The 57,671-nt window shown below is 41.0% G+C and carries 50 protein-coding genes and 1 tRNA gene (1 of these 51 running past the window's edge); 27 read left to right on the top strand and 24 right to left on the bottom strand.

Features of this window, described 5'->3' with window-relative positions; translation table 11 throughout:
- Positions 1-159 carry the 3' portion of a pyridoxal phosphate-dependent aminotransferase gene (locus HDF25_RS07860; RefSeq protein ID WP_184624197.1) on the top strand. 1,095 nt of this gene lie to the left of the window's left edge, so 159 of the gene's 1,254 nt are visible here — the last part of the coding sequence; its start codon lies beyond the left edge, outside the window; its stop codon occupies positions 157-159.
- 67 nt (positions 160-226) lie between these two features.
- Here HDF25_RS07860 and HDF25_RS07855 read toward each other — a convergent pair whose 3' ends face one another.
- The 5 genes from HDF25_RS07855 to HDF25_RS07835 all read right to left on the bottom strand — a co-directional run bounded on the left by HDF25_RS07855 (position 227) and on the right by HDF25_RS07835 (position 5,831).
- Entirely contained in the window at positions 227-1,009 is a 783-nt protein-coding gene (locus HDF25_RS07855) for an ABC transporter permease (RefSeq protein WP_184624196.1), read from the bottom strand.
- A 1-nt stretch (position 1,010) separates the two neighbouring features.
- Entirely contained in the window at positions 1,011-1,919 is a 909-nt protein-coding gene (locus HDF25_RS07850) for an ABC transporter ATP-binding protein (protein ID WP_184624195.1), read from the bottom strand.
- The gene (locus HDF25_RS07845) at positions 1,919-2,098 is read right to left on the bottom strand and encodes a hypothetical protein (protein WP_184624194.1); all 180 of its coding nucleotides are present in this window, start codon (positions 2,096-2,098) and stop codon (positions 1,919-1,921) included. Before HDF25_RS07845 ends, HDF25_RS07850 begins: the two co-directional genes overlap by 1 nt.
- 560 nt (positions 2,099-2,658) lie before the next feature.
- Positions 2,659-4,239: a peptide chain release factor 3 gene (locus HDF25_RS07840; protein ID WP_184624193.1), complete on the bottom strand. Its 1,581-nt coding sequence runs from the start codon at positions 4,237-4,239 to the stop codon at positions 2,659-2,661.
- Positions 4,240-4,334: 95 nt separating this feature from the next.
- On the bottom strand, positions 4,335-5,831 hold the full coding sequence (locus HDF25_RS07835) for a DUF6600 domain-containing protein (protein WP_184624192.1): 1,497 nt from the start codon (positions 5,829-5,831) through the stop codon (positions 4,335-4,337).
- Between the two features lie 436 nt (positions 5,832-6,267).
- Here HDF25_RS07835 and HDF25_RS07830 point away from each other — a divergent pair, with 436 nt between their 5' ends.
- Positions 6,268-6,975, top strand: coding sequence for an SAM-dependent methyltransferase (locus tag HDF25_RS07830; RefSeq protein ID WP_184624191.1), 708 nt, complete (start codon positions 6,268-6,270; stop codon positions 6,973-6,975).
- A 1-nt stretch (position 6,976) separates the two neighbouring features.
- Here HDF25_RS07830 and nadD read toward each other — a convergent pair whose 3' ends face one another.
- The 3 genes from nadD to HDF25_RS07815 all read right to left on the bottom strand — a co-directional run bounded on the left by nadD (position 6,977) and on the right by HDF25_RS07815 (position 9,085).
- Positions 6,977-7,552: a nicotinate (nicotinamide) nucleotide adenylyltransferase gene (gene nadD / locus HDF25_RS07825; protein ID WP_184624190.1), complete on the bottom strand. Its 576-nt coding sequence runs from the start codon at positions 7,550-7,552 to the stop codon at positions 6,977-6,979.
- A 16-nt stretch (positions 7,553-7,568) separates the two neighbouring features.
- Positions 7,569-8,138: a guanylate kinase gene (gmk, locus tag HDF25_RS07820; RefSeq protein WP_184624189.1), complete on the bottom strand. Its 570-nt coding sequence runs from the start codon at positions 8,136-8,138 to the stop codon at positions 7,569-7,571.
- 83 nt (positions 8,139-8,221) lie between these two features.
- Positions 8,222-9,085: a YicC/YloC family endoribonuclease gene (locus tag HDF25_RS07815; RefSeq protein WP_184624539.1), complete on the bottom strand. Its 864-nt coding sequence runs from the start codon at positions 9,083-9,085 to the stop codon at positions 8,222-8,224.
- 136 nt (positions 9,086-9,221) lie between these two features.
- Between HDF25_RS07815 and HDF25_RS07810 the strand changes: the two genes are divergently transcribed.
- Positions 9,222-9,941, top strand: a complete 720-nt coding sequence (locus HDF25_RS07810; RefSeq protein ID WP_184624188.1) for a hypothetical protein — start codon at positions 9,222-9,224, stop codon at positions 9,939-9,941.
- Position 9,942: 1 nt separating this feature from the next.
- Here the strand turns inward: HDF25_RS07810 and rnc are convergent, their stop codons facing one another.
- The 3 genes from rnc to HDF25_RS07795 are packed head-to-tail and all read right to left on the bottom strand — an operon-like array spanning position 9,943 to position 12,223.
- Positions 9,943-10,671 (bottom strand): ribonuclease III, encoded by a 729-nt coding sequence (gene rnc / locus HDF25_RS07805; RefSeq protein WP_184624187.1) that lies wholly within the window; start codon positions 10,669-10,671, stop codon positions 9,943-9,945.
- 32 nt (positions 10,672-10,703) lie between these two features.
- Entirely contained in the window at positions 10,704-11,957 is a 1,254-nt protein-coding gene (gene fabF, locus HDF25_RS07800; protein ID WP_184624186.1) for a beta-ketoacyl-ACP synthase II, read from the bottom strand.
- A 29-nt stretch (positions 11,958-11,986) separates the two neighbouring features.
- Positions 11,987-12,223, bottom strand: a complete 237-nt coding sequence (locus HDF25_RS07795; RefSeq protein ID WP_008508386.1) for an acyl carrier protein — start codon at positions 12,221-12,223, stop codon at positions 11,987-11,989.
- A 165-nt stretch (positions 12,224-12,388) separates the two neighbouring features.
- On the opposite strand from HDF25_RS07795, the gene HDF25_RS07790 reads away from it, so the two are divergent.
- From HDF25_RS07790 to HDF25_RS07780, 3 genes are all read left to right on the top strand, one after another.
- Entirely contained in the window at positions 12,389-12,808 is a 420-nt protein-coding gene (locus tag HDF25_RS07790; RefSeq protein ID WP_184624185.1) for an IPExxxVDY family protein, read from the top strand.
- 138 nt (positions 12,809-12,946) lie between these two features.
- A complete protein-coding gene (pyk, locus tag HDF25_RS07785) occupies positions 12,947-14,377 on the top strand; it encodes a pyruvate kinase (RefSeq protein ID WP_184624184.1) in 1,431 nt (476 codons plus the stop codon).
- Positions 14,378-14,444: 67 nt separating this feature from the next.
- A tRNA-Ser gene (locus HDF25_RS07780) sits at positions 14,445-14,532 on the top strand.
- A gap of 112 nt (positions 14,533-14,644) precedes the next feature.
- Here the strand turns inward: HDF25_RS07780 and bluB are convergent.
- On the bottom strand, positions 14,645-15,292 hold the full coding sequence (gene bluB / locus HDF25_RS07775) for a 5,6-dimethylbenzimidazole synthase (protein ID WP_184624183.1): 648 nt from the start codon (positions 15,290-15,292) through the stop codon (positions 14,645-14,647).
- Positions 15,293-15,433: 141 nt separating this feature from the next.
- Between bluB and HDF25_RS07770 the strand changes: the two genes are divergently transcribed.
- On the top strand, positions 15,434-16,078 hold the full coding sequence (locus HDF25_RS07770) for a carboxypeptidase-like regulatory domain-containing protein (RefSeq protein ID WP_184624182.1): 645 nt from the start codon (positions 15,434-15,436) through the stop codon (positions 16,076-16,078).
- Positions 16,079-16,130: 52 nt separating this feature from the next.
- Here HDF25_RS07770 and HDF25_RS07765 read toward each other — a convergent pair whose 3' ends face one another.
- The 4 genes from HDF25_RS07765 to HDF25_RS07750 all read right to left on the bottom strand — a co-directional run bounded on the left by HDF25_RS07765 (position 16,131) and on the right by HDF25_RS07750 (position 20,878).
- On the bottom strand, positions 16,131-17,270 hold the full coding sequence (locus tag HDF25_RS07765) for a hypothetical protein (RefSeq protein WP_184624181.1): 1,140 nt from the start codon (positions 17,268-17,270) through the stop codon (positions 16,131-16,133).
- 10 nt (positions 17,271-17,280) lie between these two features.
- The gene (locus HDF25_RS07760) at positions 17,281-19,854 is read right to left on the bottom strand and encodes a TonB-dependent receptor (protein ID WP_184624180.1); all 2,574 of its coding nucleotides are present in this window, start codon (positions 19,852-19,854) and stop codon (positions 17,281-17,283) included.
- Between the two features lie 236 nt (positions 19,855-20,090).
- The gene (locus tag HDF25_RS07755; protein WP_221450877.1) at positions 20,091-20,501 is read right to left on the bottom strand and encodes a hypothetical protein; all 411 of its coding nucleotides are present in this window, start codon (positions 20,499-20,501) and stop codon (positions 20,091-20,093) included.
- Positions 20,502-20,533: 32 nt separating this feature from the next.
- Positions 20,534-20,878: a winged helix-turn-helix transcriptional regulator gene (locus HDF25_RS07750; protein ID WP_184624179.1), complete on the bottom strand. Its 345-nt coding sequence runs from the start codon at positions 20,876-20,878 to the stop codon at positions 20,534-20,536.
- A gap of 91 nt (positions 20,879-20,969) precedes the next feature.
- Here HDF25_RS07750 and HDF25_RS07745 point away from each other — a divergent pair, with 91 nt between their 5' ends.
- The 12 genes from HDF25_RS07745 to HDF25_RS07690 all read left to right on the top strand — a co-directional run bounded on the left by HDF25_RS07745 (position 20,970) and on the right by HDF25_RS07690 (position 34,771).
- Positions 20,970-21,731 (top strand): MBL fold metallo-hydrolase, encoded by a 762-nt coding sequence (locus tag HDF25_RS07745; RefSeq protein ID WP_221450876.1) that lies wholly within the window; start codon positions 20,970-20,972, stop codon positions 21,729-21,731.
- Between the two features lie 60 nt (positions 21,732-21,791).
- On the top strand, positions 21,792-22,751 hold the full coding sequence (locus HDF25_RS07740) for a quinone oxidoreductase family protein (RefSeq protein WP_184624178.1): 960 nt from the start codon (positions 21,792-21,794) through the stop codon (positions 22,749-22,751).
- Between the two features lie 13 nt (positions 22,752-22,764).
- Positions 22,765-23,346: a TMEM175 family protein gene (locus tag HDF25_RS07735; protein ID WP_184624177.1), complete on the top strand. Its 582-nt coding sequence runs from the start codon at positions 22,765-22,767 to the stop codon at positions 23,344-23,346.
- Between the two features lie 59 nt (positions 23,347-23,405).
- Positions 23,406-24,722, top strand: a complete 1,317-nt coding sequence (locus tag HDF25_RS07730) for an alpha-L-fucosidase (RefSeq protein ID WP_184624176.1) — start codon at positions 23,406-23,408, stop codon at positions 24,720-24,722.
- Between the two features lie 96 nt (positions 24,723-24,818).
- The gene (gene rhaT / locus HDF25_RS07725; protein WP_184624175.1) at positions 24,819-25,907 is read left to right on the top strand and encodes an L-rhamnose/proton symporter RhaT; all 1,089 of its coding nucleotides are present in this window, start codon (positions 24,819-24,821) and stop codon (positions 25,905-25,907) included.
- Positions 25,908-25,923: 16 nt separating this feature from the next.
- On the top strand, positions 25,924-28,044 hold the full coding sequence (locus HDF25_RS07720; protein WP_184624536.1) for a bifunctional aldolase/short-chain dehydrogenase: 2,121 nt from the start codon (positions 25,924-25,926) through the stop codon (positions 28,042-28,044).
- A 16-nt stretch (positions 28,045-28,060) separates the two neighbouring features.
- Entirely contained in the window at positions 28,061-29,329 is a 1,269-nt protein-coding gene (locus HDF25_RS07715; RefSeq protein WP_184624174.1) for a TIM barrel protein, read from the top strand.
- Entirely contained in the window at positions 29,329-30,702 is a 1,374-nt protein-coding gene (locus tag HDF25_RS07710) for an FGGY-family carbohydrate kinase (protein WP_184624173.1), read from the top strand. Before HDF25_RS07715 ends, HDF25_RS07710 begins: the two co-directional genes overlap by 1 nt.
- On the top strand, positions 30,699-31,436 hold the full coding sequence (locus HDF25_RS07705) for a (Fe-S)-binding protein (RefSeq protein ID WP_184624172.1): 738 nt from the start codon (positions 30,699-30,701) through the stop codon (positions 31,434-31,436). The genes HDF25_RS07710 and HDF25_RS07705 overlap by 4 nt, the downstream gene beginning before the upstream one ends.
- A complete protein-coding gene (locus HDF25_RS07700; protein WP_260409339.1) occupies positions 31,426-32,817 on the top strand; it encodes a lactate utilization protein B in 1,392 nt (463 codons plus the stop codon). Before HDF25_RS07705 ends, HDF25_RS07700 begins: the two co-directional genes overlap by 11 nt.
- Positions 32,818-32,819: 2 nt before the next feature.
- Entirely contained in the window at positions 32,820-33,407 is a 588-nt protein-coding gene (locus HDF25_RS07695) for a lactate utilization protein C (protein WP_184624171.1), read from the top strand.
- Positions 33,408-33,460: 53 nt separating this feature from the next.
- Complete coding sequence (locus HDF25_RS07690) at positions 33,461-34,771, top strand: carbohydrate porin (RefSeq protein WP_184624170.1); 1,311 nt, start codon at positions 33,461-33,463, stop codon at positions 34,769-34,771.
- A 62-nt stretch (positions 34,772-34,833) separates the two neighbouring features.
- Here HDF25_RS07690 and HDF25_RS07685 read toward each other — a convergent pair whose 3' ends face one another.
- Positions 34,834-35,445 (bottom strand): porin family protein, encoded by a 612-nt coding sequence (locus HDF25_RS07685; RefSeq protein ID WP_184624169.1) that lies wholly within the window; start codon positions 35,443-35,445, stop codon positions 34,834-34,836.
- A 299-nt stretch (positions 35,446-35,744) separates the two neighbouring features.
- On the opposite strand from HDF25_RS07685, the gene HDF25_RS07680 reads away from it, so the two are divergent.
- Positions 35,745-37,451 (top strand): glycoside hydrolase family 3 protein, encoded by a 1,707-nt coding sequence (locus HDF25_RS07680; RefSeq protein ID WP_184624168.1) that lies wholly within the window; start codon positions 35,745-35,747, stop codon positions 37,449-37,451.
- Positions 37,452-37,521: 70 nt separating this feature from the next.
- On the opposite strand, the gene HDF25_RS07675 is transcribed toward HDF25_RS07680, so the two are convergent.
- Positions 37,522-38,559 (bottom strand): hypothetical protein, encoded by a 1,038-nt coding sequence (locus tag HDF25_RS07675; protein WP_184624167.1) that lies wholly within the window; start codon positions 38,557-38,559, stop codon positions 37,522-37,524.
- A gap of 212 nt (positions 38,560-38,771) precedes the next feature.
- Between HDF25_RS07675 and HDF25_RS07670 the strand changes: the two genes are divergently transcribed.
- The gene (locus HDF25_RS07670) at positions 38,772-39,563 is read left to right on the top strand and encodes a hypothetical protein (RefSeq protein WP_184624166.1); all 792 of its coding nucleotides are present in this window, start codon (positions 38,772-38,774) and stop codon (positions 39,561-39,563) included.
- Between the two features lie 63 nt (positions 39,564-39,626).
- On the opposite strand, the gene hmpA is transcribed toward HDF25_RS07670, so the two are convergent.
- A complete protein-coding gene (hmpA, locus tag HDF25_RS07665; RefSeq protein WP_184624165.1) occupies positions 39,627-40,838 on the bottom strand; it encodes an NO-inducible flavohemoprotein in 1,212 nt (403 codons plus the stop codon).
- 214 nt (positions 40,839-41,052) lie between these two features.
- Between hmpA and HDF25_RS07660 the strand changes: the two genes are divergently transcribed.
- Positions 41,053-41,493 carry an RrF2 family transcriptional regulator gene (locus tag HDF25_RS07660; RefSeq protein WP_184624164.1) on the top strand — a complete coding sequence of 147 codons (441 nt, stop codon included), beginning with the start codon at positions 41,053-41,055 and terminating at the stop codon, positions 41,491-41,493.
- A gap of 1 nt (position 41,494) precedes the next feature.
- Here the strand turns inward: HDF25_RS07660 and HDF25_RS07655 are convergent, their stop codons facing one another.
- Positions 41,495-42,046 carry a thioredoxin family protein gene (locus HDF25_RS07655; protein WP_184624163.1) on the bottom strand — a complete coding sequence of 184 codons (552 nt, stop codon included), beginning with the start codon at positions 42,044-42,046 and terminating at the stop codon, positions 41,495-41,497.
- Between the two features lie 157 nt (positions 42,047-42,203).
- Between HDF25_RS07655 and HDF25_RS07650 the strand changes: the two genes are divergently transcribed.
- From HDF25_RS07650 to HDF25_RS07635, 4 genes are all read left to right on the top strand, one after another.
- The gene (locus HDF25_RS07650) at positions 42,204-45,440 is read left to right on the top strand and encodes a UvrD-helicase domain-containing protein (RefSeq protein WP_184624162.1); all 3,237 of its coding nucleotides are present in this window, start codon (positions 42,204-42,206) and stop codon (positions 45,438-45,440) included.
- Positions 45,441-45,444: 4 nt separating this feature from the next.
- A complete protein-coding gene (locus HDF25_RS07645; protein WP_184624161.1) occupies positions 45,445-48,351 on the top strand; it encodes a PD-(D/E)XK nuclease family protein in 2,907 nt (968 codons plus the stop codon).
- A gap of 103 nt (positions 48,352-48,454) precedes the next feature.
- Entirely contained in the window at positions 48,455-49,441 is a 987-nt protein-coding gene (locus HDF25_RS07640; RefSeq protein ID WP_184624160.1) for a pyruvate dehydrogenase complex E1 component subunit beta, read from the top strand.
- Between the two features lie 99 nt (positions 49,442-49,540).
- On the top strand, positions 49,541-51,850 hold the full coding sequence (locus HDF25_RS07635; RefSeq protein ID WP_184624159.1) for a Tex family protein: 2,310 nt from the start codon (positions 49,541-49,543) through the stop codon (positions 51,848-51,850).
- Here HDF25_RS07635 and HDF25_RS07630 read toward each other — a convergent pair.
- Both HDF25_RS07630 and HDF25_RS07625 read right to left on the bottom strand, forming a co-directional pair.
- Positions 51,843-52,235: a hypothetical protein gene (locus HDF25_RS07630; protein WP_184624158.1), complete on the bottom strand. Its 393-nt coding sequence runs from the start codon at positions 52,233-52,235 to the stop codon at positions 51,843-51,845. The genes HDF25_RS07635 and HDF25_RS07630 overlap by 8 nt on opposite strands.
- A gap of 2 nt (positions 52,236-52,237) precedes the next feature.
- Complete coding sequence (locus HDF25_RS07625) at positions 52,238-53,662, bottom strand: MFS transporter (RefSeq protein WP_184624157.1); 1,425 nt, start codon at positions 53,660-53,662, stop codon at positions 52,238-52,240.
- Between the two features lie 86 nt (positions 53,663-53,748).
- Between HDF25_RS07625 and HDF25_RS07620 the strand changes: the two genes are divergently transcribed.
- Positions 53,749-54,612 carry an AraC family transcriptional regulator gene (locus tag HDF25_RS07620; protein WP_184624156.1) on the top strand — a complete coding sequence of 288 codons (864 nt, stop codon included), beginning with the start codon at positions 53,749-53,751 and terminating at the stop codon, positions 54,610-54,612.
- A 40-nt stretch (positions 54,613-54,652) separates the two neighbouring features.
- On the opposite strand, the gene prfH is transcribed toward HDF25_RS07620, so the two are convergent.
- Both prfH and HDF25_RS07610 read right to left on the bottom strand, forming a co-directional pair.
- Complete coding sequence (prfH, locus tag HDF25_RS07615) at positions 54,653-55,267, bottom strand: peptide chain release factor H (RefSeq protein WP_184624155.1); 615 nt, start codon at positions 55,265-55,267, stop codon at positions 54,653-54,655.
- Positions 55,267-56,667 (bottom strand): RtcB family protein, encoded by a 1,401-nt coding sequence (locus HDF25_RS07610; protein WP_184624154.1) that lies wholly within the window; start codon positions 56,665-56,667, stop codon positions 55,267-55,269. The genes prfH and HDF25_RS07610 overlap by 1 nt, the downstream gene beginning before the upstream one ends.
- Between the last annotated feature and the right edge of the window lie 1,004 nt (positions 56,668-57,671).

Here is a 57,671-nt window from a genome sequence, read left to right as displayed (position 1 = left end):
TACCTGATCAAAGAGGCGCAGGTAGCATTAGTACCATTCTCTTGTTTTGGTACGGATGAAACCAAATCATGGTTCCGTGCTTCTGTTGGTGCGTGTTCTTTGACTGATATCAATGAAATGATCCCGCGTGTTAAAGCTGCGCTGGCTAAATTGAAATAGATTTACAGATTTTTATCTGTTGAGGGTATCCCGATGCTGTGTTTGAGCAGATCGGAATACCCTCTTTTTATTTAACGCTCTTTCTGGCTACGATAAAATAGCCTGCAATAAATAGTACAATGGCATAAATCAGGCTTGACCAGAGTTCCCGGGTCATAAAGGGAACATCTTTAGCAGCTCTGGAGATAGAAAGGGTGAGTGTAGGATGACTGTAGGGGATCAGGTATGCATATTCCCAGCCTTTAGTAGCCGTTATCATGCCGATAATGAGTCCAATGAACCCAATGCCCATTGGCTTCAGGAAATCGCTCCAGATCAGACTGATGACAAACTGCAGAGATAAAATACCCATTGATGAGATAAATAGCCTGAGGTAAGTTTCTGAAATGATTTTAAAAGGATCGAATTCGTTAAATCTCAGCTTTGAGTTCAGGGTATGCAAGAAATAACCAAATGAGTAGGTAAGGGCCGCAAAGAGAAAAAGACAGATAAAAACCAGAATAACCGCATAAAGGTATTTCGCGGCATAAATTGAAAATCTGTTGAGCGGTTGGGAAAACAAGCTTTTCCAGGTATCATTCTTATGTTCAATATTATTTACCGAAAAGGACATGAAGATCACATAAAAGGGCAGAATAATAATACCCATAAGACCGACTGTCGAGCTTATATAACTCATCCAGAGCATTTGCGGGGCTGGATTCATTTTTAAGATCTTGTCTGTATTGGTTATGATGCCCAAAGTAACGAGGCCACAGATAACCAGGGGTAATAGAATTGCCGCCCAAAAGGCTAGTGTTTTTCTGGATTTGTAGAATTCTGAACGAAAAGAAAGGTATAATGATTGCATATCAGTTAGTCTTGGTGATGTCTAAAAAGAGATTCTCCAGGTCTTTTCTTACCTGGAACAGGCGGGTTACTGTAAAGCCGTTTTGTACTAAAAGGGTATTGATTTTTCCGGTTTCTTCGGGGGAGGTATAATGCAAACCAATCCGTTTAGTGTTGCCATGCTGAACTTTATAGCCGTGCTGATTTAAGAATTCAGCGCCTTCTTCTGCCCGGTCCAGGTCAATTTCTATCATTGGCTTACTTAATTTATGCAGCTCATCAATTGTTCCCTGAAATAACAACTTCCCTTTATTGATGATTCCTACATGTGTCGCCATTTTTTCAATTTCACTTAGCAAATGGCTTGAAATCAATATCGTTTTCTGATGTTTTGAAGCCAGTTCGATAATCAGATTACGAATTTCAATAATACCATTGGGATCTAGTCCGTTGGTCGGCTCGTCCAACAGGAGTAATTCAGGATCTGACAATAAGGCCAAGGCAATACCCAGGCGCTGTTTCATACCCAGAGAATACTGACCAGCTTTTTTAGCTGCGGCTTCTGTTAAGCCGACCATGGCCAGTAATTCAGTAGCTTTACTTTTTGGAATATTTAAAAGGATACAGCGGTTAATCAGGTTTTCCTTGCCGGAAAGGTGTGCATATAATGCAGGCTGTTCCACTAAGGAGCCTATTTTTTTCAGACTTTCAATCCGGTGACTGTTGATTTCTTTCCCAAAAATAAAGACAGTGTCTCTGGGAGACTTTAACAGGTTTAATAAAATTTTGATCGTAGTGGTCTTACCTGCGCCGTTATGGCCAAGAAAACCATATATGCTGCCCTTTTCTATTTCAAGTGAAAGATTGTCTACGACTTTCTGTTTGTCGAAATGATAGGTAAGTCCGCAGGTTTGGATGGCTATATTTTCCATTATTTAGAAAGTGATACGTTTGTTTTTACTGAAGCATCGGGTGCATTTACAGTGGTCTTTGAATTAACCTCTGTACGTTGTCCGGTATGGTTTGAACTATTGGTGAGGGTCAATCCCATCATCATAAAAACGGGAACTAATAAAAGTATAAAAGGCGAAATATTAGAGAGACTTTTCATGATTATTCGTTTGCTTAAACAAATAGAATAATTTAAAATCTCATGCTAAAATGTTTTATACCAATAGCTTATTCGACTAGATGAACAGTAGAATCTGAAAATAATGAGCTTTTTCGTGATATTCTGGCGTTGGTAGAATAAAAAGGGCAGTTGGTCGAAAACAGGGGTGATAAAGACGCAGGGTTATGTTCGCCTTCACCTGATATTTATCAATTATAATGCAAAATATGATCGAAAATCATCGTTTGTAAGTCGCTGATAATTAGTGTACTGAATATACCTTGTTCAGACATCGTTCAGACCATTTTCAGAGGTGTTAAAGACTATGTTCAGTTTGTATCGAATAAAGCATGAACTAAATCTGAATAATTTTATAAGGAAGTATTGATGGTAACACTCCTGTGTACTTATTTGTATTGTAGTCTTAATTAAACCGGGGGGGGGTAAAAACAAATGGCTGAATAACTATTTGAAATTAAGTTATTCAGCCATTAGGCCAGCATTGTGAAACGCGCTAACAGGTTTCTCTGCCGGGTCTTTTGTCTTTATTTTGAATTCTTTTATTTGAATTCAGAAGTTTTGTGGAATTCAATATCCGGATAGTCTCTTTTGGTCATATTGATCATGAAATCATTGTCCGCAAGAAATACGGGGTTCCCGTCTTTATCTTCTCCGATATGCTGTTGTTTACGTTTGACGAATTCTTCCAGTTTCTTTTTATCTGTCGAAGTTACCCAGTTTGATCTGCTATAGCTTAACATACGGAAATGGGCTTTTGCGCCATACTCGTGCTCGAGTCTGAATGCAATTACTTCAAACTGTAGTTCGCCGACAGCACCAATGATCTTTCTGTTTCCGGGCTGTTGAGTAAACAACTGTGCTACGCCTTCTTCCGTAAGCTGCTGTATGCCTTTTTCCAGCTGTTTTGTGCGCAATGGATCTCTGTTCTCAACTTCTTTAAATATTTCAGGAGAGAAGCTCGGAATACCCTTAAATTGTAATTGTTCACCTTCAGTGAGGGTGTCTCCGATTTTGAAGTTACCACTGTCGTATAATCCGACAACATCACCTGGCCAGGCCTCTTCTACTATACTTTTTTCATTAGCCATGAAATCCATTGGATTGGAGAATTTCAGCTTCTTGCCCTGACGGGTATGGAAGTAGAATTTATTCCTTTCAAATTTTCCTGAACATATTCTTAAGAAGGCGATACGGTCACGGTGTTTAGGATCAAGGTTGGCATGGATTTTAAATACAAATCCTGAGAAGTTTTTCTCTTCTACTAATACTTCTCTTTGTTCAGCTTCCCTGCTTCTAGGACTTGGTGCGATATTGATAAAGGTATCCAGGAGTTCTTTAATCCCGAAATTATTAATCGCACTGCCAAAGAATACCGGGGCAAGTAAACCTTCAGTGTACATGCTCTGGTCAAGTTTACCATAAACACCATCAACTAATTCGAGATCACCTTTTAAACCTTCAAGCTCCTTAGGCTTCAGGAAGTTGTTGAGGTTCGGATCATTTAAATCGTTAACTTCTATTACAGGATCTGCAATTTTCGTTTTGTCCGGTTCAAAAAGGTTAAGGTGTTTATTGTAAATGCTGTATACTCCCTTAAAGGTATGGCCCTGACCAATTGGCCAGGAAAGGGGGCATAAACTGATATTGAGTTTGTTTTCAATTTCGTCCAGCAGATCAAAGGCATCTTTACCCTCGCGGTCCATCTTATTAATAAAGATAATCACTGGGGTGTTTCGCATGCGGCATACAGCCATCAGCTTTTCTGTCTGTTCCTCTACACCTTTTACACAGTCTACAACAAGGATTACGCTATCTACTGCGGATAATGTTCTGTAAGTGTCTTCTGCGAAATCTTTGTGACCCGGTGTATCCAGGATATTGATGCGTTTATCTTTGTATTCAAAACCCATTACTGAGGTGGCAACGGAAATTCCACGTTGTTTCTCAATCTCCATAAAATCTGAAGTGCTGCTTTGATTGGCTTTGTTGCGTTTTACCGCACCGGCCGTATTAATGGCTCCGCCAAATAACAGAAACTTTTCAGTTAAAGTCGTTTTCCCGGCATCCGGGTGACTGATAATGGCAAATGTTTTTCGTTTTTCTATTTCGGGGTGAATCATAAAGGGTTAAGCGTATTGCTTGATGAGGCTGCAAAGATAAATATAATATATAAAATAAAAACCGGCCATTAAGCCGGTCTCTATTTTATATTGATTTAGTTTCTGCCTCCTCTTGAATCACTTCTCTGTGGGGCATCTCCGCCCGAAGACCTGCTGTCCTGCTGTTGGCGTTGTTGTTCTTGCTGCTGACGTTGCTGATCCTGTTGCTGACGCTGTTGTTGTTGACGTTGCTGATCCTGCTGCTGGCGTTGCTGTTGCTGCATTTGTTGTTGACGTTGCTGCTGCTGGCGCTGCTGATCCTGTTGCTGACGTTGTTGTTGCACTTGCTGCTGACGCTGCTGATCCTGTTGCTGACGTTGTTGTTGTTGCACTTGCTGCTGACGCTGCTGATCCTGTTGCTGGCGTTGTTGTTGTTGCACTTGCTGCTGACGCTGCTGATCCTGTTGCTGGCGTTGTTGTTGTTGTACTTGCTGCTGACGCTGCTGATCCTGTTGCTGACGTTGCTGCTGTTGACGTTGCTGCTGCATCTGTTGTGTCTGGTCCTGACGGCTTTGTCCTCCACGGTTATTTACATCACTACCTGTTCTACCAGGCTGATATGGAGTTCCTACCACAGTGTTTCCTGATCTTGAAGGATTAACGTTTCCTGATCTGGAGTTATTTACGTCTCCTGACCTTGAAGGATTAAAATTGCCTGATCTGGAGTTGTTTACGTCTCCTGATCTTGAAGGATTCACATTACCTGATCTGGAGTTGTTTACGTCTCCTGATCTTGAAGGATTCACATTACCTGATCTGGAGTTGTTTACATCTCCTGATCTTGAAGGATTAACGTTTCCTGATCTTCCGCCAGATCTTGGGTTATAGATATTGATGTTATTATTCGTAATACTTGTTCTTCCAGGGGTTTCAGAACGTGAAATGTTATAAACTCTCACATCTCTGTTTGTTGCTCTTCTTATTTCCTCAGCTCTGGGGCCGGTGTAATAAGTATTTCTGCCACCGCGACCATAAGTATTATTAATAATTGTTGTACGGTTGATGATAGTTATGTTTCTGCTTGAATAACGGGGATAACGATTGCTGTAGATATCACGTTGTGATACAAAATTCCACCAGTTATTAGGTGTATTGTAATATCCGCCACCTCCACCGATATTGATGTTAATGCTAAAACCAGGACCTAATGGAGCCCAGCCATAATATCCGCCACCGCTTCTCCAGCTTACCCAGGCAGGTCCCCAGACAGTATCAGGAATCCATACCCATTGATTATAGCTGTTAGTTATCCAGCGGCCATAGTGAAATGGTGCCCATCCCCAGTCATAATCCGATACCCAGGTATTTCCATACTCGGTCATAACCCATCGGCCATCAGTATAGTAGGGTCTGAAATCACCCTGATCTACATCCGGACGCCATACATTCCCATATTGTGGGTCCTGTATCCAGGTGCCATAGGGAGATAATTCATCATAAAATGACTGGAGTGATATATCATCATATCCCTGTGCCATTACTTTTTGAGTGAGGCCGCTGAACAGGAGCATGAGCCCCAGAAGAACAGCTGGCAATTTGATTAATTTTTTCATTTGTGTGTGTATTTATAATATAACCTAACTTATATTTATGAGTGAAAAACGGAACATAAGTTTAACGTTTTATGTCACAACGTTGCAAGTAATATAGCACCATTTAAAGATTGCATGATAGGGAGAACGGCATTTATGATTCTTAAACGGTTAAAAAGTAATATTTAGAGGCTTATTTTCTCTTTCCAGATATTTATTCTTTTCCTTTGTAATCCGAAACTATTGCAATCTGCAGATTAAATAATGAAAATTTAATAACATTACTACTTATAAGAGCTTTCATATCTGCTAAACCGGTGTAGACAGATTTCATAGTAATACTACATAAATTATACCAAAAAAATAAGATTCAATGGAGACTGGCTTTGCTTAATAATTCCCTGAATAAGAATAAGCTTCCGTCAGGCTTCATAACCGCTAAAAAAAATATATACAAATGAAAAAAGGTGTACTATTCCTGATTCCCGTTCCATTGGCAGAAAATGCCTCTGCGAAGTCATTCACACCCTATCTGATTGATACGATTAATGCTATTGATACCTATATTGTAGAGAATGAGAAGACGGCCAGAAAATCCTTAAAAGAAGCTGGCATAAAAATCCCACAGAGCGAGCTGACCATTCATGATTATGGTAAACATAAACGGAATGATTCTATGGTTCCTTATTTCAAAGAACTGATGACCGGAAAAGATGTTGGTTTGATGAGCGAAGCCGGGTGTCCTGGTGTTGCTGATCCAGGAGCTGAAATTGTTTCTGAAGCGCACAAACGTGGGATTAAGGTTGTTCCGTTGGTTGGTCCGAATTCATTATTACTGGCTCTGATGTCCTCAGGATTTAACGGACAGAGTTTTACTTTTCATGGTTACCTGCCTATTGATAAGGTTGAAAGAGTCAAGAAAATTAAAGAATTGGAGCAACTGGCCGAGAAAAATAAACAAACTCAAATGTTTATCGAAACGCCATTCAGAAATAATCATTTATATGAAGATATCATTAAAAATACTGCAGCCCATACCTTATTATGTATTGCCTGTAACGTAACAGGAGAGGATGAGTATATCCGGACACAGTCGATAGGGCAGTGGCGTCAGGAGAAGATTGATCTCCACAAAAAACCTGCGATATTTCTGATCTACCGTTAGATTAACGGTACATATTTTTGCTATCCATAAATGCGATTACATTTTCAGGGACAAGGAACTGTATATTCTTATTGTCTTTTAATGCTTTTCTGACAAAAGTCGATGAAATCTCCATCTGAGGGGTCTCTGTAAATGTAATCGAAGAATGGTTAAGCCATTCTTCCACGTCAGAACCCGGTCTGGGATAAACATAGATGTGATAATCTTTCAGCAGTACTTCGTAGTTTTTCCATTTTTTAAGGGAGACCAGATTGTCAGCCCCCATAATGAGTACGAATTCTTTAGCCGGATATTTTTCACGGAGATAGGCCAGGGTATCAATCGTATAGGAAGGCTGGGGCAGGTTAAATTCGATATCACTGACTTTGAGTTGCGTAGCCGCTTCTGTAGCTAACCGGGCCATCTCCAGTCTGTCATACATATTACCAAGCCCCTTTTTATTTTTTAATGGATTCTGCGGCGAAACAACCAGCCACACCTCATCCAGGTCCGTGAAATTGGCCATATAACTGGCGATAATCAGGTGCCCGGTATGAATAGGATTGAAAGAACCAAAAAATAAACCTGTTTTTGCCATTCCTTCCCTTAAAATTTTATTTACTTAAAAAATCAGCTACCAGTTTTTCGGCTTCTTTACAGGCTGTTTCCAACTCAAAGTTCTTCAGAATAACATCAAACTTATCAGCGTATTTAAGCTCTTTCTCAGCTTTAATAAATCTTTCCTGTAGTTTTGCTTCGCTGTCAGTGCCACGACCGCTCAGGCGCTCTTTCAGGACTTCCAGAGAAGGAGGTTGAACAAAGATAGCCAATGCATCATTTTCATATTTACGTTTCAGACGTAATCCGCCTTCAACGTCAATATCAAAAATAACATGTTTGCCTTCGTTCCAGATCCGTTCAATTTCTGAACGTAATGTGCCATAAAAGGTACCGTTGTAAACTTCTTCGAATTCTACAAATTCCTGGTGGGCAACTTTATGTAAAAAGGCTTCCTTAGAGATAAAATAATAATCATTTTCATGTTTCTCATCTCCACGTGATTCTCTTGTCGTCGCGGAAATGGAAAAACTCAGCGATGGAAATTTTTCCAGTAAATGTTTAACGATTGTCGTTTTACCTGCGCCCGACGGAGCGGAAAATATAATAAGTTTGCCTTGTATCATTGGTGTATTCTATTGCTATGTTCAGTGTCTGGTTCGCTGCGTAACGGGCAGCTGTTTAGCACTGAGTAATATTTGCTGACGTACTAAATAACGTTTAACAACTGTTCTTTAATCTTTTCTAATTCTTCTTTCATACCTACAACTAATTGTTGTATTTGCGCGTCATTTGCTTTTGCACCCATAGTATTTATTTCCCGTCCTATTTCCTGAGAAATGAATCCAAGTTTTTTGCCATTAGCATCTTTACTTTTTAACGTTTCAGTAAAATAATCACAATGACTTTTCAGGCGGATTTTTTCTTCCGTAATATCAAGTTTGTCTATATAATAGATTAACTCCTGTTCTAAACGGTTCTGATCAACAGTAACTTTTCCGGCAATTTCTTCCAGAAACTGGTTTAATCTTGCTTTGATATGGGGAATTCTCAATGGGGCAAGAACTTCAATCTGTGCGAAGAAACCAAGAATATTGGTAATCCTAAGCTCGAGGTCTTGTCTTAAAACAGCTCCTTCAGTTTCTCTGAACTGATTAAAATTAGCAAGGGCAGTATTAAAAGTTTGTTGTAAAATATCCCATTCGCCGTCATTAACTGTTTCTTCAGTGTAACTGATTACGTCAGGAAAATTCAGAACAGCCTGAAGTAGGTTATTTGAATTGGCACCTAAATCAATGTTGATAGCCTCCAGTTGTTTGTAGTACTTACTTAATAAAGCTCCGTTGATTGTTGCTCCTTTAAGGTTTTCTTCACTACGTTCAATATTGATAGAAACATTCACTTTTCCACGCTCAATATCCTTGCTGCAGATATTACGCAATAAAAGTTCTTTATCTGCATAAGCCCGGGGTAGTTTTAGATTGAGTTCTAAAAACTTACTGTTCAGGGATTTTATCTCTACGGAAAACTTTGTATTTTCCTGATCTGTAGAGGCCAGGCCATAACCTGTCATTGATTTTATCATGTGCAAAGATATAATTTATTGTTAAAAATGATTAGGTAGAATAGCCTTTAAAAAGTCATTTGATATTTTTTGATATGGCAGATTGATAAACATTGGTTAAATTTACCACATACACCATTGACAAATGACCCGAACAATTCTAAAAAGTTTATTCATTTTTACACTTTTATTTGCTTCCGCGGCTGCTGTCTTTGCACAGCAGGATTTCCAGTTGAGTGGCGTAGTCATGATGAAAGGGACGACAAACCGTATCGCGGCAGCACAGATTACCAATTTGCGGACTAAATTTACTGTTGGGAGTAATGACCTTGGTCTTTTTCAGGTGAAAGCGACCGTTGGAGACACACTGGTCATCTATAAACAAAACTATTCTGACAGAGAGATGATTGTTTTATCCAACAGGGATCTGATTGTTTATCTGGATAATGGCACTGGAACTACATTAAATGAAGTCAATATCAGGGCCAAGTCAAAGAAGGCCGAACTGGATGAACTGAAGCAGGATTACAGGGATAAAGGATCATTTTATGCGGGGAAACCACCGGTTCTCTCTTATATTTTTGCCCCTATAACTGCTTTATATGAATTATTCGGGCGTACGCCTAAAAATGCAAAGCGATTCGGGAATTATTATAACAGAGAATTGCAGCAGACACAGATAGATGGTTATTTCAATGAATCACTGATCCGGAAGAATACTGGTTTGACAGATAAAGAACTGGAAAATTTTATGTTAAACTATCGTCCTGATTATCAGAAGGCAAAAAACTGGACTGAATATGATGCAGTAAAATACATTAAAGACTCCTACAAGCAATATACGGATACTTTAAAAAAGAAATAATTTAGAGGGACAATGCCTCACAAGCTTTTTCAGCTGCTTGTTTCTCTGCATTTTTCTTATTATAATCCCTGCCGATGCCATAACTCTCGCCATCAATGATTGCCTGTATAGTGAAGAGTTTGGCACTATCACCCTCGCTGTTCTCCATCATCTCGAAAGTGATGTCTTTGGCATGGCGCTGACACCATTCAATCAGTTTACTTTTGAAATTAGTTTCTGTTTGTTCAAGCGTATGAATGTCAATATAGGGTTTGACAATTCGTTTAAGCAATAATTCTTTGGTGAAATTATATCCTTTGTCCAGGTATACTGCCCCGATCAATGCTTCAAAAGCATCTCCAAGCATAGAATGATGTTTAGTCTGCATATTAACCATTTTCTGATCGAAAACGATTAACTGATCAAACCCCATTTTTCTCGCAAGCTGATTTAGATTGACCCTGTTAACGATTTTAGAACGCATTTCAGTCAGGAAACCTTCTTCCTTGTAGGGATAATTTTTGAAGAGAAGTTCAGCAATAACAGCGCCCAGGATAGCATCCCCTAAAAACTCAAGACGTTCATTGCTGCTGCGGCTCCCATTTTTCAATATCTTAGCCACAGACCTGTGCCTGAATGCCATTTTATACAAAACGGTATTTCCAGGCACAAAGCCTAACATATTTTTCAGCTTTTTTATAAACTCTTTATCAGGAGATAAGTAAAGTTTATATAGGTCAAATAGGGGCATTAAATTGATTAAAATCGATATATCTTGACGTTTTACTCTTCGTATTTTTTGAAAATTACTGATGCATTATGTCCGCCAAAACCAAATGTGTTGCTCAATGCAGCACGAACCAAACGTTTTTGTGGAGTATGAAAAGTAAAATTCAATTTAGGATCAAAGTCAGGATCATCTGTGAAGTGATTAATTGTCGGAGGAACGATGTCATTTTTAACAGCAAGAATCGCAGCTATAGCCTCAACAGCACCGGCAGCACCTAAAAGGTGACCAGTCATTGATTTTGTAGAGCTGATATTCAATTTGTAGGCATCTTCGCCAAATAAATCAACAATAGCTTTTGTCTCACTGATGTCTCCAAGCGAGGTAGATGTTCCGTGAACATTAATGTAATCAATGTCTCCGGTACTCAGACCAGCATCTCTCATGGCATTAGTCATCACCATTTTCGCACCCAGTCCCTGAGGATGAGGGGCAGTAATATGGTTTGCGTCAGCACTCATTCCACCGCCTACTAATTCGGCATAAATTTTAGCACCGCGGGCTTTTGCATGTTCCAGTTCTTCGAGAATAATTGTTCCGGCTCCTTCTCCCGCCACAAATCCATCCCTGTCTTTATCAAACGGTCTGGAAGCAGTTGAAGGATCGTCATTCCTTGTTGAAAGGGCATGCATTGCGTTAAAACCGCCAATACCAGCTTCATTAATAATCGCTTCAGAGCCACCACTGATAATCACATCAGCCATATTAAGCCGGATGTAATTGAAAGCGTCGATCATTGCGTTAGTGGAAGATGCACAAGCAGAAACTGTAGCAAAATTAGGGCCGCGTAAGCCATATTTTATAGAGATATGGCCTGGAACGATATCAATAATCATTTTTGGAATAAAAAACGGGTTGATCCGGGGAGTTCCATCGCCCGAAAAATAGTTTCTCATTTCTTCCAGAAATGTTTTAATACCACCAATACCAGTACCCCAGATAACGCCAACACGATTGGTGTCAATTTGCGAGAAGTCAAATCCAGCATCTTTTACCGCTTCATCTGTTGATGCTATTGCGTATTGTACAAAAGGATCTAATTTGCGTGCCTCTTTTTTTTCTAAAAAGTCTTCAGGATTGAAGTTTTTCAGCTCGCAGGCAAATTTCGTTTTGAATTTTTCTGTGTCAAAACTTGTAATAGGCGCAGCGCCACTCACCCCTTTTAACAAATTATCCCAGAATTCTGGGATAGTATTGCCAATTGGAGTGAGTGCACCTAGACCTGTAACTACTACTCTTTTTAATTCCATTTATACGGATTATACGGAGGCCGTATGTTCTACTTTACGTTTTTCTCTAGATAAGCAATTGCTTGACCAACTGTACCGATAGTCTCAGCTTGATCATCAGGAATCGCTACATTGAATTCTTTTTCGAATTCCATGATAAGTTCTACAGTATCCAAAGAATCCGCACCTAGGTCATTAGTGAAAGAAGCTTCTGGGGTAACCTCGCTCTCATCCACACCTAATTTTTCAACGATAATAGCCTTAACTCTTGAAGCAATATCAGACATAATGTTATAATTTAATGGGTTAAATAATTCAGTGCAAAGAAAAATAAATTCTGACACATTTCAAATGTTTTTATTTCTCTGTCAATTTTAATGTTTTTATTTCAAATGATAAAGCAAAATTAGTTTTATAATTTCGTATCCTAAAATATATCTTATTCATCTGCTTTGAACAAAACTTATTTAAAACTTTCATTAGACCTCGATTTTGTCTTAATCGCAATCACAGCCTCTTTAAAGGATTATGTACTCTGTCATCAGATCAATACTAGGCTCAATTTAAATTTTGAAAAGGTTGAAGATCATGAGGTCTTTTTTAATCTCGACGAGCCTCCCAGGGCTTTTTCCAAGTATTATTTTTATGCAGAACAGGGGGATAATGATTTTTTTATTCTCGGTAACCGGAACAGTGAAGGTTTTTTAATTCCGGAGATGAATAAAGTTGACTATTTCATGATTATTCAGGCATATATTGACAAAGACGACCTGAATTATATCATCTCAGGACTCAATAAACTGTCTGATATACAGGTTGCTGCACAGATTGACCCCCTGAAACTGAAGTCGAATGAAAATTTGGTAATATAAATTTTATATGTAAGGTGTATTAAATACACTATATTTGAATCTGACATTATTTAGTTAAATAACAGAATTAACCAGGCTAACAGTGGTTTTTATAGCTAAAACCCTCTTTTGTTGGTCTTAACAAATAAAATAACTCAAATGAAACCCTTTCATTCCAGAACAAAAATTGTAGCCACGCTAGGTCCGGCCTCAGCAAAACCAGACGTTTTATTAAGCATGTTTAATGCAGGATTAGATGTTTGCAGACTTAACTTTTCACATGGTTCACAGGCAGATCACCAGGAAGTCCTGGATACGATCCGTTCAATCAATAAAAAACACAATTATAATGTTGGTATTTTAGCTGATTTACAAGGGCCTAAAATCAGAATTGGAATCGTTAAAGATGGTGGTATACACTTAGTTAATGGAAGTCGCACAATCATCACAACCAAAGAATGTGTCGGTAATGAAGAGCGTATTTATATCACTTATACCAGTTTCCCTAAAGATGTGAAACCAGGAGAAATCATCCTTTTAGATGACGGAAAACTGCAGATGAGAGTAGTAGAGACAAACTACGAAGATGAAGTAGTTTGTGAGGTTGTTCACGGAGGTATCCTGACTTCAAGAAAAGGAGTAAATTTACCGAATACTAAAGTTTCCATTCCTTCGCTGACTGTAGAAGACCGTAAAAATCTTGATTTTGTATTAGAGAACGATGTAGACTGGATAGGTCTTTCATTTGTTCGTAATGCGGCTGACATCGTTGAATTAAAAGATATTATCAAAGAAAGAGGCAAGGGAGCCAGAGTAATTGCTAAAATTGAAAAACCTGAAGCCATTGATAATATTGATGAAATTATTGCAGTTTCTGACGGTATCATGGTTGCCCGTGGTGATCTGGGAGTAGAAATGCCAATGGAAGAAGTTCCTCTGTTACAGAAAATGATTGTACAGAAATGTATCGCCGCTTCTAAACCTGTAATTATTGCTACTCAGATGCTGGAAAGCATGATCACTACGCCAAGACCAACACGTGCAGAGGTGAATGACGTTGCAAACTCAGTATTGGACGGTGCAGATGCGGTGATGTTAAGTGGTGAGACTTCTGTAGGAGAGTTTCCGCTGATCGTTATCGAAACAATGCAAAAAATCATTCAGAACATTGAGGTAAATAACTATCCTTTTAACGTTGATAAGCCACTTAAACCCAGTTGTGAATCCTTTTTGAGTGATGCGATTTGTGATTCTGCCTGTAATTTAGCTAGGCAGACAGATGCTGTAGGTATTGTTTCTATGACTGTAAGCGGATATACTGCTTTCGAAATATCAAGCCACAGACCTAAAGCACTGACTTATATCTTTACCGACAACAAGCAATTGCTAAATACTTTAAGTCTGGTTTGGGGAGTTCAGGCTTTCCATTATGACAAATTCGAAAGTACTGATGATACTATCGAAGATGTAAACAACTTGCTGGTAAAAATGAAGCTGATCAAAAAAGGTGATATATTGATCAATACTGCCGCAATTCCGATGGAAAGAAAAGGTAAAACGAATATGATGAAAGTAACGGTTATAGATTAATTTTTCTGTAGTCATTAAAATAATAATACTCAAGTAAAAAAAAATACTACTTTTGCAACCCGTAATGGGAGAGGTGTCCGAGTGGTTGAAGGAGCACGCCTGGAAAGTGTGTATACCTCAAAAGGGTATCGAGGGTTCGAATCCCTCTCTCTCCGCGAGTAAAGAAAGTATATTTTAAACAAAAGACGTCTTAGGCATCAGCTTAAGACGTCTTTTTTGTTTTCTGGGATAGAGGTGAGGGGGCGATGCGTAAAGGTCTCCTCACCTCTAATAGTTGTCATAAAATATGAGTTCTTTCATGTTTTTACGTGCTTCCCATTTTAAAATTTCCAGCTCAGGCTGCTTCAGAAACTCTGTGGTGTAACCCAGGCAGAAATAACCGACCAGCTGGTTGCCGGCAGGGGCCTTTACAATTTGCTTTACCTTCTCCGGATCAATAATACTTACCCAGCCCATTCCTATATTCAGTGCCCTGGCCATTAACCACATGTTCTGTATGGCGCATACGACGCTATATAAGCCTACTTCCTGCATCGATGTTTGTCCAAGTACCGTTTCTTTTTTTTCTTTGTAAAAAACAGCGATATTCAATGGAGCTTCGCAAATTCCTTCCAGTTTTAACGCATTGTATTCCTTTTGTTTTTCGCCTCCAAAGAGTCCGGCTGCTTTCGCATTTTCCTGGTCGAAGCTGTCCCTGATTTGCTGTTTAATCTTTTCATCCCTAATCAGAACAAACTCCCATGGCTGGGAAAAACCTACAGAGGGGGCATTTACTGCAGCCATCAATATTTTATCGATCTCTTCTTCTCCCAAAGGCTTATTTAAGAAACGGTTTCCCCTTACATCTCTCCTGTTGACAATGATCTCTAACAAAAGATCAGCCTCTTGTTGATCAAATAACCTGTCGCTTCCCATTTTATGATTTAAATTGTGTGATAATTATTCAGAACATCTAAATTACCGATTTTTATAACGTTGATAAAGAGAATTAAGGGTATTGAAATTGATTTATAACTTTTGTAGTTTAGTATCAGTTTGTTAACAAATATTATTTCTATGATCAGCAATAAATACCTTTTAGCGGCAGGCTTTATAGTTTGCTTTGCATTTACTTCCCGTGCTCAGTATGTAGAAAAAGAGCCCGAACAAAAAGTGACCACTTTATATCCCCAGATGAAATTCGACTCAGTGCAGGCCAGAAGCGCACTGGCGAGGGGAACTGGAACTATTAAAGGTGTAGCTTTTACCAAACCCAAGACTGGATTTGGTTATAAAGCCCCTTTAGCTGGCCGCATTTATGCCAATAAAATGAAGGTCATCCTTTATCCTGTGACCCCATATTTTGAGGAGTGGTATAAACTGCGGAAGGATAAGGAAAACTATAAGAGTAAGGACTATAAAAAAAGAGTATATGTTTATCTGTCAGATGCTGCTTACAGGTTCCGTCTTGAGGCCATAACCAATAGCCAGGGCGAATTTACCTTTCCTGATATGAAACCGGGGAAATACTTCCTGACGGGTAACCTGAGCTGGGATGCAACCGGAACTTATGATCAGTATACGGGAAGTGGATATAACAATTATGGAGGAACGACCGACTATTATGACCGTAAAAGTTATACCGTTAATCATCAGGACAGGATCGAAGCATTCGTTGAAGTTAAAACCGATGGAGAGATCGTCGAAATGAAATTAAAATAAGAAAGCCCTGCTTTGATCTTCAAAGCAGGGCTTTTTGTTGGAAGAATAATTTTTATTGCTGATCTGCCAGTACGAATCCAGTAGCCGTTTTAAAGAACTTCACCGGTACATAGCTATACTTTCCTGCATAAGCATAATAAGTAATCACATAAGACACTTGTGGGTCCGCCACGGCATTAGGGAACTTAAGGTTAAGTGTATAGGCCAAAGCACCATTGATTTCGGTTGTAGACCATTGTGTGCCGTTGGTTGCACTGGTATTAAAACTTTTATATTGTGCAACGTTTGCTCTGTTTGCTGTCGTTCCGAAAGTATAATTTACATTCGGAAGATTAAGATTAGCATAATCGGCAGCAACCATCGTATAGTAAATAGTCGGATCTGGAATCCATTTACCTCCCTGTTTAAGGAAAGCAAGTGTAGTACTTGGCGACCAGTTTGTACCATCATAAGTCAGTACAAACACTTTTTGATGAGAAACTGTGGCAGATACATAATATTTATAAGTGATATATCTTACATCGCCTAGTTTCACAGTTAACATGACCGCAGGATCAGCTTTTAAAAGTGCATTAAGAGAAGAAGCAAGTGTAGCCACATCAGCAGAGACAAAGGCATTATTGACCCCTCTTCCCAGCGCAGTGTATTGTGCCGGAGAAACAAGGTAGATTTTTTGCCAGCCGATTGCCTGTAATAAGAAAGCTTCAGTAACCAATGTCCCAGTTGACGGAGTTACACCCGACTGGAAAAATGTATAGGTTAACAATACCAGTTTATTAGCATCAGTTGTAGCCTGCGGATACTTGTATTCTAAAAATGAGAGTACCTGTGCAGCACTGTAATTTTTATTGGTACCATTTCCTACAGCAGGAGCGCCTGTTGTATAGTCAGCAGCAGTAACCGTATACTGAATATTTGCATAAACACTATCAACAGGTTTAACGGTGTTTGTTTTATAACTGTAAGTCACATTCGCTTTCGTCCCGTCACCTAGCTGAGGGTAAGATTTGTTTAACATCGCAGTGATGCCTGTATTAGCTGCCGCAAGGCTTTCATAATTAGCCGTTGAGGTTACAGTTATCGTACGGGTAGCAGGGGCAGGGGTAAGGTTATTAATTGTATCCTTCATCGGATTACAAGAGGCAAATGCAACGGCAGCCATTGCCAGGAAAATATAGATGTAATTTTTCATGATAGTAATTTTAGAAATTGATTTTTAGTCCGGTAGTCCATGTTCTGCCAAATCCATAAAAAACAGTAGAACCCGCAGCCGTGCTTGTACCATTGGCATCATATGCATCTGCAACATATTTAGTATTCAATACGTTGTTCACGTTTACGATTAATGAAGAGTTTAAATTGGCAATTTTGAACTTGATAACAGCATTCAGGGCTAACAACGAATAATTTGGAATTTTCCATGGATTTGCACCTGCTTTAGTATAGTTGTAGAAGTTAAAGTCGGCGTTATAATTACCATAATAATTATAATCTGCACCTAGTTTTAACTCAGGTAATACCTGTACATCAAGACCAAGTGCTGCCGTGGTTTGTGCCTGATTACCAACTTTCAGTCCTTTCAGATAAACTTTAGAAATCGTTGGAGGAGGAAGATTGCTGCCAGTTTGTGCATTAACTGTTACAGGACCGATGTCATTCAGGTACTTCCAGTCACCCATAGAAAGCATACCGCTTAAGGTAACAGCCTGGATAGGTCTGTATCTGAAATCGAATTCAACACCCTGGTGTAATTCATTTACACCTGATAAGTTAAAAGTATATACTGTTCCGTCAGCCAGGGTCTGATTTACAGCCCTAGCACGGTCTCTGTAGGTAGATCTGTACAGGTTGATGTTTGCAGTAAGTGTTTTACTTCTGTAACCATAACCCAGTTCATAACTGAACATTTTTTCATTTTTAGCATCCGGGTTTATAAAGTTCTTATATTCCAGGAATACGTTTGTGAAAATAGGCGCTTTCTCCAGGTAACCAATATTAGCAAATACATTGCTGTGTTCATCCAGGTTATAATTTGCTCCACCTTTAGCCTGGTAGCCTAAAAAGCTCTTGTATGGCGTAGTCCTTGCCGGATCATCTGGTGTATAGTTGAAAAAGTCTATCCTTTTATAAGAGGTATTGGATGCTGCCAGGGAAGCGAAAGCAGTAATGTTATCTTTCGAGTATTCTACCTGACCTGATGCACCTTCCCAAAGTACTTTACTATTATAGTTATATTCAAATTTATCACCGGTTTTTAACATCGGGTTAGGGTTGTTGATATCTCCACGATAAGTACTTGAACTATTGATGCCCAACCAAGGATACGATACATAGTCAGCCCCTAAAAGATCAGTAATTTTTACGTAATGAGTTCCCTGATAGTATCTCAGGTCTACTCCTCCTGTGAAATTTAGGTACTTATTTAATTTTCTGTTATAAGTACTCATAGCACCAAACCAGTTATGGTTGTTGATTGAGGCATACAGATAAGATCCGGCAGCTCCATCAACTGTTGCCTTGTTAGCTGCTATTGCAGCGTCTAAATCATAAGGAGCATAAGCATATCCACCTACTCTTGGAAGCGCAACACTGCCCAGGTTTGAACCTCCGCCACCTATACCCTGAGAGGCATACAGTACAGTTGATAAACTCGATGATTCATCGATAGTCCAGTAGTCCGTTAAGGAAACAATTGGTTTATTGAAATAATTGTTCTTCACATTCACCACCTGTCCGTATTTAACACCCCAGTCCGGATTAAATTTAATCCCTTGCGGAGCATCTTCAAATGCCTGAATCGTTTGTTTACTCGATCTTTGTCCGTGCCACTGTGGGGCGCCCATACCTGTCAGGGAAAGCGTATGGTGGTCATTAAACTTCTTGGAAAGGTTAAAGAAGTAATTATATCCTGTAAATTGTAGACCCTCAGCATACATATTACCAGATGTACGTGAGCCCTGAGCAGAGAAGGCCCATCCTTTGTCATTCATCCCCGTAGAAACGTAAACAGATGTTTTCAGGAAGCCGTCGTTTCCAATTGTTTGCGAAATTGATCCTCCTTTTTCAACATCAGTACTTTTGGTAATGATATTGATAGTACCTCCAAGAGACGGAACAACAAGTTTCGTTGCACCAAGTCCTCTCTGAACCTGCATAGAAGAAGTAACATCTCTTAAACTAGCCCAGTTTGACCAGTAAACAGAACCATTTTCCATGTCATTAATTGGAATACCATTAACCATAATCGCCAGGTTAGCTGTACTGAAACCGCGGATACTGATCCTGGAATCTCCAAAACCACCACCCTGTTTTGTTGCCTGAACACCCGGGGTAGAGTTCAACAATTCAGGGAATTCCTGGCTACTGCCTTTTTCCTCGATCTGCTGCGCATTGATTGTCGAAACAGCTACCGGAGTTTTCCGGTCAATCGCAACGTTTGACCCAATGATCGCCACTTCTGACATTAAGCTCGAATTAGGAACAATTTTAATATTTCCAAGATTTGTTTTTCCTTCTTTAAGGATGATTTCTCTTGAGTTGTATCCAATGAAAGATACAATCAGAACTTTTGAGCCATCTTGTTTTTGTAATGAAAAACTTCCATCAAGCGAAGTTGAAGTGAAATTTCGGGTACCCTTAAAGCCGATGGATGCTCCTGGCAGAGATTCATTAGTCAATGAATCGACGATCTTACCACTGATTTTCTGCTGGGCGAATGCGCTGATAGCAAAAAACTGGATGAGTAAGGTAATTTTAATAAGTAAAGATTTTTTCATGCCTTTTGATTAAGTGAAAATTGCATTAAATTGAATTAGCGGGTTCAAAAGTGCATATCCGAAAAAAACTTATTAAAACGGGAGTATTAAATAATCATGAAGAATTGGCGTATTAATGCGGTTTTAATGTGAGATACTTAACATAGAAAAGGTTAAGTATAGATATAGTTATCCCATTTTCCCGGCTAAGGAAAGGATAATGTTTTGTTGTAATGTGTTGATTGTTAGTTGTCTGACTAATGTGTCTTTTTACCTGCACGAGTACCGGTCACAGTTATGCCTTTGCATTTTTCATAAGCCTCTGCGAAATGTTGATTAAAAGTGAGTACTACGGGGGCCTCAGGATCAACAGTAATATTGGTCAGTTTTCTTTCTTTAGGATAATACATCACCCATCCCAGGGTGCCCGTACCTTCAGTATCAAAAAATAACTTCAGCCTTAGCGAATCAGTGCTGTCCTCATCGATCAGCAGGTTTACTTTCTTCCTGTCAAAACCTTTCAGCGGAAAATTACTGCTGCGGACAAGCTCAGTAAGATAACGATAACAGTCATCTGGTTTATTTGCAGGGTTTTCAACAGGCCTGAATGAAACAAGGAAAAGGGTAGCCAGTAAAAAGAATGAAGCGGTTATATTTTTAGGAGACATTGATTGACAAATAATTAAGATACTAAAACAGATTATTTTGATTTTAATAAATCCACTTCTTCCCGGGCATATTCATTGGCCCATACTTCGAGTGCACTTAATGCCGGGGCAAGGGCTTTTCCTTTATCGGACAGTTTATAATAAACCTCAGGTGGAAAAGTGTTAACCTCACTTCTTATCAGTAATCCCTGGTGCTCCATTTGTTTCAGATGTTCCAGCAGTACCTTTTTCGTAACTTTGGGGATGATACGCCATAGTTCGGTAAAACGCATAGATTCCTGGTGAAACAGATGATACAGAATAATCGCCTTCCATTTGCCGGATAAAATGCCCAATGCTACGTTAAGCCCACAATGTTTAAACTGGTTGTAGTCCATGGTTACTAATTAGTGAACAGGTTACTTAAGGGTGAATTTCTTGCAGGTATCAGGCAGGAGTTTAACCTTTGCTTCACAAATTTAGATAAATATGATGAAGTTGCAACTCTTGCGTAATGCTACACAGTTATTGCATGTCAATGGTAAAAATATACTGATTGATCCGATGCTTGCTCCAAAAGAGAGCTATGATCCCTTTATGCAAACAAATAATACGAGGAGAAACCCCCTGGTCGATTTGCCGATCGATGGTGAACAGTTAAAAGAGCTGATCAGCCAGCTGGACGCCGTTTTATTGACCCATCTCCACACAGACCACTGGGATCAGACAGCAATGGAACTGCTTCCTAAAGATATTACCTTGTTTTGCCAGCCTGTTGATATCGAAACCATACATCAGGCGGGCTTTACTAATGTCAGGCCCATAGAAGAAGAACTGACCTGGCAGGGGATCAGCTTCAGTCGTACCGGAGGTCAGCATGGTACCGGTGAAATAGGGGAGCGTATGGGTATTGTTTCCGGGTATGTGATCAGCTACGGACAAGATTCCCTTTATATTGCAGGTGATACCATCTGGTGTGAAGAAGTAATCGCTGCATTAGAACAGTATAAACCTACACATATAGTCCTTAATGGCGGCGCGGCCAGGTTTATTGCTGGTAATCCGATAGTTATGGATATTGAAGACATTATCCGGGTTTGCAATTATGCACCAGGAGCCAAAAAATACGTTGTTCACCTAGAAGCCGTAAACCATGGTACTGAAAGCAGGGAACAAATCAGACAGGCCATAGCGGCAAAAGGACTTGACCAGAACTGCCATGTTCCTGAAGACGGTGAATTCATGTTTTAGGTATCTGAATGATTTTTATACATTAGCGATTATAGCATTGGTTTAGAATTATCAGAAAATATGAAAGCATTAACTTTCTCCAGCTTCGGCGGTTCCGAAGTCCTGGAATATATTGAAGTACCAGCCCCGGTCTTAAAAGAAGGCGAAATATTAGTTGAAATGAAGGCCATAGGGCTGAATTTCGCCGATATCTATCGGAGAAAAGGAAATTACCACCTGACCGGAGAGCCTCCCTACATTGCAGGTTACGAAGGCGCAGGGATCGTTGCTGATGCCAACCAGCATCCCGGATTTAAGAAAGGAGACAGAGTGGCTTTTGCCGATGTGCCTTTTGCCAATGCAGAATATGTTGCCTTACCCGTCACCCATGCCCTTCCATTGCCAGATGATATTAGTTTTGAGACCGCCGCTTCAGTTTTATTGCAGGGGCTGACAGCACACTATCTGGCTACAGACAGCCATCAGATCAAGGCTGGAGAGCAGGTCCTGATCCATGCGGTTGCGGGAGGGGTAGGTCAGTTACTGACCCAGATCACCAGGATCTTTGGTGCTAAAGTTATCGGATTAACTTCTTCAGAAGAAAAAGCAGCAATTGCCCGTCAGAATGGGGCTGACGAAGTCTATTTATACGGTGATGACTGGAAAAGACAGGTTCTGCGCGCGGCGGCTGGTGGAGTTGATGTCGTTTATGATAGTGTTGGCAGTACCTTGTCAGATAGTTTCAATGTAACTAAAGACTGTGGTCAGGTCGTGTTTTTTGGGATGAGCGGTGGAGACCCTGCTTTTGTCGATCCCAGAATGCTCATGGATGGCTCTAAAACACTTACCGGCGGAGATTTATGGAGTTACCTGACTTCAGCAGAAGAGCGTATTCAAAGATCGGGTCAGCTATTTGACTGGATCAGAACCAAAAAGATTTCTTTAGCTGCGCCCACATCTTTTAAATTATCTGAGGGTAAAGAAGCCCATGATTTCCTGGAGAGCAGAAAAAGCACCGGAAAAATAATTTTAATCCCATAAATATTTAATAGACATGCATAAAGGACGATTAGAAGCATTTAGTGATGGTGTGATTGCCATTATTATTACCATTATGGTACTGGAATTAAAAGTTCCCCATGGCGATGGTCCCAAGGCATTAATTCCGATGATCCCGGTGTTTATCAGTTACGTGATCAGTTTTGTTTACGTAGGTATCTACTGGAATAATCATCACCATATGCTCCAGGCAGTAAAAACCATAAACGGGGGTATTTTGTGGGCTAACCTGCACCTGTTATTCTGGTTGTCCCTGATCCCTTTTGTTACAGCCTGGATGGGAGAGAACCATTTCAGTTCCTGGCCTATGGCACTTTATGGTGTCGTTATGGTGATGTGTGCATTTGCCTATTCCATCTTATCCCATCTGCTCATTAAAAACGATGGGAAGAATTCGAATCTGAGTAGGGCTATAGGCAGAGGAACCAAAGGCAAAATATCTGTCGGACTTTATCTCATTGCGATCAGTTTGTCTATGGTTAATTCCTGGATAAGCTTCAGTTTGTATGTACTGGTTGCCATTATCTGGTTTATTCCCGACTCGAGGATAGAAAAAAGTCTGGCGGAAGGAGAATAAATTCGTAATATTATCTATTGAATGGCAATCCATTACCATGCTAACCAAATAGATTTTTTATGAAAAGACTGTTCCTTCTTCTGGCCTTTCTAGCCGTATTCCTGTTTACCAAAGCACAAACTTATACACCCACCTCAGAAAACCTCGCTAACCGGAAAGCATTTCAGGATATGAAATTCGGGATGTTTATCCATTGGGGGCCTTTCAGTATTCCCGGTTCGGGAGAATGGGTGATGAACGACAGGAATATTACTGTTCAGAATTATACCCGTCTGGAGAAGTTTTTTAATCCGATAGATTTTGATGCTGAGAAATATGTGAGCGCCGCAAAAAATGCCGGGATGAAGTATATTACTTTAATCACCCGTCATCACGATGGCTTTAGTCTGTGGGATACCAAATATTCCGATTTTAATATCATGCATACCCCCTATAAAAAAGATATTGTGAAGCTCATGGCTGATGAATGTCATAAACAGGGGATCAAATTAGTCTTATATTATTCCTTGCTGGATTGGCGAAGAGAAGATTATTCTTACTGGACAGGCAGAACCGGTCAGGGAACGGGGCGGAAGATACATGGCAACTGGGATGACTACATACAGTTTATGAAAAACCAACTGACCGAATTACTGACCAATTATGGGAAAATAGACGGGATATGGTTTGATGGATATTGGGATCAGGTTAAAAAAACCGGAATGAAGTCAGAGGTGGACTGGCATACTGCCGAGATCTATGGTTTAATCCATCAGTTGCAGCCTCAGTGTTTAGTGGGTAATAATCATCATGACGTTCCGCTGGCCGGAGAAGACTTCCAGATGTTTGAAAAAGATCTTCCAGGTGGGAATACCACTGGTTTCGGAGGTGCAGCAGCTTCGGCATTGCCGATGGAAACCTGCGAAACCATGAACAATTCATGGGGTTTCAATCTGACGGATACCAATTACAAGTCCGTACCTCAACTCATCCATTATATGGTTAGTGCAGCAGGGGGTAATGCCAATTTCTTACTCAATATCGGCCCTATGCCTAATGGGGAGATTCAGCCCGAGTTTACAGATACGCTGAATCATATCGGAGCCTGGATGAAGAAAAACGGAGAAACTATCTATGGAACAAGAGGAAACGTGATTCCTGTTCAGAAATGGGGAACTGCAACCAGAATGGATAAACATATTTACGTGCATATCTTAAAGGGCGAAAATGCGGCCTCTATATTGGTTCCCAAGCTAAAAGATAAAGTCGTTTCCGCGTCTTTATTTAGTGACAGGCAGAAGATTGCCTTTAAACAAAAACCAGAGGGTTTAATTCTCTACCTCGATAAAGTTAATCAGGATGCCATTGATACTATCGTTGATCTCGAAATGCAATAAATTGATTTGCTGTCTGTGAACCAAGACAGTACGGTACAGTTAACCCGATAGTAAGTTTTATAATTGTTTATATTCTAACCAGATATTATACCAATTATGCAAGTTATTCTCGGTGTTATATTCCATTTTATCGGCGGTTTTGCGTCAGGCAGTTTCTATATACCCTATAAAAAGGTCAGGGGCTGGGCCTGGGAAAGCTACTGGATTACCGGTGGCCTTTTCTCCTGGTTGATTGTTCCACCCCTTGCTGCCTGGCTGACTATTCCTGGTTTCGGAGAAATTATTCAGCATACCCATGGGGCTATACTCTGGCCGACTTATTCTTTCGGTGTACTTTGGGGCATAGGCGGTCTGACCTATGGCCTGGGCGTGAGATACCTGGGTATTTCTCTGGGCAGCTCAATTATACTGGGCCTCTGTGCCGTATTCGGGGCATTGGTTCCTGCTGTTTATTACGATATCTATCCAAAGGCCGGTAAAGACCAGTTTACCCAGCTGATCAGTATGCCCTGGGGGCAATGGGTGCTGGCCGGCCTGGTCATTTGTATTCTCGGAATTATTTTGTGTGGTCAGGCTGGCAGACGAAGAGAGAGGGATCTGGCGGTGCAGCTGAACGATCAGGACAGTATTCAATTAAAAAAAGAATTTAAGATTGGCCGTGGATTGCTGGTTGCGATCATTTCAGGAATTCTGAGTGCCTGTTTTGCTTTTGGGATAGATGCGGGGAAAGATATGGCATATGAAGCCAACCAACTCTGGAAAACATTACATCCCGGACAGGGAGAGTTCCTCTACCAGAATAATGTCACCTATGTCGTTTTGTTATGGGGAGGATTAACCACTAATCTCTTCTGGTGTCTGATATTGAACAGCCGGAATAAAACATTTAAAGATTATAGCGATAAAAAAACACCATTGCTGGCAAACTATATTTTTTGTGCATTGGCGGGTACAACCTGGTTCCTCCAGTTCTTTTTCTACGGAATGGGCGAGAGCAAACTCGGAAACGGGGCCAGTTCCTGGATTTTACATATGGCTTTCATCATTCTGGTTGCGAATGTATGGGGAATCGTATTGAAAGAATGGAAAGCTGCAAGCCGGAAAACTTTTTCGATGGTTTTAACAGGAATTACACTCATTATGCTCTCCATAATTGTTATTGGCTATGGGAACTCAATTAAATAATCAAATCTTAAATCAGATGTCTGTAGAAAAAGCAAGATTTAAATATGTGAACTATCTGTGGGATGAAGCCGAAGCTGCCAGTCTGGATGGAGACGACGTTGCACTTTTATTATACCGGTCAAATTTAATGGGTGCAGATTTGCGCTTGACTAATTACGGAGGAGGGAATACTTCCTGTAAGACGGAGGCTGTTGATCCCCTTACCGGTAAAACCGTTGAAGTCATGTGGATCAAAGGTTCCGGGGGAGATATTGGAACACTAAAGCGCGATGGGCTTTCCGCCTTATACCTCGACCGGCTGAGAAACCTGGAAAATATTTATCAGGGAGTTGATCGCGAAGACGAGATGGTTGAGTTGTTCAACCACTGTATTTATGATCTCCGGTCAAAGGCGCCATCTATAGATACCCCTTTACATAGCTTTCTGCCCTTTAAACATATCGATCATCTACATCCCGATGCAGCCATTGCGATTGCCGCGGCAAAGGATGGAAAACAAATCACAAAAGACCTCTTTAAAGGAACTATTGGCTGGGTAGACTGGCAGCGCCCGGGATTCGATCTCGGGCTAAAGCTCAGACAATGTCTCGATGAAAACCCTGGAATCCGGGGAATTATGCTTGGTTCCCATGGGTTATTTACCTGGGGCGATACCGCTTATGAAAGCTATTTGAATACACTTGAAGTGGTAGAAACCTGTGCGGTTTATCTGGAGGAACACTATGGGAAGAAGTCACCTATATTTGGCGGAGAAAAAATAAAAAGCCCGGAAAAGACCCGGAGAGAGAAACAAGCTGCTTTACTGGCGCCTGTACTGCGCGGGCTTTGTTCCACAGAAAAACAGATGATCGGACACTTTACCGATGCGTCCCCGGTACTTGAATTTATCAACTCAAATGATCTGGAAAGACTGGCTCCCCTTGGAACAAGCTGCCCCGACCATTTCTTAAGGACCAAAATCTCCCCACTGGTTTTAGACCTGAGTCCGGAAGAAGATCTTTCCGGTCCCGGGTGGCTCAAAGAAAGATTAATGCCAGCTTTTGCAGCTTACAGAGCAAAATACGCCGATTATTATAGGCAACATAAAAAGAAGGACAGTCCGGTTATCCGTGATACCAACCCTGTAATTATTTTATACCCCGGAATAGGTTTATTCTCCTTCTCAAAGGATAAACAGACTGCAAGAGTCGCAGCAGAATTTTATATCAATGCAATTAATGTCATTAAAGGGGCAGAGGCGATTTCTGAATATACCGCTTTGCCAGCTCAGGAAGCATTTGATATTGAATACTGGTTACTTGAAGAAGCTAAACTACAAAGAATGCCCAAACCCAAGGCCCTTTCAGGTAGAATTGCCCTGATTACAGGAAGTGCAGGGGGGATAGGAAAAGCCATAGCCAGAAAGTTTGCCGAAGAAGGAGCTGTTGTTGTGGTTAGTGATAATGATGCCCAGCGGCTGATAAGTGCTGACAGAGAATTTGGTCAATCCTTTGGAAAAGATGCCTACATCACAGCCGAACTTGATGTAACCAGTGGAGACGATATTCAAAATGCATTCCAGAAGGCTGCCCTGGCTTTTGGAGGCGTGGATCTGATTGTGAATTGCGCGGGGTTATCTATTTCCAAACCGATCGAAGAACATACAGACCACGACTGGGATTTACTTTATGATGTACTCGTGAAAGGACAGTTCAAAGTCACCCAGGCTGGTGTAAATATAATGCGTAAACAGGATATGGGAGGTGATATCCTGAATATAGTCAGTAAAAATGCATTGGTTTCCGGTCCTAACAATGCCGGTTATGGTTCTGCCAAGGCTGCACAGCTTCATTTGAGCAGACTAAACGCAGCAGAATTAGGTCATGATAAAATCAGGGTTAATGTAGTGAATCCAGACGCTGTGATTGCTGAAAGTAAAATCTGGGAAGGAGAATGGGCAGTCGGCAGGGCAAAAGCTTATGGTATCAGGGTCGAAGATTTACCCGCATTTTATGCCAGACGCACCTTACTCGATGAAATTATTCTGCCCGAAGATATTGCGAATGCCTGTCTGGCATTTACAGGTGGGCTGTTGAATAAATCAACTGGAAATGTATTAAATGTAGATGGCGGGATTGCTCCGGCATTTGTACGGTAATCAAAAAAATCATAAAATGGAAAAGCACGTTATAGCAGCTCATAATGAGAAATTACAGCATGATCATCAAAAACGGTTTGATTTCATCTCTTCAGAAAATGAATATATAGAAGAAATAGTCCTGCAGGTGATGAAATTTCAGTTAGCTATTCCCAGCTGGGCATTAGGTACAGGAGGGACACGTTTCGGCCGCTTTTCTGGTGGAGGTGAACCCCGCAACCTGGAAGAGAAAATAGAAGATATAGCCTTATTACATCAGCTAAATCAGGCGAGCGGGGCCGTTTCCCTGCATATTCCCTGGGATAAAACAGCTGATACCGCACAGCTCAAAGCTCTTGCAACGCATCATGGATTGCATTTTGATGCGATGAATTCAAATACTTTTCAGGATCAGCCCGGACAGCAGTACAGTTATAAATATGGTTCATTACAACATGTAGATAAAGCGGTCCGCCAGCAGGCGATAGTACATAATATTGAGGTGATAACGCAAGGGGTGGCATTGGGATCTGATGCACTGACCATCTGGCTGGCCGATGGTTCCTGTTTTCCAGGGCAACTCAGTTTCAGAAAGGCCTTTCAAAATACGCTCGAAAGTTTGACAGAAATATATGCCGCATTACCAGAAAACTGGAAGGTATTTATAGAATATAAGGCTTTTGAACCTAATTTCTATTCGACTACAGTAGGAGACTGGGGGCAGTCCTTATTATATGCGAATAAATTAGGCTCTAAAGCCTATACCCTGGTAGATTTAGGACACCATCTGCCGAATGCAAATATAGAGCAGATTGTATCCCTTTTACTGATGGAAGATAAGCTGGGAGGTTTTCATTTCAACGATTCTAAATTCGGGGATGATGATTTAACCGCAGGAAGTATAAAACCCTATCAGTTATTCCTTATTTTTAATGAGCTGGTAGAAGGGCTCGATGCTAAAGGAATCGATCATGCCCGGGGACTGGCTTGGATGATCGATACTTCACATAATGTCAAAGATCCGCTTGAAGACCTGTTACAATCTGTAGAAGCCATTCTTTTGGCCTATACGCAAGCTTTGTTAATTGATCGGAATGCACTGAATAATGCACAACTGGAAAATGATGTGGTGCGCTGCCAGGAAATTCTGCAGCACGCATTTCGGACCGATGTCAGAGCGATTGTCCGCGAAGCCCGCTTGCGAAACGGAGGTGCTGCGTTGCCTTTACAGCTCTTCCGTGAACAACAAGTCAGAAAAAAGCTAATTAACCACAGAGGAGAGAAAACCATAGCCATTGGATTATAATGGAAGCTATCCCCGTTATTATTGTATTCGATGTCGGCAAAACGAATAAAAAGGTTTTTGTATTTGATGAGCACTATAAAATTGTCTTTGAACGGACCGCCCGTTTTAAAGAAATGACAGATGAAGATGGAGATCCCTGTGAAAACCTCGAAAGTCTGAAAGCTTCCATTTATGATACCTTACACGAGCTGTTCAGACACAAAGAGTTTGCTGTCAAAGCAGTGAATTTCTCTGCTTACGGAGCGAGTCTGGTTTATATCGATGAACACGGAAACCCACTAACACCTTTATATAATTACCTGAAGAGCTATCCCGAAGAGCTTCAGCAGGATTTCTATCAGCAATACGGCACCAGAGAGGAAATTGCTTTGGCTACAGCTTCACCAGCTTCAGGAAGTCTGAACTCTGGGATGCAATTGTACAGGATCAAAAAAGAAAAACCAGCACTTTATCAGCAGATAAGGTATGCAGTACATCTCCCCCAATATCTCAGTTATCTGGTTTCCGGAATTGTCTGCTCAGAGTTAACCAGTATAGGTTGCCATACACAACTTTGGGATTTTAGACAAAATAAATATCATAACTGGGTACAAGAAGAAGGCCTGGAAAAAAAACTACCCCCTATTACGACTGCCGGACAAATTTTTTCAACTGTTTTTGAAGGAAAGTCATTTCAGGCTGGAAGCGGTTTACACGATAGTTCTGCGGCATTAATCCCTTATCTGTTTAGTTTTCATGAGCCTTTTGTGCTGATCTCTACAGGTACCTGGTGTATTAGTCTGAACCCCTTTAATCATACTCCTTTAACAACCGCTGAACTTGAAAAAAACTGTCTCTGTTATCTGCAATATCAGGGAAAACCAGTAAAATCCTCTCGTCTTTTTGCGGGATATGAACATGATCAGCAATTGAGACGGATAGCCGGATATTTTAAGCAAGGGATAAACCGTTACAGAACAATGCCGTACGATGCAGCTATTGCAGATAGCTTAATTAAAGAAGAGTATAAATATCTCGATGGAGAGGAACTTCATTTCATTAAACGTAATCTTTCTCATTTTTCGTCAGATACTATAGCATATCACCAGTTAATTCTTGATATTGCAGTCCAGCAGCACACCTCTACCAAATTAGTGATGGCGGATCAGCAGGTGAAGAGGATTTTCGTAGACGGAGGCTTCAGTAAAAATGAAATTTATATGAACCTGATGGCCAGAATGTTTCCTGATACAGCAGTTTTTGCCGCCTCTGTGGCACAGGCTACTGCAATTGGGGCAGCATTGGCTATCCATAAATCCTGGAATGCGAAACCTATGCCGAACGATCTGATTGAATTAAAGTATTATGCTATTCCCAACAGCCTTACCCTATGAAGAAAGTAGGCTTGTTTATTCCCTGTTACGTAGACCAGTTTTATCCCGGAGCTGGCATTGCTACTTATCAATTGCTTAAAAAACTAGGGCTGGATGTTACCTATCCGACCGGGCAAACCTGTTGCGGGCAGCCGATGGCTAATTCGGGGTTTGAACATCTGACCCAGGGTTGCAATCAGTTGTTTGTAGATAACTTTGCTGAATTCGATTATATCGTATCTCCTTCGGGAAGTTGTGTATTACATATTAAGGAACATTTACATACTACGCATTCCGAAAATCAGGCTGCCGAAATCAGAACCAAAGTTTATGAACTGGTAGAATTCCTGGTTGATATTGTTAAAGTGAAAAACCTTAAAGCCAGGTTCCCGCATAAGGTGGGCCTGCATCAAAGTTGTCATGGCCAGAGAGGTTTATATCTTTCCCAGATGAGCGAACTCGTTGCACCCGGTTTTTCCAAACCTCTCCAATTGCTGTCACAGGTTGAAGGTCTGGAGCTGATTACGCTGAAACGAGGAGATGAATGCTGCGGTTTTGGCGGGACATTTTGTGTGGTGGAGGAGGCCGTATCCGTGAAAATGGGTAAAGACAGAGTTAAAGATCACCTGGTTAATGGTGCAGAATATATCACCGGTGCAGATATGTCTTGTTTAATGCATATGGAAGGGATCTTGAAAAGAGAGAATAGTCAGGTAAAAGTGCTGCACATTGCAGAGATACTAAATGCAGAATAAGATTTTGATGAGCGGAGCAACCAAAACACACCCAGAGTTATCAGAAACATTTAATCAGGACGAAGCAAGGGTAGACTGGCACGATGAGACACTCTGGTGGATCAGGCAGAAAAGAGATAAATCGGCCGGTAGTATTCCTGAATGGGAAACACTGAGAGAAAAAGCCTCACAAATTAAAGACCATGTACTTTCAGAACTGGCCGGATATCTGGTTAGTTTTGAGGAAAATGCCAAAGCCAACGGAATCATTGTCCATTGGGCAGCAGATGCCCTGGAGCATAACCAGATCGTACACTCCATTCTGGAGAAACATGGCATCAGCCAGATGGTTAAAAGTAAATCAATGCTGACAGAAGAATGTCACCTCAATGAATATCTGGAGCAGAAAGGCATTGGTGTGATTGATTCCGATTTGGGTGAGCGGATTGTGCAGCTGGCCAAAGAACCACCCAGTCATATTGTATTACCCTGTATCCATAAGAAAAAAGAAGAAATCGGAGATCTGTTTCATTTGCACCTTGGTGTTCCTGCAGGAACATCAGATCCGCAAATCCTGACAGAGGCAGCCAGACAACACCTCAGAGAAACATTTCTGACCCGTAAAGCAGCATTGACAGGTGTGAATTTCGCGATTGCAGAGACTGGTGAGTTTGTAGTCTGTACCAATGAGGGGAATGCGGATATGGGAGCCCACCTGGCAGATGTACATATAGCCTGTATGGGTATCGAAAAGATTATTCCAAAACGGAAACATCTCGGCGTTTTTTTAAGGCTGCTGGCCAGGAGTGCTACCGGACAACCAGTGACCACTTATTCCAGTCATTTTAAAAAACCAAGAAAGGGCCAGGAAATGCATATAGTCCTGGTTGATAACGGTCGTACGGTTCAGATGGGACGTGAAGATTTCAGGGCTTCCTTAAAATGTATTCGCTGTGGAGCTTGTATGAATACCTGTCCGGTATACCGCAGGAGTGGTGGACATAGTTATCATTATGCAATTTCAGGGCCCATAGGTGCAATTCTTGCTCCTAATCTCGACAGAGAGAAATATGCAGATTTACCCTTTGCTTCTACACTTTGTGGTTCCTGCTCCAATGTCTGTCCGGTAAAAATTGATATCCATCAGCAACTTTATAAATGGAGACAGGTCATCGTTAAAGAGGGGTATGCAGCCTCTTCTAAAAAACTAAGCATGAAACTCATGACCTTTACACTTTCTTCCCCTGGTGTTTACCGTACAGCCGGAAAGGCAGGAAGATGGGTATTAAAACATATCCCTTTTGCAGTGAACAACCAGTTCAATCCCTGGTATAAACAAAGAGAAATGCCTGCAGTGCCTAAAGAATCTTTCGGCGAATGGTATAAAAAAGAAAATCAATAAGGATGAGCAGAGATCAAATATTAGCCGCACTAAGACAAAACCAGCCGGAACCCGTTCCTCTTCCTTTAGCTATCCCCACAGATCGGGAAGAAGTTGTCGATTTAGTTACTAAGTTCAAAACGGTGGCTGAAGGTATCGGGAGTACTATCTATCTTCCTGATAATCTTCAGGAGATACAGACGACCATTACTTCCATCTTTTCCAAAGAAAAACGGATATTGACTACTGTACCAGAACTCGTTTCGCCTGATATTCCTTTGTTTCAGTTAAATGAAGACCCGCATACCTATGCAGATGTTGACGTTGCCATTTTTAATTCCAGTCTTGGCGTTGCCGAGAACTCTGCTTTATGGCTGACCGAAGACCAGATGGGCATTCGGGTATTACCTTTTATTACACAGCATATCGTGATTCTGATTAAAATCTCAGGTCTTGTTGCAGATATGCACACGGCCTATCAGAAAATAGGAACAGCAGATTATGGTTTCGGGACTTTTATAGCCGGGCCATCCAAAACAGCAGATATAGAACAATCCCTGGTACTGGGGGCACATGGCCCCAGGAGCATGACTATTTTTATGTATGTTTAGAAAGAATTTCTTAATCTCTTTTTAATGGCATTCTAATATCTTTGCGCCAGCTTATGAAAAAGACCCTTTTACTTGCCATTGCTACTCTGGTAGTTAGTCACAGTTACGCGCAGACAGACAGCCTGATGAAGAAGAGATTTAATCTCCATTTTCAACAGACGATAATTACACAGGCAAAACCTGGCTTTAATGCTAAATACTCTGGAACGAATAGTCTTTCTCCTAAAAGCGAAAGTGCAACTTCTTTTACGACAACTTTATTTGGCGGGGCAAGGTTATGGAAGGGTGCCGAATTCTATTTCAATCCCGAAATGGCCGGTGGAAAAGGTTTAAGCCAGGCATTAGGGGTTGCGGGATTTACGAACGGTGAAACCTTCAGAATAGGTTCTCCTGCGCCAGCCATTTATATTGCAAGAGCCTACCTGATACAGACTTTCGGTTGGGGGAATGAAGTAGATACACTGGCTGATGATGCCAATCAACTTGCCGGCTTACGGAAAAAAAGATACTTCTCTATCAGAGCAGGTAAATTTGGGTTAAGTGATTTATTTGATAATAATGCTTTTAGTCATGATCCGAGATCACAGTTTATGAACTGGTCATTAATGGATAATGGGGCCTGGGACTATCCTGCCAATACCAGGGGATATGTATTTGGTACTGCATTTGAATTTGGTCAGCCGAATTGGACTCTGCGTTTAGCAGTGACAATGGTTACCAATACAGCAAATGGATCTATATGGGATGGTAAGATAGGTAAAGCACATGCCTTTACCCTGGAATATGAAAAGCGATACAACATTGGTGGAGAAAAAGGAACCTTACGGATCCTGGGTTATGATAACTCAGCGATGATGGGAAGTTACCGTTTAGCGATCTTACAAAATCCAATAGCCCCTGATATTACCTCGACCCGTGCATACGGCAGAGATAAGTATGGTTTTGGCGTTAACCTGGAGCAGAATATTAATGCTAATCTTGGCATGTTTGCCAAAACAAGTTACAATGATGGTAAGACCGAAACCTGGGCCTTTACAGAGATTGACAGAACAATCAGTCTGGGTGCTATTTTAAAAGGAGACGCCTGGAAACAGAAAGATGCAGAAGCTGGTCTTGCCTTTGTGGTCAACGGAATTTCCAAAGATCACCGTAACTATCTTGCCGATGGAGGTTATGGTTTTATCATTGGTGATGGTAAACTGAATTATGCCCCGGAGATGATCACTGAGCTTTACTATAAATTTAATGCTTATCAGAAGAAACTTTTCCTGACCCCTGATTATCAGTTCGTGATTAATCCTGCCTATAATAAAGACCGCGGGCCAGTGCATGTCTTTTCACTGCGCGCGCATGTAGAGTTCTAAAAAAAAAGCCCCGGTTCTAATAAAAGAAGCCGGGACTCGTTTTCCATAGGTATGGAATATGTTTAGAATTTAATACCTACACCAACAGAAAACACCTGGTTTCTGAATTCTGGAGTAGTGGATGTGCCATTCTCATTGTTTTTCTGGAAATCCAGTGCATAACGGCCATGGATATCGAATTTCCTGTCAATATCATATCTGAAACCAATTACGCCACCCACCAGGCTTTTCTTAAACCTGTCCGAATCATTCACTACTTCAGTCTGCTGTACTGTTCCGAATCCGTTCTCAAACTTGTTCTTGGTAGATAACAAGAAGGAAACCTGGGGACCAGCAACGATATTAAAGCTGCTGCCTAACCTGAAACTGGCCAGAATTGGTATATCCAGAAAATTTGTAGTTTGTCTGAATTCTCCAAAAGAAGAGGTCAGTTTGTATCCTTTCTGTGAGTAGAGTACTTCGGGCGTGAAGGCCAGTCCTGCAATCAGTGGAATTTCTACTGTAAGACCTGCATTAAAGCCTGGTTTTACCTTGGTGTTGAAGTTGTTGTTGCCATTGCCTTTAATAATGTCTGATATGTTTAAACCGGCTTTTACACCAAATTTAATCCCATCCTGTGCATTCGCTGCAGTAGCTACAAAAAGGCCAATAGCCAAAATAATGATCTTCTTCATAATTCATTTTTAAGTTAATTACTGTTGAGCGGGCATATACTTATGCGGGCCTCGAGCATGCTAATTTTGATTAACGGGGTGTGCATAGAAATAAATGTGCCAGTTTAGCCGAGGTCTGTCCGAAAATTGGTTTAATTTTTTGCCGTGTTCTGATAGACAGTTGTTTATGTTTTGTTTTTTTTATTTAGGTTGGCATGATAAAAAATGTTTGCTCTGTATCAAATCTGATACAATCTGTTCGTTTGTAGTCGTCTGCTGGTTTTCATTAACTTTGTGTAGCTAACCCTTATCAATTTTTCATGATTCAAAAACAGTTTACCCTATTCCTTCTGCTGCTGTTCACAGTTGTTTTTTCTGCTGAGGCACAAAAAAAATCATATATACAAAGTTTGGATGAGCCCAATCACTGGGTAGATTCTGTTTTTCACAAATTAAAAAAGCGTCATAAGATTGCGCAGTTATTTTTTGTAAGGGCCCATACCAATAGGGGGCAGGCTTTTGAAGATTCTGTCGGACATGTGATCAGGAAAGAACGGATTGGAGGGCTGGTCTTTTTCCAGGGCGGTCCGGGAAGACAGGTAATTTTAACGAATAAGTATCAGGCACTGGCCCGTACTCCACTGTTAATCGCTTCTGACGGAGAATGGGGACTGGGTATGCGTCTGGATAGTACCATCTCTTATCCATACCAGATGGCACTGGGTGCAGTCCAGGATAAGAACCTGATCTATCAGATGGGATTGGAAGTCGCTAAAGATTTTAAAAGAGTAGGGATGCAGCTAAATCTTGCTCCTGATGTTGATATTAACAATAATGCAAAAAATCCGATTATCAATTACAGATCTTTTGGAGAGAATAAATATAATGTGGCTTTGAAAGGGGCAGCTTATATGAAAGGAATGCAGGATGGCGGATTGCTGGTGAGCCTGAAGCATTTTCCCGGACATGGAGATACAGACGTAGATTCGCACTATGACCTGCCAAAACTGAATTTTACCAAAGCCCGTCTGGACAGCCTGGAAATATATCCTTTCAGAGAATTAATTAAAGAAGGAGCAGCAGGGGTGATGGTTGCACATATGAACATTCCAGCCCTGGATAATACACCAAATCTTCCTTCTACTTTATCTAAACCAATAGTAACTGGTTTGCTGCGGGGAGAGCTTGGTTTCCGCGGACTGATTGTGTCTGACGCAATGGAAATGAAAGGTGTGGTGAAGAATTTTAAAGATGGGGAAGCTGATGTAATGGCTGTAATTGCCGGAAATGATATCCTGGAATTATCAGAGAATAGTAAAAGGGCAATTAAGTTAGTACGCAAGGCTGTGCGCGAAGGCAGGATCAGCATGGACAGAATTGATGAAAGTGTACGGAGGATATTGCTGGCCAAGTATTGGACGGGTCTTAATCATAAAGACGTGCTTAATGAGCAAAATGTATATGCAGAGGTTAACAGACCGGAAAGTAAGGCTTTAGTACAGCAGCTGGCCGATGCGTCTATGACTTTGTTAAATGGACAGGAAGGACTCAAAACTTTGTCCGCAGAGAAAAAAACGGCGATTATCAGTATTGGTACACCCGATCTAACTGTTTTCCAGCGTGAACTAAGCGGTTTCTATAAAAATTCTGTTTCGTTTAACCTCGATAAGAATGCAGATGCGAATGCTATTGCGAAGGTGGTTAAAGGACTGGGTATGTTTGATCAGGTAATTATTGGTATTCACGATACCCGTTTACGCCCTGCTAACGGATTTGAATTGAGTGCTGATCTGAAGATGCTGGTTAAAGATATGGCGCAGAAAAATGCTGTTTTTGCATTTTTTGCTAACCCGTATAACCTGGCTAGTTTCCCAGGAATAGAGAATTGTAAATCTTTGGTAGTAGCCTATCAGAAGGATGATTATATGCAGCGTGCTGCGGCATCAGTTATTGAGAACCGGCTGATACCAACAGGAAAATTACCCGTATCGGTTAATCAGTTCTTTAGGTTTAACGCAGGTCTGTAGTCAAAAAGGCGCAGGTTAAGAGTAACTTGCGCCTTTTTGTTGTATGCTATCCCGGTGGATTTGCCTGCGGTTAGTTTTTGTTTAAGGCTTTGGTCAGTGTATTTAGTTGTTTCTCTAAAGCCAGTAAACGGTTCTCCTGTTGCCCGGTCTTCTGTTGTTGTTCGGCCAGTTGTCCATCCTTTTCTATCAGGTATAAGGTCAGTTCCTCTATTTTTTTCAATAACAGGGTATTCATATCACCCAAATTAAGGCCGTCTTTAGCCATCTGTCCTGCCGAGGGGATCTCCGGCAGATGATGATTCTTCTCTACATAGGATTTTAGTTCATTCAGACTGATTAACTTATAATCCGTGTCAAATACGTAATCAGGTGCTGGCACATTCAAATCAACCTTCACTGCTTTGGAATGGATGGTGCCATTAACTGTTAATTTAGCATCGGGCGTAGTAGTACCAATGCCGACATTTTGCGCCTGGGTAATGCGCATCGCTTCTGATATTGCTCCATATTTCAAATTGTAGCCACTATTGGTATAAAAAGCTATAAATGTATCATATGATGATCCTCTGCCAAATCCGACCGCTGCTCCGCCACCGCCGCCCGAGGTATAAGAGATGGCATCCTGAGCAGAATTTGCAATGTTGCCATTTATACGTACCCCACCATTATTAAAGGCACTCACATTAGTCTGTGACGCGTCACCAGTGGCTGATGTTCCGTTAACAGTTAGTGAGGATGAAGTGAGACCATAACTAAAATTTCCACTCCCGTTTACATCGAAGTTGGCCTTTGGAACTGTTGTGCCGATACCAATGTTCCCGTTTGCGTCTATACGCATTCTTTCAAGTGTATTGGTCCAGAAACTTAGTGGAGCATTGTTTCGCTGTATAAGCCTGAAATCAGAATTGTTATAAGCATTAATCTGAGCAGGGCCTGTATTTGAATAGAGCGCGAGCAGGTCGCCTGATCCATTGACCTGAAGAAGAGCTAATGTAGGGTCCGTCGTACCAATACCAACATTTCTGCCATCAATTGGAAAAACACTGTTTTGTGCATAAGAATAGTGGCTTACTACAGTTACAGCAAGGATTAAGAATGTCTTTTTCATTATAATAAGGGGTTATCTAGAGTCGCTAAGATAGAAAACTCAATTCTATTCGTTCGGGAGGAAGTGTTGAATAACCAGAGAAAATGTGAATGAATGTGTATAATGGAGAAAATTATTATACGGATAATTTCTTTTAGTTTAAATGTTTACATAAATTTAAGTGGTGTCTCGTGATATTGTACATGAGTATACCTATGTTTTAAATCAAAACTATGAAAAGCTCTCCTAAAGCAACACTGTCCCCAAGGGTGATTCTCACCCCATTGGAGATTAATAATGGTACAATTCAGGTAGTTCGGGACGATAAGTTGATTGGGGGAACCAAACAACGCGCATTGGATAAATATTTAACCGATGCGATAGCAAACGGATTAAGTGAATTTGTGTACGCAAGCCCTCCTCCTGGATATGGTCAGGTGGCACTGGCTTATAGTTGTCAGCAACTGAATGTTGCCTGCACACTTTTTTGCTGGCAATTGAATGATGAGTATCACGAATTTTCCCTTCTGGCAGAATCTTTTGGTGCAAAAATTTATCCATGCAAATCCCTGGAGGATGCAGATGCTGCGGCTATAGAATACGCGAAGAACAGACCTGGCTGCATCAGATTACCATTAGGTTTTGATGTACCCGATTATATTCAATGTCTCAGGAATGAAATTTCTGTTTCATGGAGGCATATCACAGAGGATTTAGGTTATGAACCCGAACGTGTCTGGTTACCTGTTGGCAGTACAATTCTTAGTAATGTATTCAGGGATGTTGTACCGGAAGAAATTATCCTGAATTGTGTTACTGTAAGGCTATTAGAAGAACAGGATGCGAGGATACAAAAAATAACGAACCGGCCTAATGTGAATATGTTTAGTACTCAGGAGCGGTTCCTGGATCCGCGTACCGATCCCCCTGCCATTCCATCCAATGCACATTATGATGCTAAAGTATGGCAGTTCATCAAAACCCATGGACAGGATAAAGATATCTGGTGGAATGTAGCTAAATAAAATACACCCTGCTTTCAAAAAAGAGCGGGGTGTATTATTTAATATGCTATCCAGAATGTAGCTTTAGATTAAATTCAGAAGCTGAGGACCAAATTCTCCAAAGAAAATTGATTCTTTGGCTACTCCCTTGGCCTTGAGATCCAGAAATTGTTTCTGGATAAAGGCTGAAGGCCCGCAAATGAAGTAACTGGTATCTGGATGTTCAGTTAATTCCGGAATGTGATTAATATCCAGGTATCCCTCCAGAATTCCGCTAGTCTTGTCTTCAGGAGTCAGTACATTATAAAAAGTATATTGTTTAACATTGCTGTTTGTACTGGTAATCTCATTCAGCTGATCTTTGAAGGCATGCACTGATTTATTCCGGCAGCCATGCAGCCAGGTGACAGGCTGATCATGATTGTTATCTGTCAGACTTTGCAGCATACTCATTAAAGGAGTTAATCCTACACCTCCACTGATCAGTACAATCGGGGCTGTTGTTTTTTCTGTTAAGACGAAGTTCCCGGCAGGGGAGGTCAGGTTAACCACGTCGCCCTGGTTTACAAAGTCATGAAGGTAATTGCTGATGAGGCCATTCGTATCAAGAGTGGTACCTTTCTCTCTATTGACAGAGATCCTGTAATATTCCTGGTTCGGTGCACTGGATATACTGTATTGTCTGGCCTGGTTCAGATTAAGTTCAGGAAGGAAAGTCCGGATACTGATATATTGACCAGGGATATGAGGTGTTACCTTTCCACCGTCAGTTGGGTAAAGATAAAATGAGGTGATTTCGGCAGATTCGGCTTTTTTCTGACCTATTTTGAAGGGGCGCCATCCGGTCCAGCCATTAGGTTGCAGGGTTTGCTGTTCGTAAAGTTTTGCCTCATGACCCGACATCAGCTCAGCCAGTTGTTGATAAGCCGCTCCCCAGGCATCGATGATCTCTTCAGTTGCCGCATCTCCTAAAACTTCTTTGATAGAAGCCAGCAGGTGATGACCCACAATCATATAATGCTCAGGCCGGATATCTAAACTGGTGTGTTTATGACCTATGCGGTCTACTACTGGTAAGAGAACCGAAGGATTAGCTATATTTTCTGCATAGGCAAGTACCGCCATAGCCAGTGCAGTCTGTTGTTTACCGCTTTGCTGATTCCCCATGTTGAACATATTTTTCAACTCCGGGTTATGGGTAAACATCCTTTTATAAAAATGAGTCGTTAATAAAACACCGTTTTCTTTTAAAACTGGTACTGTCGCTGTGATCAATTGTTTTTGTGCTATGGTCATGATAAAATATATTAATACCTTTTTGTCCTTTATTGTCATGCAAGTTTGCATGTTTTCCAGGATTCAGGTCTGATTCAATGGATCAAAGGTAGTGAAAAATAATAAAAGATAAAAACATCCTTTATTATTTAAAGCCCGGGATATCCACTGTGTAATAAAAGATGTCCTGGTGTGCTGCACCTGATTTATTGTTATCTTTGTTTGAGATACAGAAATGGGAATATTTTCAAAAACGTGTGAATATGCAATCAGGGCAGTTTTCTTTATTGCACATAAAACAGCTGGGCAAAGCAGCAGGGTAGGAATCAAAGAGATTGCAGGGGGAATTGATTCACCTGAACCGTTTCTCGCAAAAATCTTACAGGACTTAAGCCGTAAGGGGATCGTACAATCTACGAAAGGGCCTAACGGCGGATTTTATCTGGATGCCGCTTCATTATTACGACCTTTGAGTGACATCGTGGAAGCAGTAGACGGGGATGATATCTTTTATGGCTGTGGTCTTGGCTTGAAACAGTGTTCTGAAATTAATCCTTGTCCATTACACAATGAATTTAAGGAAATCCGGAACCGGATTCATCATCTGCTTCAGGATACTAAAATAGGAGAGTTTAACGATGAACTGATCACCGGTATACTCTCCCTGAAAAAATAAGCTAGTTAGCAGCGTCTTTTTTCTGATAAGTTGCCGGATCCAGCGCTTCGTAAGTCCAGCCCTGAAGGAATTCAGTCACTTTCTTTACGCTATGTCCTTTTCCTTCTTCCAGGTAACCTGAATTCTGGATATGGATAATCTGTCCATCACCATCCAGGATAACAAAAACAGGGTAACCAAAACGGCCAGGATAACCCAGACTGGCTAATACCTCTTCATTTTTGTTTTCTTTGCTATAATTAACCAATACGGTTTCGTAGTGATCATTCAGATAAGTTTTCAGTTCCGGATTGTTATCTATTAAATGGTGAAAAGCAATACACCAGGAACACCAGTTTCCGCCAACCTGGATGAATACATTCTTTTTATCTTTTTTGGCTTTGATCACTGCATTCGTAATATCTGCTTTCGCATCGGCAGCCGGATCATATATTTTAACTTCTTCCGTCTCGGCTTTTGCTGTCTGGGTTTTAACTTTGGCTTTTTTCGTTTGTGCAAAAGTTGCCGTTGAAATGGCCATCGTGGCCAGCAAAATCAGTGATAATCTTTTCATCTGAATATATTTATATGTATTATGAGCTTGTTTTGACTAGGCTAAACTTATAAAGGTTTAATGCCTGTTTTTAATATTAGTAAATGTATACAATTCCAGAAATGAAATTATAAGAACCTGTTTAAATTTAGATGATAAAATGTCCTAACTTCACCACATGCCTCTACCACTCAAAATATTACAAGCTTCGGCAGGCTCAGGGAAAACATTTAGTCTGACGGCGCACTACCTAACCCTCTTATTATCTGGTGAAACCAAATACAGAGAGATCCTGGCAGTGACCTTTACCAATAAGGCTACCGAGGAGATGAAAACCCGTATCATGGAAGTGCTGAAAGGCTTTGCAACGGGTGATCTGGACGTGGAAGACTATAGAATACTCGTTTTAAAGGCACATCCTGATTTAAACCCGGTTACTTTACAGGAAAAATCAACCAGAATATATAAAAGAATACTGCATGATTACAGCCGCTTTTCGGTTAGTACAATCGATGGTTTCGTACAAAAGGTAATCCGTGGTTTTGCCTTTGAGCTTGGACTCGACTCCGGTTATAAACTCGAGATGAACTTCGATAAGGTAAAGAACGAGCTGGCAGACAGATTGGATGAACAACTGGATGTCAATCCCGATTTATTGCAGTGGATCATAGACCTGGCACTCGACAGGATCAGTAATAATATCAGCTGGAATTACCGGACAGAATTGACAGATCTCGCAGGTGAGCTTTTTAAAGAACGTTATCAGCCATTTGATCAGGCTATACAAACCTTGTCCCAGCATACCGACCTGGATGCCCTTTTTGGTAATTACCAGAAAGAAACCAAAAAACAAATCGCCCTGTTTGAAGATACTATAGTTGAGTTGGCTGCAAAAGCACTCGCTATTTTTGAAGCTGGTGGTATAAACCCCGATCAGTTAAAGGGGAAATCAAGATCTCCGTTGAATAACCTGAAAAAAATTGCAGAAGGTGATCTTGACAAACTCGAAAGTATGGCCAAACTTATTGATGAGCCTGAAGAATGGTTTAAGCAAGGGAGTGACACCTCTTTATACGATACCCTGAATCCGGTTATCCGTGATTTATATAACCATTATGCCAATGGCTTGCCCGGTTATATTCTGGCCACAGCATTTAATAAGAATTTGTACTATCTACGTTTAATGCAGGAAATGGCCATCTTGCTTAAAACATACAGGGAAGAGAGCGGAAGCCTGCTGATCAGTGATGCCCAGAACCTGCTTAAAGGAATTACAGGCGATGATGACGATAATCCTGCATTTATCTGGGAAAAAACAGGTAGTCGTTACCGTCATTTTCTCTTTGATGAGTTCCAGGATACCTCGGCCAATCAATGGGCCAATTTCAGGCCGCTGCTAAAAAACGCAATGGCCGAAGCAACTGGTAAACTAACCGATCACCTCATTGTAGGGGACGTGAAGCAATCTATTTACAGATGGCGGAACGGGGACTGGAATATTCTACACCAGGAAGCTAAAAAAGATATCGGGAGTGCCTATGTTATTGATTCCAGCCTGGAAGAGAATTACAGAAGTACAAAAAATATCATCAACTTTAATAATATCCTGTTCAGGGCTTTGCCTATACTGATGCAGCACAATATCAACACCACCATAGAAGGGCAGGCTGTTAACCAAACCTTAAATAAATGGTGGGAAGAAAAGGGCTTTAATCATATTATCACAGATGTATATGCCGAAGCAGAGCAAAAGCTGACTGCCAGAACTGCTGATGGGGGCACGATAGATTTTAATGTATTAAAAACAGATGAGTACGATACACCACTAAATAAAACAAGTTTTAAAACGGAAGCACTCCGGAAAATGGTGGTTACGCTCAAGCGTCTTTTAACTGAAGAAAAGCGTTATCAGCCCGGGGATGCCTGTGTACTGGTTCGCTCTAATTCGGAAGCTATCGCGGTGGTAGATATACTGATGGAAAATAATATCAGTGTAATCTCGGGTGAAGCTTTGCTGATCGCCAATAATACGGCGGTAAAACTATTGATTGATACTTTAATGGTCATGGCGGGTATGCCATCAAATACGGCCTTATATAAAGCAAACTGTATTAGTTTATATGCGACTTTACAGGAACGTATACCTGATCCGGCTACTTTATTTAATCTGAAAAATAAACAGCTCGAAGAACTGACAGCTGTTTTACCCTTGGGATTATGTAAACACTGGCGCAGCTGGATGCAGCAGCCCCTGCCCGAGTTATTGGAAAAACTAATTGAAGCTTATGGGCTGAATGAGGCCAGATATGCCAGCCATTTACCTTATCTGTTTGCCTTAAGGGATCTGGCAGGAAATATCGGCCGGCAGGGCGAAAAAGGGATTACCACATTTCTGAAATACTGGAAAGAAGAAGGAAGTCGTAAGACACTGCCTTCTTCCGAAAATACAGATGCTGTACAGGTGATTACCATACATAAATCGAAAGGACTGGCCTTTAAAGTTGTGATGATCCCTTTTTGTAACTGGGATATCAATGGCAAAATCAATTCTATCTTTTGGGTTCCTGCAGAAAATACCCCATATCATCAATTACAAAGTATTCCCTTAAAATATAATTCAGGCCTGGGTGCATCCACAGTGGCTATCCCTTATTATGAAGAATTGCTTTATAATCATATGGACGCACTGAATATGCTTTACGTAGCGACCACCCGGACAAAAGAATATTTATATATCAGCTGTCTGGGTAAAAAGGCAGATAGCATCAGTACCATCGGCGATTTGTTAATTAAGGTATTTGAAGAACAGCTTAGTCCGGAAGGCCAGTTTTTACTGGAAGAAGAAGTGGTGAAGAAAAGCCAGGCAGGTTCGGCAAAACACAGCGGCCCGGAAATGATCAGTCTGGATCAATATCCTTTGTCAGGAAGACTTAGCGAAGTTTTTAACAATGATGTCCGGAAAAAAGAGCTGGATATGCTTTTAAATGATACTGCCGGGCGTGAAGGTAGTATTTTACATGAGGTACTGGCAAGAGTTGCCGATACCGCAGAGATCGATGAAGTCCTGGGCCAGATGCTCACAGAAGGTTTTTTCAAAGAACAGGAGCTGGCCGGTTTCAAAAAACAGGCCGTCAATGTTTTGCAGCATAAAGACCTGCAGGATTTGCTTCGCAACAGCACCCAGAGTGTCAATGAAAAAAGTATTATCGATATTACAGGTAAAAGTTACCGGCCGGATAAAGTGCTTTTTACCAAAGAAGAAGTTGTCGTGATTGATTATAAATTCACTAAAAAACAAAGTCGTAATCATGTAAAGCAAGTTCATGGTTACCGCGACCTGCTCTTGCAAATGGGTTATCCCCGCGTTAGCACCTATTTATTTTATGCCACCATTGGCGAATTGATTTTAGTATAAGGGCATGAAAGCATTTTTAAAAGAAGTTGCAGAAGATTTAGCAGACAGGTTCGGAGATCAGCTGCATCATGCTGCCGTGATCTTTAATAATAAAAGACCGGTCTCCTATTTACAGCATCATCTGGCCGAAACTATTGGTAAACCTTTCTGGAGCCCTACTTTTTTTACGATCCAGGAATTTTTTGCTCAGTCTACAGATTTATTGATTGCAGATGGGTTTACACAGTTTTTCACCCTGCACCAGCAATATAATGAGTTATTGAAGGAAGAAGGGGCGAAGGAAATTAATCCGGATATCTTTTACCCTATCGCCAGAATTATATTGAGTGATTTTGCCCAGATTGACAATGACCTGGTGAATGCAAACCAGTTATTTGAAGAACTGGAGGATATTGCGGTGATAGAAAAGGAGTTTCAGCATCTTACACCCGAACAGCAGCAGTTTTTAGAGCAGTTCTGGACTTCCTTTTCTACCGGTAAACAGAAAAATCATCAGGAACAATTTATCCGGATGTGGCGCAGGATGCCCAGGTTATACCAGGGCTTTCATGAGGCTTTAGCCAGGAAAGGGCTGACTACGATGGCCCATGTTTACCGTAAACTGGCCACAGGCGAAGCTTCAAGACCCGAATTTATTAATGATTTTGCCGAAGGAAAATTAGTCTTCGCCGGATTTAATGCACTGAGTAACGCAGAAGCAGTCATTTTCAAACGCTGGAATGAAGCTGAAAAGGCATTGTTCTATTTTGATACAGATACCTATTATATGGAGGATGATACCCAGGAAGCCGGGTTGTTCCTTCGCAAAAATATACAAAGGCTGGGTTTGCCCAATGCGCTTGGGCAAAGCAGGCCACTGATTAAAGCAGAGAAAAAAGAAGTTAAAGTTTATAAAACACAAGGCCAGACTGCCCAGGCAAAGATCCTTCAGCGCGAACTGGAAGAGGATTACCCTATGCTGGATGCCGCTGATAATGCCGGTAAAATAGCTTTAATCTTAGCTGATGAGAGTTTGTTATTGCCCGTTTTGCAGACTATTCCTACTCATTACAAGGGAGAAGACGGTCGTTTTGCGGTAGACCTGAACGTAACAATGGGTTATCCTTTACTGGCTACTTCTATCTTCGGACTGGCTGATATATGGCTGACCGTACAGGCGCAACTCGCCGGCGGGAAAAAAGATACGGTAAATCACCGTGCAGTAGAGGCTTTTCTGTCTCATCCGCTGATTGGAATCCCGCAGGAAATCCGGAATGCCATCCAGCAGGAAATTTTAAGTAAACAACTGATCGAAGTTGATATCCCTTTATTACAGCGTTCGGGTGAGCTGGCCAGTCTTTTTTTTACGAAAAGAAATACTGCTGCTTCGGCTATAGTTAATCTTCAGCAGGTTTTTAAACTGGTTTTAGAACAGCAGGTAGCAGAAAAAACGTTAAAACAAACCGAAGTTGATTTGTTTATTGCGACGATCAAGGAACTGAACCGGCTGCATGATACACTGGCAGAGTTTGCGGCAAGGCTTCCTTTACCTTTTGTGCTTTCACTGATCCAGAAAGCGGTCCAGGGAATTGCTGTTCCTTTAAGCGGAGAGCCTTTACAGGGTGTACAGGTCATGGGACTGCTGGAAAGCAGGAGCCTGGACTTTGATCATATCTATATATTAGGCGTGAACGAAGGTGTTCTGCCACAGGTCAGCGTGTCCCCAAGTTTTATTCCGGATAGTATCCGCAGGGCTTATGGTTTGCCGGTTATTGAAAATCAGGATGCCATCTCCGCCTATATGTTCTACAGGTTGTTGCAGCGTTCCAGAAAAATCAGCCTGGTTTATAATGGTCAGGCCGATGATAATACAACCGGAGAACCGAGCCGGTTTCTGCGTCAGCTGGAATTTGAAAGCGGCTATAACTTTACTTATTTCGATCAGTCACAACCTGTGGCTACCGAACATCCGGTGCTGGTCAGTATTCCAAAAGAAGGTGAGGTCCTTAAACGGCTCAATCTGTACCTGGATAAACAAGATCCGGCGGTCAGGTTATCTGCAACTGCACTAACCACCTATATGAATTGTCCGGTACAGTTCTTCTACCGGTATATTGCCAAAATAGAAGAACCAAAGGAACTGGCCGAAAACCTGGAAGCCAACTATATTGGTTCAATGCTCCATTTTGTGCTGGAGAAATTCTATGAAGAACTCAAGACAGAAAATCCCTATATCACCAGAGAACGGATTATTGCCCACCGGAAAAACCTGCCCCGTTTAAGTGAAACTGCTTTTGTGAAAGTGATGTTTGATGATGAAAAGCAGGTTTTAACGGCAAACGGAATGCAGCAGGTCGTATTGGCTATTGTATCTGAATATGCGAACGTCATCCTCGATCATGATGAAAAGGAAGCCCCTTTTACCATTATCGGACTGGAAAGTAAGGATGAAATCTATTTTAAGATTACTGTCGGAGGGATAGAAAGAGAGCTTATCCTGCATGGTATTATTGACCGTGTGGATCAGAAAAATGGCATTACCAGGGTAGTCGATTATAAGACAGGCCGTGATGAGCTGTTATATACTTCACTCGAAGATATCTTTGATCCGGAGACGGACAAGCAGAATAAAGCACTTGTCCAAACTCTTTTCTATACCTATGTCTATGAGCAATCGAGGGGAATTACCGGAATGGAACCCAATCTGTACCTGATCCGTAAGATGAGAAAAGAGGGCACATTGTTTAATTTCTCTGAAAACAGGAAGAAGATTCAATTGCAGGCCGAACACCTGGAGGCATTAAAATCCGGTTTCAGTCGTTTGCTGAGAGAGAAACTGGAGGAGTTATTTAACCCCGGAATCCCATTTGTACATACCTCACTGGCCAACAACTGTACTTATTGCCCTTATTTGTCCCTTTGCGGCAGATAGAGAAAACTGGTTTGAAAATAATCCCTTTGTAATGTAATTAAAACAAACTTTATAATTACGTTACAATAGTTATATTTGCCGGCAGTTAACATTTGAATATACAATGAGAGAGATTCAATTTAGAGAAGCTTTGCGTGAAGCTTTGAGCGAAGAAATGCGTAAGAATGAAAACGTATTCTTAATGGGCGAAGAAGTTGCGCAATACAATGGTGCATATAAAGTAAGTCAGGGAATGCTTGATGAGTTTGGTGACAAACGTATCATAGATACACCAATTGCTGAGCTTGGTTTTACCGGAATCGGTATTGGAGCTGCAATGAATGGATTAATTCCAGTTATAGAGTTTATGACATTCAACTTCTCCCTGGTTGCAATCGATCAGATTATAAACGGAGCTGCAAAGATGTTATCCATGAGCGGTGGTCAGTTTTCTATTCCAATTGTATTCCGTGGTCCAACAGGAAATGCAGGTCAGTTAGGCGCGCAGCACTCTCAGAATTTTGAGAACTGGTATGCAAACTGTCCTGGTTTAAAAGTTGTTGTTCCATCAACACCTTACGAAGCTAAAGGATTATTAAAACAAGCTATTATTGATCCGGATCCGGTTATTTTCATGGAATCTGAGGTGATGTATGGTGATAAAGGTGAAGTACCTGAAGAGGAATACTACCTGCCAATCGGCAAAGCAAGAATTGCTAAAGAAGGAACTGATGTAACCATCGTTACTTTTGGTAAAATGTTAACCCGCGTGGTTAATCCTGCTGTTGAAGAATTAACTAAAGAAGGAATCAATGTAGAGGTAATCGATTTACGTACTGTACGTCCTATTGATTATGATACCATCATTGAATCTGTAAAGAAAACAAACCGTCTGGTTATCGTTGAAGAAGCATGGCCACTGGCTTCAATTTCTTCTGAAATTGCTTTCAACGTACAGAGAAAAGCTTTCGATCATTTAGATGCACCAGTATTACGTATTACTTGTGCTGATGTACCATTACCATATGCACCTACTTTAATTGCTGCCAGCTTACCAAATGCTGAACGCGTGATTAAAGCGGTGAAAGAAGTAATGTACGTAACAAAATAAGTTATATAGAATCTATATTATATAATCCTGCTGGCTAACCCCATGCAGGATTTTTTATTTTTATCCCTATCCATAAAATTTCAACCAATAATAATTAACATGAATAATCACTCAAAGATTATTGCTGCCGAATTAGCAGTCTCAGAAAAACAGGTTATTGCAACTATTGAATTGCTTGATGAGGGGGCAACCGTACCATTTATTTCCCGTTACCGTAAGGAAGTTACCGGAAGTTTAGACGAGGTGCAGGTTGCTGCTGTCCGTGATCGGATTCAGCAATTGCGTGAACTGGACAAAAGACGTGAGGCTATTTTGAAGGCACTGACCACGCTGGGAAAACTTACCCCCGAACTGGAGGCGCAGTTAAATGCGGCGGATAACATGACAACTATTGAAGATATCTATCTTCCTTACAAGCCGAAAAGGAAAACAAGAGCATCCGAAGCAAGACGTAAAGGGCTGGAGCCTTTAGCGCTGCTGATTTTTGAGCAGGGAAAATCAGATCCTGATACTGAAGCCACAAAATACCTGAATACAGAGCTGGGAGTGGAAAATACAGAAGAGGCTTTAGCTGGTGCAAGAGATATTATTGCAGAAATGATCAATGAAGATGCAGAGGTCCGTACAGATATGCGGAAGTATTTTCAGCAGAAAGCAGTATTGAAATCAACGGTCGTTAAAGGGAAAGAAGAAGAAGGGATAAAATATAAAGATTATTTTGAGTGGGAAGAGGCGGTGAAATCGGCACCTTCACATCGCGTACTGGCTATGCGACGCGGAGAAAACGAATCTATCCTGAAACTGGAAGCGATGCCCGAAGAGGACGGAGCGATCGAAATTTTAGAAAAAAGAGTTATCCAGGGTTCGAATGCTTGTGCGAAACAAGTAGAACTCGCTTTACATGATTGTTATAAACGATTACTAGGTCCTTCCATGGAAACGGAACTTCGTTTATTGGCTAAACAAAAAGCTGATGAAGAAGCTATCCGCGTATTTGCTGAAAATGCAAGACAATTATTGCTGGCTGCACCGATGGGACAGAAAAATGTACTGGCGGTAGACCCTGGTTTTCGTACAGGATGTAAAGTAGTTTGTCTGGACAGACAAGGGAAATTAGTAGAGAACACGACAATCTACCCACATACCGGACAAGGGAATATAAAAAATGCAGCAGATGCTATCCAGAAATTATGTGTTAAACATGAAGTCGAAGCTATCGCGATCGGAAATGGAACTGCCGGAAGAGAAACTGAGACATTTATCAGAGGATTGAATCTGCCAGGTGTGATCGTTGTCATGGTCAATGAGAACGGGGCATCTATTTATTCCGCTTCTGAGGTAGCTCGTGAAGAGTTCCCGACACAGGATATTACTGTTCGTGGGGCTGTTTCTATTGGTCGCAGGTTAATGGACCCGTTGGCTGAACTGGTTAAAATTGATCCTAAATCTATCGGGGTAGGGCAATATCAGCATGATGTAGATCAGACTAAATTACAGCAATCGCTTGATGATACCGTAATGAGTTGTGTAAACGCAGTTGGTGTAGAATTAAATACAGCTTCTAAACAGGTTTTGGCTTATGTTTCTGGTTTGGGGCCTCAACTGGCACAAAATATTGTAACCTATAGAAATGAACACGGTGCCTTTAAAAACAGAGAGAGTTTAAAGAAAGTACCGCGTTTAGGTGATAAAGCTTATGAACAGGCTGCTGGTTTCTTAAGAATCAGGGATGCAGCACATGTATTGGACGCAAGCGGGGTGCACCCCGAGCGTTATGCACTGGTGAATCAGATGGCAAAAGATTTAGGACATTCTGTAGATGAGCTGTTGAAAGATGTGAAACTGCAAAAACAGATTAAGCTACAGCAATATATCAGTGAAAATGTAGGCTTACCGACTTTAAATGATATTATGAATGAATTAGCTAAACCCGGAAGAGATCCAAGGGAAGCTTTTGAAATCTTTTCTTTTGCTGAAGGTATAAACGATATCAACGATTTAAAGGTAGGTATGAAATTAGCTGGTATTGTAACTAATATCACCAATTTTGGAGCCTTTGTGGATATAGGTGTACATCAGGATGGTCTGGTACACACCAGTCAGCTGGCGGATAAATTTGTAGCTAATCCAAATGATATTGTAAAAGTAAGTCAGCGGGTAGAAGTGACGGTGAAAGAAATTGATGTGGTAAGGAAACGCATTTCTTTGTCTATGAAAAGCGAAAATGCACCTAAACCTGCCGCACGTCCTAAAGTGGAAAGGCCTGCTGCCAATAGAAAACCTGAAAATGACAGGAATGATAAGGCTGGCAGACCTCAGCATAACAGACCGAAACCTCAGCAAGCCAAAGCGCAACCAGAAGGAGATCTGCAGACCAAACTAGAAGCCTTGAAGAATAAATTTAAATAATCCAGGTTTCCTGCAGGTGACGCCATGTTATTTTTCCATCCTCATCAGTAATGAATAGGGCGCTCGAACGGCGGTTATTAATTACTGATGAGGATTTTTGCATTTCATGATAGACTATGATCACCAGGTTATCAGCCGAGAAGCTGACAATGAACTCATCGGCCACTGCCTGAAAACCAGGTTTAACCCCGTAAACTGTAGGTAGCCATGTAGCCAGATCGCTATATGTTTTAACAGAACCATCGGGAGCAACCATCACAAATTCCTGATGTAGTCTTCCTAATACTTCATTGCTGTTTTCTTTAGCTGTTTCTCCTCTGAACCAGGCTGTGATGGCCTCATTGAAATCGTGAACCTGCTGTTGGGCTGATTTTGTAATATCCATATTTATTTTTTTACTGGTAAGCTGTTTAATCTGATCGTGAGAAAGAAGGCGATGATGAAAATGCAGAGCAGACAACCCATGGCAATTGCAAAGGCAGTCTTAAAGGTTTGGCCATTCAATACGGAAAAGAAAATAGTCCCTATGATGGCAACGCCTATTGCGCTCCCCATTTGTATAGCCGTACTTACCACACCGGCTGCCATTCCTGCTTTTTCATGCGTAACAGGTGCAAGTGTTATCCTAACCAGTGAAGGAAGTACAATACCATGTCCCATACCGGCAATCATTAAACCGGCATACATGATTGTTCCTGGTGTATGATATAGTAAAACTGAAAGAATAGTGAGCCCGAAACCCAGTGCCAGGAGCCCTAAAGCCAGCAGGACAACCCCTGATCCTATTTTCCGGGTAAGTAAAGTGCTGGTTAAGGGGCCAATGAAAAATCCGGCTGCATAAGGTAATACTGCCAAACCTGCCGAAAGTACATCCCAGTGTAATCCGTTTTGCAGATAATATGGATAAACCATAAAGAAAGCAGCCGTACTGTTAAAGAAGAAAATAATGATTGTTCCGGTTACGAAATGTTGGTTTTGAAACAAGCTGAGATCTATCAATGGGTCTCTTCCCTTTTTAATGGTATGCCTTTCAGTATGCACAAAAGCAATCAATACCGGAATCGCAGCTGCAAAACATAAAAATATCCATAACGGCCAGCCTTCTTCTCTGCCTTTAATCAGGGGATAGATAATTAAAAACAAGGCCAGAGAGAGCAAAAGTATACCGGGAATATCCAGTTTGGGTTTTTTGGCAGGTTTGTTTTCGGGTAAAATAAAAAAGGCCAGGAGAATTGTCAGTAAACCGAGCGGGATATTGATCATAAAAACTGATTCCCAGGTAAACCCAAGCGGCTGGACTTTGATCAGCACTCCACCTAAAAGCTGACCGGCAATCGAAGCCAGGCCAAAAGTAGCCCCAAAGAAACCCATCGCTTTAGGTTGTTCATTTACCGGGAAAATAATACGGATAGAAGATAAAACCTGCGGTGCAAGAACGGCGGCGGCTAAACCCTGTACGATGCGGGCACCAATTAATATCATAATGTTTGGAGCGAGACCACAAACAGCAGAAGAAAGTGTAAATAATAGCATACCTATAATAAATATGCGTTTCCTCCCATAAATATCACCCAGTCTGCCGCCTGTCACGACCAAAACGGCATAAGTTGAACCATAAGCAATAATCACAAATTGTAACTGAGTGGATGATGCATGCAGGCCATCTTTAATTGCCGGTAAAGCTACATTCACAATGAAAAAATCTAAGGGAGATAAAAATGCACCCATCAACAGGACAATTAAGGCAAGCCATCGCTTAGGATAAGGGTTGATTGTGTGAGCTGACAATGAGTCTGGAACTACCTTTTGCATAATTGTTTTTTATTATGGTGCAAAGGAAGGGAGCGGGGGGCGCTGTTAAATTGTATTCTAAGAGGCTTGTCTTGTATCTTTGGAGGATGCCAGCAAAAGACATCAGACAACTTTTTGAAATTTCAGTTCTGGAGAAGAGTCCAGGGGTAAGCAGGGAGGAGCGCCCTCATCATTTTGAGCTTCTTTATATCCAGCAGGGCAGTGGTACACATATCGTCAATGGAAACAGTTATACCTATGAAAAGGGTAAGTTATTTTTCCTGACTCCTGAAGACAAACATTTATTTAAAATAGAGCATCTGACACGTTTTGTACATATCCGCTTTTCTGAAGTGTCTTTTTTTAAGCTCCATGCCGAAGCTGGTGAACTGGATTATTGTGACTGGATGAAAAAGATAGGCTATGTTTTCCATAATTATCATGCTAAGGCTGGTTGTTTGTTCAGGGATCCGGATGATGAAATACTGGGACTGGCACTGATGGAGGGAATTATAAGAGAACATATAAATAAAGAAATAGGTTCTTTAGCTATCATCCGTCAGTCTGTATCTATTTTAATCAACCTGATTGCCAGGAATATCATCCGGACAGAGTCGGATGAAAAGCTGGAAAGTGACTCTCAGTCTCCTGTTATGAAAATTATAGCTTATCTGCAGCAACATATCTATCGGCCTGAACTTTTAAAGATGCAGGCCATAGCTGATAATTTTCATTTTTCTGTGAATTACCTGGGTGAGTATTTTAAGACCCGGACGGGGGAGAGCGTTCAGGAGTATGTAATTAATTATAAACTGAAGCTGGTTGATACACGTTTGGTCTATAGTAATATGCTGTTAAAGGAAATTGCTGAAGAGATGAATTTTACGGATGAGAGCCATTTATCAAGAATATTTAAGAAATACAGAGGAACGACTCCTGGTCAATACAGAAAAATGCATCATAAATTATAACAGGACTGAAATTTTGCAGCCCTGTTATATATTTCCCTGTCTATAACCTGGCAGTTATAGTTTTAACAGGATTTCCTCTTGATAAGGCAGCATGATTCTGCCATTGAAGTTTCTGTTTGGCTACTAACTGTTTGGTTTGCCAGGAGATGACCTTGTTTTCCAGTCTTTCCAGACAAAGTTTTTTATTTTGTAGCTGAGACCTGGTATCCATCACCAGAACCTGAAGGCCAGAAGGCTGATGTGTTGCTCTTACTGCTGTTTCCACTTTATTTACATTTTGTCCTCCAGGTCCCGAAGCCCTGAGTGTCTCAATTGTAACTTCTTTAGGGTTCCAGGGTAGCTTTTCCTGAGTTTCAAAAATATCTACGCCAACAAACCAGTTTTTGCGTTTATGAAATTTCCGGTAAGGACTTTGTGCAATCCAAAGTACTGATCCGTGCCATTCTTTAATGAATGCTGAAAAATCATCGGCCTTTGCCCGCAAAACAGCAGATAATAGAGTTCCATTGAGTTCTCCCTTGGCATTTTCAAGCACTTCCATCTGGAAATTTAACTGTTTCGCTTGTTTGATCATCATTTCCTGTACACGGGCAACTACCCGGCAGCATTCCTCAGGACCTTGTCCTGAGGTGATCTGGATAATTATACTTTTCATTAGTCTTTATTCATTCTGACTATTCTGGGCAAAAACTGACCCTCGACCTCAATGAGGTCTTTTTGTGCATTTATTATTCTGTCTATGTCTTTATAAGCCATTGGGCTTTCTTCGACACTTCCGCCAATTAAAGTGACCCCGGCATTACTCAGTACCTTTTTTAAGGCCGAAGCGGTCATGTTTTGCTTAGCTTTTGTCCTGCTCATTGCCCTTCCGGCGCCATGTGATGCAGAATTGAGGGATGATGCTGCACCTTTGCCAGATACCAGGTAGGCTGCGGTAGTCATACTCCCGGGTATAATTCCCATTTCGCCCTGATGTGCCGGTGTGGCCCCTTTGCGGTGAATGATCAGCTCTTTTCCATCTTGCTGTTGTTCTTTCCAGGCAAAATTGTGATGGTTTTCGACGTTAGCAAGAACCTGAAGCCCCAGTGACTTCAGCAGCGTCTGATGAATCGTATCGTGACAGGCTTTGGCATATTCTCCGGCAAGGTTCATCCCTATCCAGTATTCCTGCCCTGCTTCTGTATCCAGATCCAGCCAGGCCAGTTTGTGAACTTCTCTCGGAAGTCTGCATTTCTCCATCGCGATCTGTGTATAATGACCAGCGATATTAGCCCCCAGACCTCTGCTTCCTGAATGAGATAACAGCGCCATGTATTTTTTTGCTGGTAGTTTCATCGAGTTATTCTCAAATAATTCGATCTCTCCGAATTCTACAAAATGATTTCCGCTGCCTGATGTGCCAAGCTGTCTGGCTGCTTTTCCCTGGAGACGTCTCAGCAATTCTGTTTCCTTAAATACAGGGCTATCCAGAATTTCATGATAAGGCAGTATATCTAAGGAACCTTCCATGCCAAAGTGGGTCTGGTTTTTAAGGGCGAGTTTTAGCTGATGGCTATACCGGTTAAAGAAACTGGCACTTTCGTCTATAATAGACAAAGACATGCGGCAGCCTATGTCTACGCCTATGGCATAAGGAATAATGACATTTTCGGTAGCGAGTACGCCGCCGATAGGTAAACCATAGCCGGTATGGGCATCTGGCATTAAAGCTCCCTGAATGGATACTGGTAATGACATGGCTAATTCCATTTGTTTTTTTGCGCCAGTATCAATTTCTTTATTACCATAAACTTTATAGGGGCCGGGGGCTGTTAAAAGTGAATAGGCTTCAAAGTCATGTGATTTTGTCTTTCCTGTTAGTGTTTCTGCAATTTTACCCAAATGTTCGTGATCTAGATAGTTTTCAGGGTTATTAATTATATGAGTTAGTAGTTCAGTAATACTGGTTGCCGAATGATGTTTGAAGTGTTTGGCGATAATATTAATGACCAGACTCCTTGCTTTATCATTTGTATAACCCATTTTACTGAGTTCTTTTGTTTTTAAATTGCGCATTGCGTTTTTAATTGTTGCGTGTTGCCGGAAACCGGGGACATTAATCCCTGATATGGCAGCTTAAATATTGAAATGACCAGAATTTTCCTGTTGACATAGGGTAAAATTCAGCTTGATCCTGTAATAAGGATAAATCCCCTGTAGAATTTCGATGAAATACCTGGATCTGAGGCAGACGAATCCGGTTGATTATAAATTAATCAATCGTGTCATTCCGGAAAATATAAGTTATAGGAATAAACGTCAGCCTGATTTAGGCAATGAGCGATAGGGGCGATATGTAATTGTGCTCTGTCATGATTCCTGATTATAAAATGATTAAACCATAAGGAATTGGTACAAAGGTATAATAAGAAAATTGATAACACCAAATTTATTTTCTTCACTATTGTGTAATGGATTGTTAGGGTTGTAGTCGGGTGGTGTTCGGGTACTGGTCGAGACTGAGCCAGTATCGGCACGTTGTTGGTCTATGGCCAGTCCATGTATTTTAACTAGTTGAAATGTATGGACTGAGTATGTAGGATCAGTATGCTGAATATTGTCGTGTCCAAAAGCTGACTCCTGTCTGCTGCGAATCAAAGTAGATGTATATAGTATATAGAAGGAGAAGCTTGGGCTGATTTTCCTTGTGTTTTGGGCTGAAATTAAGATTGTGTTACCTATATGTTAAGTGTGTTGAAACTTTTCGGATTGAAAACCACCACTTTAGTGTTTTAATACAAATAATAGTGGTGTAATGTTTGGAGGACGGCATAATTTTCCTACTTTTGCATCCCGCTTCGGAGGAAGGGAAACTTGAAAAGGATAAAGAAGAAGAAGATTGAAAGGATGTGAAAATAGGAGTTTTAGTAAGCTTCAGAAAGTTTTAAAGCTTTCGAAAAATAAAAAATAAAAAGCTTGCTAAAGTAAAAAAGATTCCTACCTTTGCAGTCCCAACAAAAAGGGAAAGATTCTTAACGGATGTTAAGGGTTCTAAAAAACAAGATTGAAACGATGAATTG

The organism is Pedobacter cryoconitis (assembly GCF_014207135.1).
Taxonomy (GTDB): domain Bacteria; phylum Bacteroidota; class Bacteroidia; order Sphingobacteriales; family Sphingobacteriaceae; genus Pedobacter; species Pedobacter cryoconitis_D.
The sequence above is the reverse complement of the archived record's forward strand: the minus strand, read 5'-3'. Positions and strand labels throughout refer to the sequence as shown.

Bases quoted from the DNA above. Each gene is read 5' to 3' on its own strand.
- HDF25_RS07855 (WP_184624196.1), bottom strand. From the start codon at position 1,009: ATGCAATCATTATACCTTTCTTTTCGTTCAGAATTCTACAAATCCAGA.
- HDF25_RS07850 (WP_184624195.1), bottom strand. From the start codon at position 1,919: ATGGAAAATATAGCCATCCAAACCTGCGGACTTACCTATCATTTCGAC.
- HDF25_RS07845 (WP_184624194.1), bottom strand. From the start codon at position 2,098: ATGAAAAGTCTCTCTAATATTTCGCCTTTTATACTTTTATTAGTTCCC.
- HDF25_RS07840 (WP_184624193.1), bottom strand. From the start codon at position 4,239: ATGATTCACCCCGAAATAGAAAAACGAAAAACATTTGCCATTATCAGT.
- HDF25_RS07835 (WP_184624192.1), bottom strand. From the start codon at position 5,831: ATGAAAAAATTAATCAAATTGCCAGCTGTTCTTCTGGGGCTCATGCTC.
- HDF25_RS07830 (WP_184624191.1), top strand. From the start codon at position 6,268: ATGAAAAAAGGTGTACTATTCCTGATTCCCGTTCCATTGGCAGAAAAT.
- nadD (WP_184624190.1), bottom strand. From the start codon at position 7,552: ATGGCAAAAACAGGTTTATTTTTTGGTTCTTTCAATCCTATTCATACC.
- gmk (WP_184624189.1), bottom strand. From the start codon at position 8,138: ATGATACAAGGCAAACTTATTATATTTTCCGCTCCGTCGGGCGCAGGT.
- HDF25_RS07815 (WP_184624539.1), bottom strand. From the start codon at position 9,085: ATGACAGGTTATGGCCTGGCCTCTACAGATCAGGAAAATACAAAGTTT.
- HDF25_RS07810 (WP_184624188.1), top strand. From the start codon at position 9,222: ATGACCCGAACAATTCTAAAAAGTTTATTCATTTTTACACTTTTATTT.
- rnc (WP_184624187.1), bottom strand. From the start codon at position 10,671: ATGCCCCTATTTGACCTATATAAACTTTACTTATCTCCTGATAAAGAG.
- fabF (WP_184624186.1), bottom strand. From the start codon at position 11,957: ATGGAATTAAAAAGAGTAGTAGTTACAGGTCTAGGTGCACTCACTCCA.
- HDF25_RS07795 (WP_008508386.1), bottom strand. From the start codon at position 12,223: ATGTCTGATATTGCTTCAAGAGTTAAGGCTATTATCGTTGAAAAATTA.
- pyk (WP_184624184.1), top strand. From the start codon at position 12,947: ATGAAACCCTTTCATTCCAGAACAAAAATTGTAGCCACGCTAGGTCCG.
- bluB (WP_184624183.1), bottom strand. From the start codon at position 15,292: ATGGGAAGCGACAGGTTATTTGATCAACAAGAGGCTGATCTTTTGTTA.
- HDF25_RS07770 (WP_184624182.1), top strand. From the start codon at position 15,434: ATGATCAGCAATAAATACCTTTTAGCGGCAGGCTTTATAGTTTGCTTT.
- HDF25_RS07765 (WP_184624181.1), bottom strand. From the start codon at position 17,270: ATGAAAAATTACATCTATATTTTCCTGGCAATGGCTGCCGTTGCATTT.
- HDF25_RS07760 (WP_184624180.1), bottom strand. From the start codon at position 19,854: ATGAAAAAATCTTTACTTATTAAAATTACCTTACTCATCCAGTTTTTT.
- HDF25_RS07755 (WP_221450877.1), bottom strand. From the start codon at position 20,501: ATGTCTCCTAAAAATATAACCGCTTCATTCTTTTTACTGGCTACCCTT.
- HDF25_RS07750 (WP_184624179.1), bottom strand. From the start codon at position 20,878: ATGGACTACAACCAGTTTAAACATTGTGGGCTTAACGTAGCATTGGGC.
- HDF25_RS07745 (WP_221450876.1), top strand. From the start codon at position 20,970: ATGATGAAGTTGCAACTCTTGCGTAATGCTACACAGTTATTGCATGTC.
- HDF25_RS07740 (WP_184624178.1), top strand. From the start codon at position 21,792: ATGAAAGCATTAACTTTCTCCAGCTTCGGCGGTTCCGAAGTCCTGGAA.
- HDF25_RS07735 (WP_184624177.1), top strand. From the start codon at position 22,765: ATGCATAAAGGACGATTAGAAGCATTTAGTGATGGTGTGATTGCCATT.
- HDF25_RS07730 (WP_184624176.1), top strand. From the start codon at position 23,406: ATGAAAAGACTGTTCCTTCTTCTGGCCTTTCTAGCCGTATTCCTGTTT.
- rhaT (WP_184624175.1), top strand. From the start codon at position 24,819: ATGCAAGTTATTCTCGGTGTTATATTCCATTTTATCGGCGGTTTTGCG.
- HDF25_RS07720 (WP_184624536.1), top strand. From the start codon at position 25,924: ATGTCTGTAGAAAAAGCAAGATTTAAATATGTGAACTATCTGTGGGAT.
- HDF25_RS07715 (WP_184624174.1), top strand. From the start codon at position 28,061: ATGGAAAAGCACGTTATAGCAGCTCATAATGAGAAATTACAGCATGAT.
- HDF25_RS07710 (WP_184624173.1), top strand. From the start codon at position 29,329: ATGGAAGCTATCCCCGTTATTATTGTATTCGATGTCGGCAAAACGAAT.
- HDF25_RS07705 (WP_184624172.1), top strand. From the start codon at position 30,699: ATGAAGAAAGTAGGCTTGTTTATTCCCTGTTACGTAGACCAGTTTTAT.
- HDF25_RS07700 (WP_260409339.1), top strand. From the start codon at position 31,426: ATGCAGAATAAGATTTTGATGAGCGGAGCAACCAAAACACACCCAGAG.
- HDF25_RS07695 (WP_184624171.1), top strand. From the start codon at position 32,820: ATGAGCAGAGATCAAATATTAGCCGCACTAAGACAAAACCAGCCGGAA.
- HDF25_RS07690 (WP_184624170.1), top strand. From the start codon at position 33,461: ATGAAAAAGACCCTTTTACTTGCCATTGCTACTCTGGTAGTTAGTCAC.
- HDF25_RS07685 (WP_184624169.1), bottom strand. From the start codon at position 35,445: ATGAAGAAGATCATTATTTTGGCTATTGGCCTTTTTGTAGCTACTGCA.
- HDF25_RS07680 (WP_184624168.1), top strand. From the start codon at position 35,745: ATGATTCAAAAACAGTTTACCCTATTCCTTCTGCTGCTGTTCACAGTT.
- HDF25_RS07675 (WP_184624167.1), bottom strand. From the start codon at position 38,559: ATGAAAAAGACATTCTTAATCCTTGCTGTAACTGTAGTAAGCCACTAT.
- HDF25_RS07670 (WP_184624166.1), top strand. From the start codon at position 38,772: ATGAAAAGCTCTCCTAAAGCAACACTGTCCCCAAGGGTGATTCTCACC.
- hmpA (WP_184624165.1), bottom strand. From the start codon at position 40,838: ATGACCATAGCACAAAAACAATTGATCACAGCGACAGTACCAGTTTTA.
- HDF25_RS07660 (WP_184624164.1), top strand. From the start codon at position 41,053: ATGGGAATATTTTCAAAAACGTGTGAATATGCAATCAGGGCAGTTTTC.
- HDF25_RS07655 (WP_184624163.1), bottom strand. From the start codon at position 42,046: ATGAAAAGATTATCACTGATTTTGCTGGCCACGATGGCCATTTCAACG.
- HDF25_RS07650 (WP_184624162.1), top strand. From the start codon at position 42,204: ATGCCTCTACCACTCAAAATATTACAAGCTTCGGCAGGCTCAGGGAAA.
- HDF25_RS07645 (WP_184624161.1), top strand. From the start codon at position 45,445: ATGAAAGCATTTTTAAAAGAAGTTGCAGAAGATTTAGCAGACAGGTTC.
- HDF25_RS07640 (WP_184624160.1), top strand. From the start codon at position 48,455: ATGAGAGAGATTCAATTTAGAGAAGCTTTGCGTGAAGCTTTGAGCGAA.
- HDF25_RS07635 (WP_184624159.1), top strand. From the start codon at position 49,541: ATGAATAATCACTCAAAGATTATTGCTGCCGAATTAGCAGTCTCAGAA.
- HDF25_RS07630 (WP_184624158.1), bottom strand. From the start codon at position 52,235: ATGGATATTACAAAATCAGCCCAACAGCAGGTTCACGATTTCAATGAG.
- HDF25_RS07625 (WP_184624157.1), bottom strand. From the start codon at position 53,662: ATGCAAAAGGTAGTTCCAGACTCATTGTCAGCTCACACAATCAACCCT.
- HDF25_RS07620 (WP_184624156.1), top strand. From the start codon at position 53,749: ATGCCAGCAAAAGACATCAGACAACTTTTTGAAATTTCAGTTCTGGAG.
- prfH (WP_184624155.1), bottom strand. From the start codon at position 55,267: ATGAAAAGTATAATTATCCAGATCACCTCAGGACAAGGTCCTGAGGAA.
- HDF25_RS07610 (WP_184624154.1), bottom strand. From the start codon at position 56,667: ATGCGCAATTTAAAAACAAAAGAACTCAGTAAAATGGGTTATACAAAT.